Origin of the sequence: Anaerorhabdus furcosa (assembly GCF_900167375.1) — a bacterium.
Classification (GTDB): Bacteria; Bacillota_I; Bacilli_A; order Erysipelotrichales; family Erysipelotrichaceae; genus Anaerorhabdus; species Anaerorhabdus furcosa.
In genome coordinates this window covers 403,698-461,368 of record NZ_FUWY01000001.1, presented here as the reverse complement: position 1 = coordinate 461,368, position 57,671 = coordinate 403,698, and the positions used below count along the sequence as shown (strand labels likewise).

General features: G+C 32.9%; 54 protein-coding genes, 2 riboswitches and 2 other annotated features (2 of these 58 cut by a window edge). Of the genes, 38 read left to right on the top strand and 16 right to left on the bottom strand.

All coding sequences use genetic code 11. The features are described from left to right. Together B5D14_RS02270 and B5D14_RS02265 are read left to right on the top strand one after the other, a co-directional pair. Nucleotides 1-241 carry the 3' portion of a hypothetical protein gene (locus tag B5D14_RS02270; protein ID WP_159443693.1) on the top strand. The gene continues 143 nt to the left of window position 1, outside the view, so only the last 241 of its 384 coding nucleotides appear in the window; the start codon falls outside the window, past its left edge; the stop codon is at nt 239-241. Between the two features lie 57 nt (nt 242-298). Further along, nucleotides 299-1,297, top strand: coding sequence for a LacI family DNA-binding transcriptional regulator (locus tag B5D14_RS02265; protein WP_078710959.1), 999 nt, complete (start codon nt 299-301; stop codon nt 1,295-1,297). 10 nt (nt 1,298-1,307) lie between these two features. Here B5D14_RS02265 and B5D14_RS02260 read toward each other — a convergent pair whose 3' ends face one another. After that, a complete protein-coding gene (locus tag B5D14_RS02260) occupies nt 1,308-1,610 on the bottom strand; it encodes a Dabb family protein (protein ID WP_078710958.1) in 303 nt (100 codons plus the stop codon). A gap of 246 nt (nt 1,611-1,856) precedes the next feature. Between B5D14_RS02260 and B5D14_RS02255 the strand changes: the two genes are divergently transcribed. From B5D14_RS02255 to B5D14_RS02215, 9 genes are all read left to right on the top strand, one after another. After that, nucleotides 1,857-3,191: a cation:dicarboxylate symporter family transporter gene (locus B5D14_RS02255; protein ID WP_078710957.1), complete on the top strand. Its 1,335-nt coding sequence runs from the start codon at nt 1,857-1,859 to the stop codon at nt 3,189-3,191. A 29-nt stretch (nt 3,192-3,220) separates the two neighbouring features. Then, on the top strand, nt 3,221-3,757 hold the full coding sequence (locus B5D14_RS02250) for an NUDIX hydrolase (protein WP_078710956.1): 537 nt from the start codon (nt 3,221-3,223) through the stop codon (nt 3,755-3,757). Nucleotides 3,758-3,842: 85 nt separating this feature from the next. Further along, nucleotides 3,843-4,006: riboswitch (Lysine riboswitch) on the top strand. A 68-nt stretch (nt 4,007-4,074) separates the two neighbouring features. Further along, complete coding sequence (locus B5D14_RS02245) at nt 4,075-4,911, top strand: transporter substrate-binding domain-containing protein (RefSeq protein ID WP_078710955.1); 837 nt, start codon at nt 4,075-4,077, stop codon at nt 4,909-4,911. 2 nt (nt 4,912-4,913) lie between these two features. Continuing rightward, nucleotides 4,914-5,684 carry an amino acid ABC transporter permease gene (locus B5D14_RS02240; protein WP_078710954.1) on the top strand — a complete coding sequence of 257 codons (771 nt, stop codon included), beginning with the start codon at nt 4,914-4,916 and terminating at the stop codon, nt 5,682-5,684. Next, nucleotides 5,685-6,416 (top strand): amino acid ABC transporter ATP-binding protein, encoded by a 732-nt coding sequence (locus B5D14_RS02235; RefSeq protein ID WP_078710953.1) that lies wholly within the window; start codon nt 5,685-5,687, stop codon nt 6,414-6,416. 377 nt (nt 6,417-6,793) lie between these two features. Next, nucleotides 6,794-9,466 carry a calcium-translocating P-type ATPase, PMCA-type gene (locus B5D14_RS02230; RefSeq protein WP_143254369.1) on the top strand — a complete coding sequence of 891 codons (2,673 nt, stop codon included), beginning with the start codon at nt 6,794-6,796 and terminating at the stop codon, nt 9,464-9,466. Between the two features lie 86 nt (nt 9,467-9,552). Next, nucleotides 9,553-9,766 (top strand) — a binding site (T-box leader). 142 nt (nt 9,767-9,908) lie between these two features. After that, on the top strand, nt 9,909-10,718 hold the full coding sequence (locus B5D14_RS02225) for a transporter substrate-binding domain-containing protein (RefSeq protein WP_159443692.1): 810 nt from the start codon (nt 9,909-9,911) through the stop codon (nt 10,716-10,718). A 1-nt stretch (nt 10,719) separates the two neighbouring features. Beyond that, nucleotides 10,720-11,397: an amino acid ABC transporter permease gene (locus tag B5D14_RS02220; protein WP_078710951.1), complete on the top strand. Its 678-nt coding sequence runs from the start codon at nt 10,720-10,722 to the stop codon at nt 11,395-11,397. After that, on the top strand, nt 11,390-12,112 hold the full coding sequence (locus tag B5D14_RS02215) for an amino acid ABC transporter ATP-binding protein (RefSeq protein WP_078710950.1): 723 nt from the start codon (nt 11,390-11,392) through the stop codon (nt 12,110-12,112). The genes B5D14_RS02220 and B5D14_RS02215 overlap by 8 nt, the downstream gene beginning before the upstream one ends. 167 nt (nt 12,113-12,279) lie before the next feature. On the opposite strand, the gene B5D14_RS02210 is transcribed toward B5D14_RS02215, so the two are convergent. The 3 genes from B5D14_RS02210 to B5D14_RS02200 form a co-directional block, all read right to left on the bottom strand. Beyond that, entirely contained in the window at nt 12,280-12,621 is a 342-nt protein-coding gene (locus B5D14_RS02210; RefSeq protein WP_078710949.1) for a hypothetical protein, read from the bottom strand. 298 nt (nt 12,622-12,919) lie between these two features. Next, entirely contained in the window at nt 12,920-13,282 is a 363-nt protein-coding gene (locus B5D14_RS02205; protein WP_078710948.1) for a PepSY domain-containing protein, read from the bottom strand. 99 nt (nt 13,283-13,381) lie between these two features. Beyond that, nucleotides 13,382-13,732, bottom strand: coding sequence for a PepSY domain-containing protein (locus B5D14_RS02200; RefSeq protein ID WP_078710947.1), 351 nt, complete (start codon nt 13,730-13,732; stop codon nt 13,382-13,384). A 109-nt stretch (nt 13,733-13,841) separates the two neighbouring features. On the opposite strand from B5D14_RS02200, the gene B5D14_RS02195 reads away from it, so the two are divergent. The 6 genes from B5D14_RS02195 (at nt 13,842) to rpoC (ending at nt 24,401) form a co-directional block, all read left to right on the top strand. Next, the gene (locus tag B5D14_RS02195; protein WP_078710946.1) at nt 13,842-14,426 is read left to right on the top strand and encodes a DUF3221 domain-containing protein; all 585 of its coding nucleotides are present in this window, start codon (nt 13,842-13,844) and stop codon (nt 14,424-14,426) included. Between the two features lie 43 nt (nt 14,427-14,469). Beyond that, nucleotides 14,470-14,597 (top strand) — a sequence feature (ribosomal protein L10 leader region). Between the two features lie 37 nt (nt 14,598-14,634). Further along, nucleotides 14,635-15,249: a 50S ribosomal protein L10 gene (gene rplJ / locus B5D14_RS02190; protein ID WP_078710945.1), complete on the top strand. Its 615-nt coding sequence runs from the start codon at nt 14,635-14,637 to the stop codon at nt 15,247-15,249. Nucleotides 15,250-15,272: 23 nt separating this feature from the next. Continuing rightward, nucleotides 15,273-15,641, top strand: coding sequence for a 50S ribosomal protein L7/L12 (gene rplL / locus B5D14_RS02185; RefSeq protein WP_078710944.1), 369 nt, complete (start codon nt 15,273-15,275; stop codon nt 15,639-15,641). A 60-nt stretch (nt 15,642-15,701) separates the two neighbouring features. Continuing rightward, complete coding sequence (locus B5D14_RS02180) at nt 15,702-16,298, top strand: class I SAM-dependent methyltransferase (RefSeq protein ID WP_078710943.1); 597 nt, start codon at nt 15,702-15,704, stop codon at nt 16,296-16,298. A 110-nt stretch (nt 16,299-16,408) separates the two neighbouring features. Continuing rightward, entirely contained in the window at nt 16,409-20,533 is a 4,125-nt protein-coding gene (gene rpoB / locus B5D14_RS02175) for a DNA-directed RNA polymerase subunit beta (protein WP_078710942.1), read from the top strand. A gap of 13 nt (nt 20,534-20,546) precedes the next feature. Then, a complete protein-coding gene (rpoC, locus tag B5D14_RS02170; protein WP_078710941.1) occupies nt 20,547-24,401 on the top strand; it encodes a DNA-directed RNA polymerase subunit beta' in 3,855 nt (1,284 codons plus the stop codon). Between the two features lie 180 nt (nt 24,402-24,581). Here rpoC and B5D14_RS02165 read toward each other — a convergent pair whose 3' ends face one another. Further along, a complete protein-coding gene (locus B5D14_RS02165) occupies nt 24,582-24,836 on the bottom strand; it encodes a zinc ribbon domain-containing protein (RefSeq protein WP_078710940.1) in 255 nt (84 codons plus the stop codon). Nucleotides 24,837-24,946: 110 nt separating this feature from the next. Then, nucleotides 24,947-25,019, top strand: a riboswitch (Fluoride riboswitch). A gap of 42 nt (nt 25,020-25,061) precedes the next feature. On the opposite strand from B5D14_RS02165, the gene B5D14_RS02160 reads away from it, so the two are divergent. The 4 genes from B5D14_RS02160 (at nt 25,062) to B5D14_RS02145 (ending at nt 28,629) form a co-directional block, all read left to right on the top strand. After that, complete coding sequence (locus B5D14_RS02160) at nt 25,062-26,234, top strand: cation:proton antiporter (RefSeq protein WP_078710939.1); 1,173 nt, start codon at nt 25,062-25,064, stop codon at nt 26,232-26,234. Between the two features lie 66 nt (nt 26,235-26,300). Further along, on the top strand, nt 26,301-27,638 hold the full coding sequence (gene gdhA, locus B5D14_RS02155) for an NADP-specific glutamate dehydrogenase (protein WP_078710938.1): 1,338 nt from the start codon (nt 26,301-26,303) through the stop codon (nt 27,636-27,638). A gap of 96 nt (nt 27,639-27,734) precedes the next feature. Then, on the top strand, nt 27,735-28,178 hold the full coding sequence (locus tag B5D14_RS02150; RefSeq protein ID WP_078710937.1) for a LytTR family DNA-binding domain-containing protein: 444 nt from the start codon (nt 27,735-27,737) through the stop codon (nt 28,176-28,178). A gap of 1 nt (nt 28,179) precedes the next feature. Then, the gene (locus tag B5D14_RS02145) at nt 28,180-28,629 is read left to right on the top strand and encodes a hypothetical protein (protein ID WP_078710936.1); all 450 of its coding nucleotides are present in this window, start codon (nt 28,180-28,182) and stop codon (nt 28,627-28,629) included. A gap of 10 nt (nt 28,630-28,639) precedes the next feature. Here B5D14_RS02145 and B5D14_RS02140 read toward each other — a convergent pair whose 3' ends face one another. From B5D14_RS02140 to B5D14_RS02125, 4 genes are all read right to left on the bottom strand, one after another. After that, complete coding sequence (locus tag B5D14_RS02140) at nt 28,640-30,091, bottom strand: hypothetical protein (protein WP_078710935.1); 1,452 nt, start codon at nt 30,089-30,091, stop codon at nt 28,640-28,642. A gap of 15 nt (nt 30,092-30,106) precedes the next feature. Next, nucleotides 30,107-31,540, bottom strand: coding sequence for a hypothetical protein (locus B5D14_RS02135; protein ID WP_078710934.1), 1,434 nt, complete (start codon nt 31,538-31,540; stop codon nt 30,107-30,109). A gap of 28 nt (nt 31,541-31,568) precedes the next feature. Then, nucleotides 31,569-32,858 carry a hypothetical protein gene (locus tag B5D14_RS02130; protein WP_143254368.1) on the bottom strand — a complete coding sequence of 430 codons (1,290 nt, stop codon included), beginning with the start codon at nt 32,856-32,858 and terminating at the stop codon, nt 31,569-31,571. 174 nt (nt 32,859-33,032) lie between these two features. Further along, a complete protein-coding gene (locus B5D14_RS02125; RefSeq protein ID WP_078710932.1) occupies nt 33,033-34,235 on the bottom strand; it encodes a CCA tRNA nucleotidyltransferase in 1,203 nt (400 codons plus the stop codon). Between the two features lie 98 nt (nt 34,236-34,333). On the opposite strand from B5D14_RS02125, the gene B5D14_RS02120 reads away from it, so the two are divergent. From B5D14_RS02120 to B5D14_RS12190, 3 genes are read left to right on the top strand one after another with little or no spacing between them, the layout of a single operon-like run. Continuing rightward, nucleotides 34,334-35,683, top strand: a complete 1,350-nt coding sequence (locus B5D14_RS02120; protein WP_078710931.1) for an MATE family efflux transporter — start codon at nt 34,334-34,336, stop codon at nt 35,681-35,683. 14 nt (nt 35,684-35,697) lie between these two features. Then, entirely contained in the window at nt 35,698-37,416 is a 1,719-nt protein-coding gene (locus tag B5D14_RS12195) for an ABC transporter ATP-binding protein (protein ID WP_200804733.1), read from the top strand. Further along, nucleotides 37,409-39,148, top strand: a complete 1,740-nt coding sequence (locus tag B5D14_RS12190; protein WP_200804732.1) for an ABC transporter ATP-binding protein — start codon at nt 37,409-37,411, stop codon at nt 39,146-39,148. Before B5D14_RS12195 ends, B5D14_RS12190 begins: the two co-directional genes overlap by 8 nt. On the opposite strand, the gene B5D14_RS02110 is transcribed toward B5D14_RS12190, so the two are convergent. The 7 genes from B5D14_RS02110 to B5D14_RS02080 all read right to left on the bottom strand — a co-directional run bounded on the left by B5D14_RS02110 (nt 39,145) and on the right by B5D14_RS02080 (nt 44,291). Further along, nucleotides 39,145-39,795: a hypothetical protein gene (locus tag B5D14_RS02110; RefSeq protein WP_078710930.1), complete on the bottom strand. Its 651-nt coding sequence runs from the start codon at nt 39,793-39,795 to the stop codon at nt 39,145-39,147. The two genes, B5D14_RS12190 and B5D14_RS02110, sit on opposite strands and share 4 nt — an antisense overlap. Nucleotides 39,796-39,973: 178 nt before the next feature. Beyond that, entirely contained in the window at nt 39,974-40,792 is an 819-nt protein-coding gene (locus B5D14_RS02105) for a signal peptidase I (RefSeq protein WP_078710929.1), read from the bottom strand. Between the two features lie 38 nt (nt 40,793-40,830). Beyond that, nucleotides 40,831-41,307: a hypothetical protein gene (locus tag B5D14_RS02100; protein ID WP_078710928.1), complete on the bottom strand. Its 477-nt coding sequence runs from the start codon at nt 41,305-41,307 to the stop codon at nt 40,831-40,833. A 93-nt stretch (nt 41,308-41,400) separates the two neighbouring features. Next, nucleotides 41,401-42,318: a LysR family transcriptional regulator gene (locus B5D14_RS02095; protein ID WP_078710927.1), complete on the bottom strand. Its 918-nt coding sequence runs from the start codon at nt 42,316-42,318 to the stop codon at nt 41,401-41,403. 94 nt (nt 42,319-42,412) lie between these two features. After that, nucleotides 42,413-42,748 (bottom strand): branched-chain amino acid transporter permease, encoded by a 336-nt coding sequence (locus B5D14_RS02090; protein WP_078710926.1) that lies wholly within the window; start codon nt 42,746-42,748, stop codon nt 42,413-42,415. Next, nucleotides 42,739-43,431 carry an AzlC family ABC transporter permease gene (locus B5D14_RS02085; RefSeq protein WP_078710925.1) on the bottom strand — a complete coding sequence of 231 codons (693 nt, stop codon included), beginning with the start codon at nt 43,429-43,431 and terminating at the stop codon, nt 42,739-42,741. Before B5D14_RS02085 ends, B5D14_RS02090 begins: the two co-directional genes overlap by 10 nt. A gap of 44 nt (nt 43,432-43,475) precedes the next feature. Then, entirely contained in the window at nt 43,476-44,291 is an 816-nt protein-coding gene (locus B5D14_RS02080; RefSeq protein WP_078710924.1) for a carbohydrate kinase family protein, read from the bottom strand. Between the two features lie 65 nt (nt 44,292-44,356). Between B5D14_RS02080 and ispF the strand changes: the two genes are divergently transcribed. The 14 genes from ispF to rpoE form a co-directional block, all read left to right on the top strand. Continuing rightward, nucleotides 44,357-44,830, top strand: coding sequence for a 2-C-methyl-D-erythritol 2,4-cyclodiphosphate synthase (ispF, locus tag B5D14_RS02075; protein WP_078710923.1), 474 nt, complete (start codon nt 44,357-44,359; stop codon nt 44,828-44,830). Nucleotides 44,831-44,848: 18 nt separating this feature from the next. Beyond that, nucleotides 44,849-45,523 (top strand): response regulator transcription factor, encoded by a 675-nt coding sequence (locus B5D14_RS02070; RefSeq protein ID WP_078710922.1) that lies wholly within the window; start codon nt 44,849-44,851, stop codon nt 45,521-45,523. Nucleotide 45,524: 1 nt separating this feature from the next. Beyond that, nucleotides 45,525-46,505: a sensor histidine kinase gene (locus tag B5D14_RS02065; RefSeq protein WP_143254367.1), complete on the top strand. Its 981-nt coding sequence runs from the start codon at nt 45,525-45,527 to the stop codon at nt 46,503-46,505. An 83-nt stretch (nt 46,506-46,588) separates the two neighbouring features. Further along, the gene (locus B5D14_RS02060) at nt 46,589-47,356 is read left to right on the top strand and encodes an ABC transporter ATP-binding protein (RefSeq protein ID WP_078710920.1); all 768 of its coding nucleotides are present in this window, start codon (nt 46,589-46,591) and stop codon (nt 47,354-47,356) included. Next, nucleotides 47,349-49,307, top strand: coding sequence for an ABC transporter permease (locus B5D14_RS02055; protein ID WP_078710919.1), 1,959 nt, complete (start codon nt 47,349-47,351; stop codon nt 49,305-49,307). Before B5D14_RS02060 ends, B5D14_RS02055 begins: the two co-directional genes overlap by 8 nt. 128 nt (nt 49,308-49,435) lie before the next feature. Beyond that, nucleotides 49,436-50,152 (top strand): ABC transporter ATP-binding protein, encoded by a 717-nt coding sequence (locus B5D14_RS02050; protein WP_078710918.1) that lies wholly within the window; start codon nt 49,436-49,438, stop codon nt 50,150-50,152. Beyond that, complete coding sequence (locus B5D14_RS02045; protein WP_078710917.1) at nt 50,149-50,886, top strand: ABC transporter permease; 738 nt, start codon at nt 50,149-50,151, stop codon at nt 50,884-50,886. Before B5D14_RS02050 ends, B5D14_RS02045 begins: the two co-directional genes overlap by 4 nt. Nucleotides 50,887-50,893: 7 nt before the next feature. After that, a complete protein-coding gene (locus B5D14_RS02040; RefSeq protein WP_078710916.1) occupies nt 50,894-51,694 on the top strand; it encodes a MerR family transcriptional regulator in 801 nt (266 codons plus the stop codon). 72 nt (nt 51,695-51,766) lie between these two features. Beyond that, on the top strand, nt 51,767-52,978 hold the full coding sequence (locus B5D14_RS02035; RefSeq protein ID WP_078710915.1) for an HD domain-containing protein: 1,212 nt from the start codon (nt 51,767-51,769) through the stop codon (nt 52,976-52,978). A 94-nt stretch (nt 52,979-53,072) separates the two neighbouring features. After that, nucleotides 53,073-54,359, top strand: a complete 1,287-nt coding sequence (locus tag B5D14_RS02030; RefSeq protein WP_078710914.1) for a sensor histidine kinase — start codon at nt 53,073-53,075, stop codon at nt 54,357-54,359. A gap of 1 nt (nt 54,360) precedes the next feature. Continuing rightward, nucleotides 54,361-55,167, top strand: a complete 807-nt coding sequence (locus B5D14_RS02025) for a response regulator (protein ID WP_078710913.1) — start codon at nt 54,361-54,363, stop codon at nt 55,165-55,167. 35 nt (nt 55,168-55,202) lie between these two features. Further along, nucleotides 55,203-56,504: a sensor histidine kinase gene (locus tag B5D14_RS02020; protein WP_078710912.1), complete on the top strand. Its 1,302-nt coding sequence runs from the start codon at nt 55,203-55,205 to the stop codon at nt 56,502-56,504. 537 nt (nt 56,505-57,041) lie between these two features. Further along, complete coding sequence (locus tag B5D14_RS02015) at nt 57,042-57,419, top strand: DUF1934 family protein (protein ID WP_159443691.1); 378 nt, start codon at nt 57,042-57,044, stop codon at nt 57,417-57,419. 105 nt (nt 57,420-57,524) lie between these two features. Next, nucleotides 57,525-57,671, top strand: partial view of a DNA-directed RNA polymerase subunit delta gene (gene rpoE / locus B5D14_RS02010; RefSeq protein ID WP_200804731.1) — the start only. Its footprint extends 189 nt past the window's final position; only the first 147 of its 336 coding nucleotides appear in the window; it begins with the start codon at nt 57,525-57,527; the stop codon falls past the right edge of the window.

Below are 57,671 nucleotides of genomic sequence, written 5' to 3'. Positions count from 1 at the left end.
TGGAATTAAGATGGAAGATGTCGAAATAAAGCAAGGAGATAATCTTTGTACTGATTCCTCGCTTTTCTATGCAAAGAAATTCATAGTTAATGAAAAAGAAAGTTATGTTGTGATTATCTTTCATCAAGAAGTATTTAAGGGATCGAAAATATTCAGTTATGAAGATTGTAGCTTTCATGCAAAGAGTTTAGTAATTGAAATTAAAGATGGAATCAATCGACCGCATGTATTAAAATATTAGTAAAATATATGGTATACTACATAGTATCAAAAGAGTACAAGGGAAAGGGATATATGAATGAGTGATAAGTTAACAATTAAAGATATCGCTAAATTATCAGGAACATCAAAAACAACAGTTTCATTCTACTTAAATGGGAAAACAGAAAAGATGTCTTTAAGTACGCAAGAAAGAATTCGTGAAGTTATTGAGAAAACAAATTATGAACCGAATGTTATTGCTCGTTCATTGAATGCCAAAAGTATTCAATTAATTGGTGTTATCATAGGTGATATTACAAACTCTTTCGCCAATCAAATTGTTAAAGGTATTGATAATGTAGCAAAAGAAAAAAATTACCAATTGATTATTGGTAATAGTAATTATGATTTTCAAATGGAAAGAAAATACATTGAAAGAATGATGGCTATGGGTGTGGATGGATTTATAGTACAACCCACAATTCAATTTGAATTAGTTGAAAAAGAGTTATTGAATCGTAATAAACCAATTGTTTATATTGATTCGCAATCTAGAAATTCGAAAGGATTATGGGTTAAGACAAATAATTATGAAGCTGTTTTAGAAGCAACTGAATCCATTATTCAAAAAGGATATGAAAATTTTATTATGATTACTGCAGATCCATCAGTTTTGACAACTAGAATGGAAAGAGCACGTGGTTATGAAGATGCGTTAAAGATAAAGAATCATCAAGTGAAAACAATGATAGTCAATTCAGATACAACAAGTGATGAAATTAAATCGTTTGTACATAACAGTCTTACTGATAAAAAGACATGTATTTTTGTGCCAAATTGTTGGGTACTTCCAAAGGTATTTGTAGCAATCAAAGATTATCGTGACTTAATGCCAGATAAACTTGGTCTTATGGGTTTTGATAATTTGGAATGGACAGAATTTTCTTATCCTACTATTTCAACTATCGTACAACCTGCCTATGATGAGGGTAAAACTGCTGCACGAATCTTGATAGATCGAATCGAGGGTATCAATGAAGAAGCACCAAATCAAATCTTAAAATGCAAAACAAATTTCTGTGAATCAATAAAATAGACCCTAGGGTCTATTTTTTGTAGTCAATGCATGTTCGAGTTTCAACAAAGGGAGTAATGTAAGTGCTAGCTACTTCTTTGTGTAGTGGATGATTTGCGTAAGTGTTTAATTGTTCGATGGTTTCAAACTCGCTATCCAAACAAAGATCAACATTAGAAGAATCTAAGGGATTGATAATTAATTCGAGTTTAGAAATATTTGGTATCTTATCAATTAATTGTTCTAAATTTTTCTTTGCATTTTGTTTGACTTCTTCTTTTTCTTCTATTGAATAAGTTTCTGAAAGTTTCCATAATACTAAATGTTTAATCATAAATATCCTCCTATACTTATTATACTCAAGTGCATATGTTTTGACAGTTCAATGTTGAGGTTTTATACTTTGACTATATTAGGAGAAATGAGTATGAGAAAACAACACTTTGTACAAGTTAGTTGCTGTTGCTCTTGTTATAGAATATAGACAAGAGTATTTTCGTACTGTTTTTATTAATACATAAAATAGTGGGTGCTCTTGCGGAATAAATGCAAGGGCACTTTTTAATTTGGAGGATAAATTATGTTAGAGACATTTTTAAATGGGTATTTACAAATAAGTAATTGGACAACTGTATTTTTTATACTTTTCTTTGTTATTGCAGTTGTACTAATTCGAAAACTAGATAAGTTGGAGTACAACTATACGAAGATTCTAGTTTTAGCTATGTTGATTGGAGTAATTTTAGGGTTGGTTGGCAATTGGCTTGCCAATGAATTTCCAACTATAAAAACAGAGGTATCAAGTTGGTATGGTTTAGTGGGATATGGATTCATGGATTTGTTGAAGATGGTAGCAATACCGCTAGTGTTCATCTCAATGATTCGCGTCATCATCACAACCAAACAAAACTTTAAAAAACTAGCGATTCGAACTGTTGTGGTTTTGGCGACAACAACGGTAATTGCTTCATTGGTGGGGATTGTGTTATCGGGATTACTACCACTTACTCAAAGTTTAACAACAGCAGGTGATACACAAAGTACAATCCGAGAAGTAAGTACATTTGTTGCTACATTACGTGGTATGGTACCAAACAATGCAGTTGATATTTTTGCAAAAGGGAATATCTTAGCAGTAATTGTTCTGGCGTTTCTTCTAGGAATATCATTGAAAGCATTGGAAACAAAAGATGAAGTTCAACCGTTGATTAAACTTGTAGAAGCTAGTTATCAATTGGTTAGAAGACTTGCGGTATTTATTATGGATTTAATGCCTTATGCAATTATTCCGCTTTTAGCAAATGTAGTCATTACGCAAGGTAATTCAACAATATTAGGAGCAATTAATTTTGTAATTGTTTTATATGCAGCAATCTTAGTTATGTTTATTATTCACCTGATTCTAGTGAAACTATTTAAGCAACCTGTGGGGGAATATTTAAAGGCAGTAAAGAAACCGCTTCTCTTAGCATTTACATCAAGATCAAGTTTAGGGACACTTCCGGTAACCATTGATGCAATGACGACAAAGTTACACATTCCTTCAGGAATAGCTGATATTGTAGGTAGCTTTGGTGCGAATATGGGGATGAATGGTTGTGCTGGAATTTATCCAACTCTAGTAGTTATTGCTCTTGCAACAATGCTTCAAATTCCAATGGATATCTCTTTCTACATTATGTTAGTCTTTGTGGTTGTGCTTGGATCATTTGGAATTGCAGGAATACCGGGTGCTGCTACAATGTCAGTTGCAATTGTATTAACAGGTATGGGACTTGTGGAATACTATCCACTCCTAGGTGTTATTTTGGCTATTGACCCAATTTTAGATATGGGAAGAACGATGTTAAATGTTAATGGAACACTTGTAACAGGAGTTATTGTTAATAAATTAGAAAAAAACAAAGAAGAATAGGCTATAATTTATCTAGGTAGGTAGTGTCTATGGATAATAAGTATGTGAAGATACATGGAACAAAAACAATATATGAAAGTAATTTTATCAAATTAAATTTAGTGGATTTAGATTATTATGGGCATCATATCGAAGATTACAACGTTGTGGAGTTTAAAGGTATTTCTGTTGTCGTGATTGTTGAAAAGGGTGATTCTATTCTATTGACTGAAAATTATCGCTTTGTTGTGGATAAGTTTTCTACAGAGTTAATTTGTGGTGGTGTTGAAGAAGGTGAAGATATTCTGGATGCAGCACGAAGAGAAGTCTTTGAAGAAACTGGAATAAAAATAAAAAACGAAAAGATAATCACTGAATTCTATCCCTGTAATGGACTTACAACGCAAAGGGTCGTGGTTGTTTATGCGCAATTTTGTGAAGGAGAACTCAAGGTCCAAAAGGAAGAATTAATTAATGCTTATTTTGAAGAGCGAAGCAAAGTCAAAGAAAAGTTGAGAAACAATGGTTTTCATGACGGTGAAACAGCGTTAGCATTGTATAAATATTTTGAGATAATAGGAGATTAATTATTGATAGGTGGATAAAGGAGTCCGAAAGTTTAAATTAAAAAATTTGACAAACAAGAAATATGTTGTATTATAAAGACACAACAAAACGTATAGAGGTAGCGATGCAAATGAGTAACTAGAGGAGTCGGCAGACAAAGAATCTAGTGAAAGGTAATCATCGCCGAATAGGTTTTCTGGCAAGAAAATACTATGGGGTTATTGGGAAGACTGATAACACTCCTTCAATCGAAGGGCGCTATTACACAATTTACCTTTTAAAGTAAATCGTATGTGATAGAGCATGCGATTTTTGTTTACTTTAGGAGGAAAAGGAAATGAAAAAAGTATTAGTGTTATTAACAGCGGGATTATTGCTTGTAGGATGTTCAAGTGCACCAGCTACACCAAATTCTACAGGGCAACCAACAGAGGGAACAAAGGAAAAATTTACAGTAGCTATGGAATGTAATTATGCACCATTTAACTGGACACAAACTACTGCAAATGATACTGCAGTTCAAATTTCAGCTACAGATTATTGTGATGGATATGATGTTGCGATAGCTCGTAAAATTGCAGATTCATTAGGACAAGAATTAGAAATTAAGTCAATTGCTTGGGAAGGTTTGATTACGGGATTAAACAATGATGAAGTAGATGCAATTATTGCAGGTATGACAGCAACTCCTGAACGTGCAGAAGCAATAGATTTCACAAAGCCATATTATGAATCACAAATGGTTATGATTGTACGTGGAGATGATGAATTAGCGAATGCGACTTCAATTCAAGATTTCACAGGTAAAAAAGTATTGGGTCAAATCAATACGTTATATGATGATGTAATTGATCAAATCGAAGGTGTTAATCACATGACACCACAAGCAACATACCCTCGTATGGTATTATCACTTCAACAAGGTGAAGTAGATGGACTAACAGCTGAATTACCAGTTGCACAAGGTGTTGTTGCAGCTAATCCTGATTTAAAGATAGTTACATTTGAAGAGGGTAAGGGATTTGATGCAGACACAACAGTATCGATCGCTATCAAAAAAGGAAATACAGAATTACTAAATAAAGTCCAAGCTGCCTTAGATTCAATTACTGAAGAAGAAAGAGTTGAGATCATGAAAGCTGCTACAGATCGTCAACCAGCAACGGCAGAATAATAATGGATTTCAGTTTTGAAATCGTTTGGAAGATACTTCAATCTTCTTGGCCATCTTTGTTACTAGGTGTACAAAATACATTACTGGTAGCACTAAGTGGTACAATCATAGGGCTTGTAATTGGATTAGTTGTAGGCGGTTTAAAAGCAATCAAAGTAGATGAAAGTTCTTCTGCTTTAGTTAAAACAATAAAAAAGATTTACGATGTTATTTCAACGGTATATATTGAAGTATTCCGTGGAACACCAATGATGGTACAAGCAGTGTTTATTTATTATTCATTGTTAAAGGTAATTAAGTGGTCACCACTTGTTGCAGGTATCTTTGTTATATCAATTAATACAGGTGCGTATATGTCTGAAATTATTCGTTCAGGTATTCAATCTGTTGATAAAGGACAAACGGAAGCTGCTCGTTCTTTAGGTATGTCAAATATCCAAACGATGATGATGGTTGTGATTCCACAAGCCATTAAAAATGCATTTCCAGCAATTGGGAATGAATTTATTGTAAACATCAAAGACAGTTCGGTTTTATCGGTTATAGCGATTACTGAATTGATGTATCAAGGGAATAAAATAGCGGGTAGTGTATTTAGATTTCCAGAAACATTCTTCATTATTGCGTGTATCTATTTGGTATTAACAACAATCACATCATTTATTCTTCATCTAATTGAAGAAAAGATGAATCATACTCGTACAAGTTTTCCACACTCTGATAGTACGTCTTCTAGTATAAGTTTACCTCGTAATGGAAAGAGGGTGAAATAAATGTCGTTAATAGAAATTAAAAATATACACAAAAGCTTCGGGAATTTAGAAGTATTAAAGGGCATTGATTTCACCGTAGAGAAAAATACAGTAGTTTGTTTAATTGGAGCTTCAGGTAGTGGGAAATCAACTTTACTTCGTTGTATCAACATGCTTGAAACAGCTGATGAGGGTGAAATTATTGTAAATGGTGAAAATGTATTAAATACAAAAGATGTAAATAAATATCGTAGTCACTTGGGAATGGTTTTCCAACAGTTTAATCTTTTTAATAACATGACTGTTTTGAAGAATTGTACAATTGCTCAAATGAAAGTATTGGGTAGATCAAAAGAAGAGGCAGAAGAGAAAGCGATGATTTATCTACGTAAAGTAGGTATGGAAAGCTTTGCGAATGCTTCTAGTACAACATTATCAGGTGGACAAAAACAACGTGTAGCGATTGCTAGAGCGTTGTGTATGGATCCTGAGGTTCTATTGTTTGATGAGCCTACTTCAGCACTAGATCCTGAAATGGTTGGTGAGGTTTTATCTGTAATGAAAGATTTGGCTCGTGAAGGGTTAACGATGATTGTGGTAACACATGAAATGGAATTTGCAAGAGATGTTGCAAATCATGTCGTTTTCATGGATCAAGGTATTATTGCAGAAGAAGGTACACCAGAAGATATCTTTACTAATCCAAAAGAAGAAAGAACAAAAGTATTCTTAAATCGTATTTTAAAGAAATAAAATAGTTAAAGAGCTCGAAAGAGCTTTTTTAATTGCTTGAAGTTCACCTCATGCACGAATTATAGTCGTGTATGAGGTGAAGATATGATAAAAACTAATAAAATGCTCGTGCTTCATTTAAGAAAACAAGCAAAGAGAATTAAAAGCGAAGCAAGTTAGTGTTGACTAACTTTTGTGATAAGTGATATCATGTGAAAACAACTTAATAAACCCAACTGGGGGAGTAGTTTGCGCAATAAAGTGTGGCAAGTCAACAAACTGACCAAATGGTCTGGCTTGTCTTAATTAACGAGACTCATGTAGGGTGAAATACAAATATTTTTGTATTTCACTACTATGTGGGTCTTTTATGTTGATTGAGAAATGAGGTAAATTTTGTGAAAGATTACATGGAAACAAAGATTGATTTAATTAACCAATTAAGTTCAAATGCAACAGAGGGTCTAAGTGATGATCAAGTACAAAAGAGTTTAGCATTGCATGGTCCAAATACCTTAACGAAACAAAAATCAGAATCGTTGTGGAAAAGATTATGGGATGCTGCAACAGAACCAATGATCATCATGTTGATTGCGGCTGGGTTGATTGCACTTGGTGTCAACATTTTCAGAAGTTTATCAGGAGGAGAAGCTGATTTTCTTGAGTGTGTAGGTATTTTTATTGCGATATCCTTGTCCGTTGTCATTAGTGTTGTTATGGAGGGTAAGAGTGCAAAAGCATTTGAAGCTCTTTCTAGAATTAGTGACAACACAGTAATTAAAGCGATCCGTAATAACTCAACTGTCTTGTTGAATCAAGCTGAACTTGTTGTAGGTGATATCTTATTACTAAGTACTGGGGATAAGATTCCTGCGGATGGAAGATTACTGGAAAGTGTTGGATTAGCATCTGATGAATCAGCACTAACGGGTGAAAGTTTACCCGCAAAGAAAGATGCGAATTTTGAAATAAGTGATCCTAAACTTCCGTTAGCTGATCGTGCCAATATGTTATACAGTGGTACTTACATCACAAGTGGACATTGCAAGTTAATTGTTACTGCAGTAGGTGATGAAACAGAATTTGGTAAGATTGCAAGTGAACTTGGAGGAGAGGGAAAAACTAGTACACCGCTTCAAGAGAAACTCGCACGTCTTGGAAAAACAATTACAATCCTTGGGGTGATTGCTGCTTCGATTGTATTCATATCGCAAGTTGTTTCATTTGCGATGCATGGTGGGTTAAATATTGAAGAAGTAATGGAAGCATTTGTAACCAGTATTGTTCTTATTGTGGCAGCAGTACCAGAAGGGTTGCCTACAATTGTTGCGGTATCATTATCAATTAATATTATCAAGTTATCTAAACAAAATGCTTTAGTGAAGAAGATGATTGCATCTGAAACCATTGGATGTATCAATGTAATTTGTTCGGATAAAACAGGGACATTAACAGAAAATAAAATGACAGTTCGTGCATTTTATGATCATGCATGGCATACAGATCCAACTGAACTTACAAGTAAGTACTTTGCACACAATGTTTGTTTGAATACAACAGCAGATATTGGTGAAAACGGAGTATTTATTGGAAATCCAACTGAGTGTGCACTACTTCAATTTTATGAGAACTCAAAAGAAAGAATAGAATCGGGAATGAATTATAAAGAAGAAAGAATTGATCATGAAATTCTTCATTCATTTCCATTCTCTTCAGAATTAAAGCATATGACAACAATCTCAAAGGTTCATGGTGAAATCGTTACCTATGTTAAAGGTAGTCCTGAATGTGTCATGAAGATGTGTAGTTTAGATGAGATAAAGAAAAAAGAAATTGAGCAATATATTGAAAAAGCACAAGAGCAAGCCATGCGTATTATTGCATTTGCTCATAAATCGATTTCATCAATGAGAGATTTCGAAGATGAAGCATCTCATTTAGAATTAGAAAGTAACATGGTATTTGATGGTTTTGTGGCGATTGCAGATCCATTAAGAAAAGAAGTATTTGAAGCGGTCGACTCATGCCGAAAAGCGGGTATTGATTTAAAAATCTTGACGGGAGATAACATTGTAACAGCGACAGCGATTGCTAATGAATTGCATATTTTAAATGATGAGTCAATTGCGATAGAAGCGAGTCAAGTGATTGAAATGAGTGATGAAGAATTACTTGAAAAACTTCCTCAAATTGCGGTTATTGCACGTAGTACACCAACGGTAAAAATGAGAATTGTTAAGTTATTAAAAGGGTCTGGTAATGTTGTTGCGGTTACTGGAGATGGAATTAACGATGCCCCTGCGTTAAAGAATGCAGATGTGGGCGTGGCAATGGGAATATCAGGTACTGAAGTTTCTAAAGAAGCAAGTGATATTGTTTTACTTGATGATTCCTTTGCGACGATTGTAAAAGCGGTTGAGTGGGGACGCAATATTTATGAGAACTTTAAACGTTTTATTAGTTTCCAATTAACAGTGAATCTTGCCTCTGTAATCGTTGTGTTTACTTCGATTTTATTAGGTCTTCCAGCTCCATTTACGGCACTAGAACTGTTGTGGATTAACATTATCATGGATGGTCCACCAGCGCTTACCTTAGGGTTGGAGCCAAACTACGAAGACTTAATGAGTCGTAAGCCAACAAAAAGAGATGAAAGTATTATCTCTAAAAATATGTTAGTAAGAATTGTGATAACTGGGGTATACATGTCAATTGTGTTCTTAAGTCAATATGTGTTTAATTTCTTAAATGTATCGCAAGAAAAGATGCCAACCGTATTGTTTACCATGTTTGTTTTATTCCAATTGTTCAATGCGTTTAATTGCAGAGAGTTACATGATGGAAGTATATTTAAAAACTTGTTTAAGAATAAAATTATGTTGATTACAGTAGGGTGTACATTCTTATTGCAAATCTTGATTATTCAATATGCAGGGGCTTTCTTTAGTACAGTTCCATTGGAATTATCAATGTGGATCAAGTTAATTGGTATAGGTTCTACTGTCGTTATTCTTTCGGAAATTATTAAACTTATTTATCGAATTGTAGCAAAGAGAAAAGAAGTACAATAGGAAGTGATGTGAATGTAAATCTTTACATTAATTTGTAAAATTTTACATTTTAGTATTGACATTCGAATTAAATGTAGGTAAACTTAAACACATCGAAGAGAAAGAGTAGTACTTTACTGGAAACTTTATTAGAGAGCCCTGGATAGGTGAAAGAGGGAATGAGGAAGGTAGACGAAACGAGCTTTTGAGATTCATCGTATGTTAGTAAGATGGATGTGAGCCTGCATTAAAGGAAAGTGATTTAGTTTTTAAGTGAAACTAAATAAGCAGAGTGGTACCGCGGAATTTTTCGTCTCTATTAGAAATAATAGAGGCGTTTTTTATTGATTAAGCAATGGGGAAAAGGAAATGGATAAGAAAATGATGGGGTGGGTAAAGCGACGACGATGTGGCTTACCTACAAAATAAATTTAAAATAACAAAGAAAATGAGGAGAAAGAAAATGAAAAAATTAGGACTTATGTTACTAGCAATGCTAGTTCTAGCTGGATGTGCAAGTAAACCGGCACAAACAACACCAACGACAACACCGACTGAAACACCTGCTGAAACAGAAACTGCTGCTTGGAGTGATACACTAGTACAGGATGGTATTATCTCAATCGGCGTATCACCAGATTATCCACCATATGAGGCGTTAGATACATCAAATCAAATGGTAGGATTCGATATTGATTTCATGAACTTATTGCTTCAATATATTAACGAAGATGGATCAGATTATAAGATTGAGTGGGTACAAATGGATTTTTCTACAATCATCTCTGCAATCCAAATGGAACAAGTTGATTTAGGGGTATCAGGATTTACATATGACAAAGATCGTGATGTATTATTCTCTACACCATATACTGAAAGTGCAGCTGTTGTCGTAGTTAATCCAGATAGCGATATCAAAACACTTGATGATTTAAAAGGGAAAGTACTTGCAGCTCAACTAGGTTCAACAGGAGAAGTTGCGGCTAAAAATGTTGAAAATGCAGAAGTAAATAGTATCAACAATGTAAATATCATGATGGAATCATTAAAAAACAATGCTTATGATGCGGTGATTATTGATAAACCGGTTGCAGAAAACTTTGTGAAAAATGCTGGATTTGTTATGTTAGAAGAACCAATTCAAGATGATGATACTTACATTATCGCAAAAACAGGGAACACAGCTTTAATGGATAAAATCAACAGTGTAATTGAAGAAGTTAAACAAACAAATGCATACAAAGAATTATTAACAAAGTGGGAATTAGATTAAAATGACTTTAAGTGACATGCTAACTGTAGAGAATCTAACTTACTTGTTGAATGGTGCCATGATGTCCTTGTTTATCGCAATATGTACATTTACATTTGGTACGATACTTGGTGTAATTGGTGCTGCAATGAAAATATCAAAGAGTAAGTTACTTCAATGGATTGCGAAAATCTATGTTGATTTCATTCGTGGAACACCGATGCTTCTTCAAATCTTATTCTTATATTTGGGATTTCCTTTGATTTACAAAATGGTTACTGGAAGTTTTATCCGGGTAAATCCATATGTAATCGGGATTATCGCAATTAGTATTAATAGTGGAGCTTACGTAACAGAACTTATTCGTGGAGGAATACAATCTATTGATAAAGGGCAATGGGAAGCGTGTCAAACATTGGGATTACCTTATGGTTTGACCATGCGAAAGATAATCCTTCCACAAGCGTTTAAAAATGTATTACCACCACTTGTTTCAGAATTTATTATGTTGATTAAAGACTCATGTTTAATCTCTTGTATTGGTGCGGTAGAGCTATTACAAGGAGCTCAAATTCTAGGTGCACGTTATTATAATTATGTTGTGTTTCTAGTAGCGGCTTCAATCATCTACCTTATTATGACAAGTGTTGTATCATTCTTTGCGAATAAATTAGAAAAGAGGTTGGCAGCAAATGATTAAAGCAACTAATTTGGTAAAAACCTTTGGGAAAGTTAAAGCTTTGGATGATGTATCCGTTGAGATTAAAAAAGGTGAAATTGTTTGCCTTATTGGTCCAAGTGGTAGTGGTAAAAGTACATTACTTCGTGCAATTAAAGGTCTTGAAGAGGTGGAACAAGGTGAAATCTATATTGATGGAGAAAAGTTTGATAAAAAGAATATAAAACAACAAAATAAAATGGGATTTGTATTTCAACATTTTAATTTATTCCCACATCTTACAGTTCTTGAGAACTTAACTTTATCACCAATTGAGGTATTGAAAATGAGTAAAGCAGATGCCGAGGTATTGGCGAAAGATTTACTTATAAAAGTGGGTTTAGAGGATAAGATTCAAGCGTATCCAAATCAATTGTCAGGAGGGCAAAAACAACGTGTTGCGATTGCGAGGTCACTTGCGATGAATCCAGAATTCATGTTGTTTGATGAACCGACATCAGCACTAGATCCTGAAATGGTTTGTGAAGTATTAAAAGTTATGCAAGATTTAGCGGAGCAAGGAATGAGTATGATTGTTGTTACTCATGAAATGGGTTTTGCTAAGAAACTTTCATCAAGAATTTTATTTTTGGAAGAAGGTAAAATTGTAGAGGAAAGTAGCCCAACTACATTCTTTGAAAATCCTAAAACTGATCGTGCAAAAGAATTCTTAGAAAAAATTACATACTTACAATAAAATAATTACTTGTATCTTGAATACTATCTATCATTTTAAGAAAATTAAAATGAACTCAAGCGATTATTATGATAAGTAATTTAGTTGCTGTTCGCAATAAAAAGCTAAACCAAAATAGGTCTAGCTTTTTTCTTTTACCTTATAAAATTTAAAGTGCTTTGAGCAAATTAGAGGTATTCATAAAATTCTTCATATTTATCAATAACATCAATAATATCTTGATTTATCAATAATGATAAAATTAATAGATAAATCAGCAAGATACTAATAACGATAACTATAAACTCCAAAAATAGATTATTGAAAGACAAGATGCCATTATTTAGTAATATGATTTGTAAAGCGTAACTACTAATGATTATGGCCAAAATAACGGGATAGTGAATTTTTAGAATAAATCTAAGCTTTTTAACTTTATTTTTATCATCAAATGAGCTAAGGCTTCTTTCAAAATTGTTAAGTTGAACATTATTGAATGTAAGAATCTTGATTAAATATTTAAACTTCATATTAGCTCTCCTCTATTATTTAGTTAATATGGGTATGAACTTGTTAAAATTCAACATAAAAATGGTTGAGTATAGTCGTTAGGAATTTCCTTCCGTGAATGTTTAGACTGTGATAGATTCTAGATTAGGATAAATTTTGCTTCTATGTATAACTAAATTATATCACTTTTCTTTACACTAACAAAGGAGTTCTCAACCAACTCTATTAATTATGCAATCGATTTTTAATAAAGCGAAAAATCCTGTTCAAACAAAAAATGTACATCTAAAACTGAGTTTTATGCACATTTTTTCTTAGTTAATCATCGTAATGCCATTTGATAATTTCGCCTGTATTTGCGTCTATTTTTATATCATATTCACGTTTTTCAAGTGTAGCATCAATATCATAAACCATACGACCATGGTCATCATCAAGTTCAATCTTCGTAATGCTTGCGTTTGGCTCTTTATCCATCACGATTTTCTTAGCATCATCAACACCTAATTCAACATCACCGAACTTTTTGTCTTCTGTTGTATAAGTTGGACTTGTAGTTGCGTCCACTTTTGGTGTTGCAGTAGGTGCGCTTGTTGCACTTGCGGTTGGGGTAGGTGCGGGTGTACTTTGCATACAACCTGCTAATAATACTGATGATAAAATGAGTAGAATCTTCTTCATTTATGTCACCGCCTTCCTAATTAAATTATAGGTTGATGAAGATTGTGTTACAAGGAATGTACACTTTACAAAGAGAAAAGGTAGACGCTTCTACCTTTATCAGTTACTTATTTTCCATTCCACAATTTCCCCTGTATTTGCGTCTAATTTGACATCATAAGCAGAATTATTTGAAATAATGTCTAGGTCATAAATGATGTAGCCATTATCTTCGTCGATATTAATTGATGTTACAATAGCGTTTGGATCTGTACCCTGGACTTTTTGAATTGCTTCTTCGCTCGTTAATTCAACATTATAGTTGTATTCTTCTTGTATAGCGGTTCTTGAAGATTTGGTGGATGATGTTACTGAATCAATACCACCTGATGCCTGATTTTCTTCTAATGAAGCAATTGAACATGAAGCTAATAGGAGTATAACTGGGAACAGAAAGAGTTTTTTAATCATAAAAACACCTCTTTCGTTATGCTTATATTTTAATAGAGATAAGTTGTATACTCAAGAAATGTGATTAAAAGTAAAAAGTTCATGCTAAAATGAAAAAGAGGTGATTTTCATGAAAAAGAAGTGGTTAATCATAAGTGTAGTCTTGGTTTTGTTGGTGGGGGTAGTAGTTGTTATGTACTTAAATCGTCCCATGACAATGAATGATTTGAAAGACAAACCTAATATTACGGGTACAGTCATGGAAGTGAGTGATGGAGCGATTCTTGTGATGACTTATGAGAATGAGATGAACACCTTGTACTCAGTTTCTTTGGATACAGAGTTAAAAGATAGTATGAATGACTTTGATGTGAATCAACAAGTAAAAGTATATTATGATGGAACAGTGTTGGAAAGCTACCCTATGCTAATACAACATCCATATGCTATTTTATTGGTTGATACTACTGAAATAGATTTAGCTCCCATGGTGATGATTAAAGGGAAGATTTATTATGATACCAACAAACTAAGCGATATCATGTCACGTTGTGGGGTAATGGATGGCGAAATTAGAACAGAGGTTAAGCCTTCGATGATACCAACTGAAGATGATCAATCTAATTTTGGTACAGGCTATTCATATCAATTTGTTGATGAAAACAACGTAGACATATTAATTAATGAAAAATTCTATCGATTTACTGTAAAGTAAGAATGAAATTATAGTTGACTAAGAGACTGCTATACTATATAATAACAACGTTATCAATATACCATAGACAGCAACGGCCTAGTGCTTAATCAGGTTGCCGAGGTAGAAAATTCTATTAATATGAACTTTCAAACCCATGCTGTCTTTACGCGTGGGTTTTAATTTATGTTATGCGTATATTGAAACGTTGATAGAAAGAGGTGTCGCAATGAGACAAACGGTATTAGATGCTAAGCAAGCAGTTGTAGCTGAAATTCAAGACAAGTTTACAAAATCTGCTTCTTCAGTTGTAGTTGAGTATCGTGGGTTAAGCGTTGCTGAGGTCACTGAACTAAGACGTGAATTACGTAAAGAGAATGTAGAATTCAAAATTTACAAAAACACAATGTCTGCTCGTGCTGCGGAAGCTGCAGGGTTCAATGATTTAGGACAATACTTAACTGGGCCAAATGCCATCGCGTTCAGTGATGATGCAGTTGCGCCAAGCCGTATTTTAGCAAAATTTGCTAAAAAACATGAAGCATTAGTTCTTAAGAGTGGAATCGTTGAAGGTAAAGTAGTAGACGTGAACACAATTAAAGAATTATCAAGCCTACCTAACAGAGAAGGAATGCTTTCTATGTTACTAGGATGCTTACAATCACCTGTTCGTTCATTTGCTTGCGTTGTTAAAGCGGTTGCAGATGCAAAAGAAGAAAACGGTGGTGCAGCTCCAGTTATTGAAGCTGTAAAAGAAGAAGCAGTAGAAGTTAGCGCTCCTGCTGTTGAAGCAACTGAAACACCAGTTGCAGAAGAAGCTGCTCCTGAAGCAGCTGCAGAATAATTACCATATAGGAGGAAATTAAAATGGCAAAATTATCACATGAAGATATCTTAGCTTTCTTAGAAGAAGCTACAATTCTTGAACTTAATGATTTAGTAAAAGCAATCGAAGAAAAATTCGGCGTTACTGCTGCTGCTCCTGTAGCTGTTGCTGCAGTTGCTGAAGTTGCTGACGCAGCTCCAACATCTGTAACAGTTATGTTGGAAAGTGCTGGAGATAGCAAAGTTGGAGTTATTAAAGTTGTTCGTGAAATCACAGGTTTAGGCCTTGTTGATGCTAAGAAATTAGTTGACGGAGCTCCAAGCGCAATCAAAGAAAACATTTCTGCTGATGAAGCTGAAGAAATCAAAAAGAAACTTATGGAAGCTGGAGCTGCAGTAGCAATTAAATAGTTCTCATTCTTTAAGTTTAAATAGTTATTAATAACTGCCCAAATAGAAAGGATGCGAACTATGAGTCATTACTTTACTGATAATCGCAATCTAGAAGTAAACCGGAAAGAAATTCCTTTCCGGTTTTTGGGCGTTTATTACACCTTCATTACTGACAATGGTGTATTCAGTAAATCCGAAGTGGACTTTGGTACTTGGGTTTTACTGAAAACGATTTGTAAGGAGAATCTTGGTACAAGAATGCTGGATCTTGGATGTGGCTATGGTGTAGTAGGGGTTGTTTGTAAAAAGGTATTTGATCATCTTAGTGTACTTAGTGTAGATGTGAATCCTCGAGCAACAGAACTTGCAATGCTCAATGCAGAAAAGAACCAAGTAGATATTGAAGTGAAGGTATCCAACTGTTATGAGACAGTGGAAGGCAAATTCACAAGTATTGTTACAAATCCGCCAATTAGAGCTGGAAAAACCGTAATCTATGAAATGTTTGAAAAAGCAAAAGAATTTCTAGAGGATAAAGGTTGTTTGTGGGTTGTTATTCGTAAACAACAAGGAGCTCCAAGCGCTAAGAAGAAGATTGAAGAAATCTTTGGGAATTGTGAAATTGTAGAAAAAGAAAAAGGATATTATATTCTCAAAGCGGTCAAAAAAGATTGACATATTGACAAAACTTTGGTAATATAATAAATTGCATAAAAGTCTAAATTAAGAATAGGGTTAATGCGCCCTTTTAGACGTTATTAACAGCAAGTGAAAGGATGGCGTACATGGAAAAAAAGCAAACTTACCGTATTTTAGAACTAGGTAAAAAAGCAAAGCGTCGTGATTATTCTAAGGTTAGTGGAGAGTTAGCACTACCAGACTTAGTAGAAATTCAAACAGCTTCTTTTGAATGGTTCAAACGAGAAGGAATAAAGGAAGTATTTGACGATATTTATCCTATTTCAAACTATGGAGGAAATATTCAACTTCGCTTCACAGGATATGAATTTGGAGAACCAAAATATACAATTGGTGAATGCAAATATCGTGAAACAAATTACGCAGCTCCTTTAAAGGGGAAAATGGAATTAGAAATGATTGACCCTGAAACTGGAGAAGTTCTAACAAAAAATGAAGAAGTATTCTTAGGTGAATTCCCTTTAATGACAGATACAGGGACATACATTATTAATGGTGCAGAACGTGTTATCGTATCACAAATCGTTCGTTCTCCAGGAGCATATTTTGATATCGTTTCTGAAGATAAAACAGGTCGCGATACATTTCAATGTGAATTGATACCAAGTCGTGGTACATGGTTAGAATTTATGTCTGATAGCAAGAAAGTTGCGTTGGGTAGAATTATGAACATGTCAGTTGACCGTAAACGTAAAATTCTGTCTACCATCCTATTTAAAGCAATTGGATTATCATTAGATATCCAAAGCGGTGAAGATGCTTTTGATACAACTGAGATTAAAAAATTCTTGAAGTCACTTGGGCTTGAAGTTTTTGATGATTGTGTTGTTGATGGTGAACCAAGAGAATTCTTAAATCTTTATATGTTACTTTATACTTCAATTTTTGGTAACTATGAAGAAATCAAAAATACTCTTGCAGCAGATAAAGTAAAAACGACTCATGAATCTTTAATTAGTATTTATGAAAATCAACGTTCTGATGAAGTTCCAACTTTAGATGGATCTATTACATTAATGAACGCGAAGTTCTTTGATCACCGTCGTTACGATTTAACCAAAGCAGGTCGTTATAAATTAAATAAAAAATTAAACGTACTTGATCGTATGGAAGGTGCAATCTTAAAACAAGATATCGTAAGTGCTGAAGGTAAAGTTCTTTATAAAAAGGGAACATTAATTACTAAACTTGAAAGAAATGCATTAAAAGAAGAAATTGTAAAAGGTATTCATATGAGTGCAATGCCTTTCAATCATAAATTTTCACATCCAGATACAGTGTTGGTACCATCAAACTGGACTAACTCATTAATTGGACGTGTACTTGCAACAGATGTAGAAGGTAAAAAAGTTAACCTTGAAAAGGGAACAATTTTAACTGAAGCAGATGCAAAAGAAATCGCTAAAGAATTTAGTGATGTTACTGTATATTCTGGAATTATTGCACAACCAGTTAAACTTACAAAAGATAACATCAACAGTGTATTGAATTATGGACAACGTTTCTATGTATTAGGACGTTTAACTGAAAACGATGCAGATGTTCAAGATGATATGGGATTAATGGTTGAACGTTATATTGCAGATGAAGATGTACTTCCTCTTACTACAGAAAATAGTGAAGCTGTAAGTGCGCTAGTTCGTGATAAACATGAAATTACTGCTTGGTTAGTTGGTGCTGCAGTACAAACAATCCAAGTTGCTAATGTAACTAGTCCTGATTTTGCAGTTAAGGTTATTGGTAATGATCCATTAAACCAAAAGAAAACAATTACAATTGCGGATATGATTGCCTTCTATAGCTATGAATTAAATATGCTTGATGGAATTGGATCAGTAGATGATATTGACCAATTAGGTAATCGTCGTATCCGTACAGTTGGTGAATTAATTCAAAACCAATTCCGTATTGGATTATCTCGTATGGAAAGAGTTGTTAAGGAAAGAATGTCTATTGCAGAAATTTCTGGATTAACACCTAAACAACTTACAAATATTCGTCCATTAACTGCGGCTATTAAAGAGTTCTTCTCTAGTTCTCAATTGTCTCAATTCATGGATCAACAAAATCCTCTTGCTGAACTTACAAACAAACGTCGTATTTCGGCTCTAGGTCCAGGTGGATTAACTCGTGAGCGTGCTGGATTTGAAGTGCGTGACGTTCATAACTCTCACTATGGTCGTATTTGTCCAATTGAAACACCAGAAGGACCAAACATTGGACTTATTTCAAACTTAACTACATATGCTCGTATTAATGAATACGGATTTATACAAACACCTTATCGTATTGTTAAAAAAGGTGGAATTGTTACAGATGAAGTAGTCTATTTATCAGCAGATGAAGAAAATGATTATATCATTGCACAAGCAAACGAAGTTGTTGATGGTACATTACATGGCGATCAAATCGTTGCTCGTAAAGCTGGAGAAACTGTAATGGTTGATATCGAAGATATTGAATTAGCCGACGTTTCACCAAAACAAATAGTTTCTGTTGCTACAGCTTGTATTCCTTTCTTAGAAAACGATGATGCTTCTCGTGCGCTAATGGGTGCAAACATGCAACGTCAAGCAGTACCTTTATTAAATCCTCATTCACCATATGTTGGTACGGGTATTGAACACCGTATCGCTGCTGACTCAGGTTCAGCTTGTGTTGCCACTGGTGATGGGTTAGTTACATATTGTGATGCACAAAAAGTAGTAGTTAAAGAAAAAGATGGTGAGAAAGTTTACGAACTTCAAAAATTCCGTCGTTCTAATGCTGGTACTTGTATCAATCAAAAACCAATCGTTAGAACTGGTGAAAAAGTTGAACGTGGTGATATCTTGGCTGATGGTCCTTCGATGCAAGATGGAGAATTAGCATTAGGTCAAAACGTTACAATCGCATTCATGACATGGCATGGCTATAACTATGAAGATGCAATCATTATGTCTGAAAGAATGGTTAAAGATGATGTGTATACATCAATCCATATTGAAGAATATGACATTGAATGTCGTGAAACAAAACTTGGACCTGAAGAAATCACTCGTGATATTCCAAACGTGTCTGAGAATGCTTGTCGTCACTTAAATGAACGCGGAATTGTAATGATTGGTGCGGAAGTTAAAGAAGGCGATATCCTTGTAGGTAAAGTTACACCTAAAGGGCAAAGTGAAGTTTCACCAGAAGAAAAATTATTATTAGCGATCTTTGGAGAAAAATCTCGTGAAGTTCGTGATAACTCATTAAAAGTACCTCATGGTGGTGCAGGTATTGTACATTCAGTACGTGTATTCAAACGTAGTGAAGGACATGAACTACCTCCAGGAGTAAATGAAGTAGTAAAAGTATATATCGTTCAAAAACGTAAGATCTCTGAAGGAGATAAGATGGCTGGACGTCATGGTAACAAAGGGGTAATCTCAAAAATTCTTCCTCAAGAAGATATGCCATATATGGCAGATGGTACTCCTGTTGATATTATGTTGAACCCATTCGGAGTTCCTTCACGTATGAATATTGGGCAAGTACTTGAAATTCACTTAGGATTTGCAGCTAAGAAATTAGGTGTTAAATTCGCAACACCAGTATTTGATGGAATCAGCAATGATGAATTAAAATCAATCATGGAAGAAGCTGAATGTACACCAGATGGTAAACAAGTTCTATACGATGGAAGAACAGGTGAATCTTATGATGAACGTATCTCAGTTGGTGTAATGTACATGATTAAACTTGCACACATGGTAGATGATAAGTTACATGCTCGTGCTACGGGTCCATATAGTTTAGTTACTCAACAACCTTTAGGTGGTAAAGCACAAAACGGTGGACAAAGATTTGGAGAAATGGAAGTTTGGGCATTAGAAGCTTATGGTGCTGCACATACACTTCAAGAAATCTTAACTGTTAAATCAGATGATATTAATGGTCGTACAAAAACATATGAAGCAATTATTAATGGTAAAGAAGTTCCAGAACCTGGAATGCCTGAATCATTTAGAGTATTAAAACATGAGTTCCAAGCTCTTGCGATTGACGTGAAGATGTTAGACGAAGATGGTAAAGAAGTTGACATGAAAAAAGTGGAACAAGAAGAAATCAATGAAGTCGTTGGATTTGAAAATATTGTAACTGATACAGAAGGATTGACTATTCAAACTGAAGATGAAATCCCTGAAGCTGCAGAAGTAGGATTCGACATGGACGACATGGATTAAGGAGGGTGCGAAAATGACAGGAATAAACAAATTTTCAGCTATTCAAGTTGGATTGGCATCACCTGAGAGAATCTTAGAATGGTCTTATGGAGAAGTTAAAAAACCAGAGACAATTAACTATCGTTCTCAAAAACCAGAACGTGATGGCTTATTTTGCGAAAAGATTTTTGGACCTTCTAAGGACTGGGAATGTTATTGTGGTAAATACAAAAAAGTAAGATATAAAGGTGTTGTCTGCGACCGTTGTGGCGTAGAAATTACAAAAGCTTCTGTGCGTCGTGAAAGAATGGGTCACATTCAATTAGCGGCTCCAGTTGCACATATTTGGTATCTACGTGGAATTCCTTCACGTATGAGCTTACTTTTAAATATCACACCAAAACAATTAGAAGAAGTAGTATATTTCGTATCTTGGGTAGTAACTGATCCAGGTGATACAAAACTTGATTACAAACAAGTTATTTCAGAACGTGAATATCGTGAAAGCACTGCAGTATATGGTCCTGGATCATTTAAAGCTCAAACAGGTGCTGAAGCAATTCAAACATTACTTGAACAAGTTAATCTTGATGCTGAACATAAAATAGTAATTGCAGAACTTGAGGGTGCTACTGGGGATAAACGTAAGAAACTAATCAAACGTTTAGAAACAATTAATGCATTCTTACATTCTGATAATCAACCTGAGTGGATGATACTTTCTATATTACCGGTAATTCCACCAGATTTACGTCCAATGTTACAACTTGATGGTGGACGTTTCGCAACATCAGATTTAAATGATTTATATCGTCGTGTTATTACTCGTAATAACCGTTTAAAGAAACTATTAGAACTTGGTACACCAGCGATTATCGTACAAAACGAAAAACGTATGTTACAAGAAGCAGTTGATGCCCTAATTGATAATGGTCGTCGTAGTAAACCAATCACTGGAGCTGGAGGACGTGCATTAAAGTCTCTATCTCATAGTTTGAAGGGTAAACAAGGACGTTTCCGTCAAAACTTATTAGGTAAACGTGTTGACTATTCTGGACGTTCAGTTATCGCAGTAGGACCAGATTTAAAAATGTATCAATGTGGTATTCCACGTGAAATGGCAATTCAATTGTTTAAACCATTCGTTATCAACGAAATTGTTAATCAAGGAATCGCAGGAACTCGTAAGACTGCAGAGAAATTAATTGATCGTCAAGATGCACGTGCATGGGATGTTGTGGAAGAAGTAATTACAAATCACCCAGTATTCCTTAACCGTGCACCGACTCTTCACCGTTTAGGTATTCAAGCGTTTATGCCTAAGTTAGTAGAAGGACGTGCAATTCGTCTTCACCCTCTAGTTTGTACAGCGTTTAACGCTGACTTCGATGGTGACCAAATGGCTGTCCATTTACCATTAAGTGAAGAAGCTCGTGCTGAAGCAGAAATCTTGATGTTAGGTTCAAACAACATCCTAGGTCCAAAAGATGGTAAACCAATCGTTACACCATCTCAAGATATGGTGCTGGGTAACTTCTATTTGAATATGGAAGAAACTTCTGAAGAATTCTACGCTAAAGCTGATTTAATTGAAGCATTAGGTGATGGTGAAACGGCTCAAATTTGGAGAAGATTTGGGGACAATGAAGGTCACGTATTTAAAGATATTAATGAAGTATTAATGGCATATGATAATAAAGTGGTTCACTTACATACTCGTATCGCAATTCCAGGGAAAGCATTAGATAGAGATTGTTTTACTGAAGAGCAAAAGAAATCTTATTTAGTGACAACCGTTGGTAAAATTATCTTCAATGATATTTTCCCAAGTGATTTCCCTTATGTAAATAAAGTAACAAAGGCTACATTACAAGCAACTCCTGATTCTGATTTCTTACCAATGGGATCTAACATTAAAGAAGAAATTAAGGCAAGAGCATTAAGTCCAGAATTTAAGAAAAAAGACTTAAGTAATGTAATCGCAGAAGTGTTCAATCGTTATCGTACAGAAGGTTCAAGTGATATTCTAGATAAGATTAAGGACATGGGATTTAAATATTCTACTGTTGCAGGTATGACGGTATCTCTTGCAGATATTAACGTTGCACCAGATAAACAAAAATTCGTTGAAGAAGGTAAACGTCAATCAGCAGTTTTACAAGCATTATTAAAACGTGGACGTTTAACTCCAGCAGAATGGGAAAGACACTTCTCTAAACTTTGGGATGATATCAAGAGTGAAATCGGACGTAAAGTTATGGAAAGTCTTCCTCGTATGAATCCAATCAACATGATGGCTGTATCAGGTGCCCGTGGTAATGCGTCTCACTTTACTCAGCTAGCAGGTATGCGTGGATTAATGGCTCGTCCTACACAATCAAAATCTAAGAAAGAATATCAACCATCAATTATTGAGGTTCCTATCTATTCTTGTTTCCGTGAAGGATTAAATGTATCAGAATTCTTTATTTCTACCCATGGGGTGCGTAAAGGATTAACAGATACAGCGCTTAAGACTGCAGAATCTGGATACTTAACTCGTCGTCTAGTTGACGTTGCACAAGATGTAATCGTTAATGAAGAAGATTGTGGAACAGATAGAGGATATTTAGTAGAAACAATTGTCGATCGTAAGAATAATTCAGTGATTGAAGGATTATATGATCGTTTAGTTGGACGTTATGCAAAAGATGAAATAGTTGATCCTAAGACAAAGGAAGTAATTGTTGAAGCTGAACAATTCATTGATGAAGCATTAGCACAAAAAGTAGTAGATGCTGGTGTTGAAAGAGCATATATCCGTAATACATTCACATGTTTAAGTACAACAGGTGTTTGTCGTAAGTGTTATGGCCGTAATATGGCTACTGGTAAACTTGTAGAAAATGGAGAAGCTATTGGTATTATGGCTGCTCAATCTATCGGGGAACCAGGTACCCAATTAACAATGCGTACTTTCCATACTGGAGGGGTTGCATCAGGTAATGATGGGGATATCACTCAAGGGTTACCACGTGTTGAAGAACTATTTGAAGCACGTTGTCCAAAACACGTTGCAGTTCTTGCTAAGATTGATGGAGAAATCACAGAAATCGCAGAACTTGAAGGTGGAACAGGAACTCATATTATTGTTACAAATGAAAAAGAAAGTATTGAACACAAATGTGACTTGACTCAAAACATCCGTTCATGGATGAAAGTTGGTACTCAAGTTAAAGCTGGAGATAAACTAACTGAAGGACAAGTAAATCCAAAAGAATTACTTGAAGTTGCAGGTGTACAAGAAGTTCAAAAATATATCTTAAAAGAAGTTAAGAAAGTTTATGCTTCTCAAGGTATCGATATTTCAGATAAGCACATTGAAGTTATGATTCGCCAAATGTTAAAGAAAGTTATCATCATCGATGGTGGAGATACTGGATTAACAACTGGTCAAACATTAAGTACTCAACGTATTACTGATATCAATACAGGAGTATTATTAAGTGGAAAACGCCCAGCTAAGTTTGGACCTACTCTACTTGGTATCTCTAAAGCATCAGTTGAAACTGACTCATTCTTATCAGCTGCATCCTTCCAAGAAACTACAAAGGTTCTTACAGAAGCAGCAATTAAAGGTAAGATTGATGGACTACATGGATTAAAAGAAAATGTTATCATTGGTAAACTAATTCCAGCTGGAACAGGATCTGACTTTGAAAGAGAAAGTACAACTCGTATCAAAGAAAGAGCTGAAGAATTGCGTCTAGAACGTGAACTTGCGAACGCTGAAATGGATGAAGAAGATGCACTTCCAAAAGAAGTAACTTCTGTTCAAGAAGATGTTGAAGTTGAGGATGAAGAATTAATCGAAGTAGAAGATATCGCAGAAGAAACAACTGAAGAATAAGAAAATGCAGATCACTTTATGTGGTCTGTTTTTTTGTTGTAGTTCTTTTGAAATTATATGTTGTCTATGCAGTTATTCTATAATGATGTTGATTAAAAGAAATATATCATTTAAAAAAGTGGAAGGCTAATCAATGATTATAAAAAAGGACAGCACTCACCATGAGGTCTGTCCTTTCTATTATTTTGCCCAACGTTTTAATGTAGGTAATGTTTCATTCATGTATTCTCTTGATTCAGCTTCATCCATTCCCTCTTTTACCATCATAGGTACACAGAAATCAATCATATCTTGCATTGAACAATCACAAGTAAATTTTCCATTTTCATAACAATATTTACAATAATCTTTGTTAATTGATCCATCAGCATTTGTACTAAACAAATCACTTCCTTCTTGCATTGGCATTGCACAACATTGACAAATATACTCCATCTTAAGTTCCTCTTTTTCTAACAGATACTTTCTGTACCTATACTCTAACAAAATGAACATGACATCCTTTGTCAGCTAAAAAATATTGTAAAACAGATTGTATATGATAAAATATGAATGGGAATGATGATCTCCCATGCGTAATGCAAAACCGCTTATGAAGCTGATGACGTCTAGTTCTTTTTTGAACTTGGATCATCGGCTTTTATTTTGGAGGATAGAACTATGTTGGTAAGTATTGGTTTGATATGTATTGTAGGTTTATTATGTGCTGGTATCTTTAATAAGTTAAAACTACCAGGATTAATTGGAATGATTCTAGCAGGTATTATCTTAGGGAACAGTGGTCTTCATTTATTGGATAATAAACTCATGGATATTTCGAGTGAAATTAGACAAATTGCTCTAATTATTATTTTGACTAGAGCAGGTTTAACACTAAAATTAGATGATTTCAAGAAGATAGGAAGACCGGCAGTATTTATGAGTTTTGTTCCTGCATTATTTGAAATTACTGCGTGTACAATCATAGCGCCAATCTTTTTACCACTAACCACGCTAGAGGCAATGTTACTTGGGTGTGTATTGGCAGCAGTTTCACCAGCTGTTATTGTACCAAGCATGATTAAACTAATTCAAAGTGGAAAAGGTGAAGATAAAAAGATTCCTCAACTTATTTTAACAGGGGCATCATTTGATGATGTGGTAGTCATTTCTTTGTTTACAGTAGTATCAACTTTTCTATTATCAGGTGTCGTTAACTTTACAAGTGTGTTGCAAGTCCCAGTATCAATAATCCTAGGTATTTTAGTAGGACTATCATGGGGATATGTATTGCAGATTTATTTTAAAAAATTTCATATGAGAGACTCTGTGAAGATGATTCTCATTCTTTCTTTCTCTTTTATGTTTGTTGGATTTGAGAAGAATATAAACACAATCATTCCTTTCTCAAGTTTAATTTGTGTGATGACCATGGCGATATCAATGAATATTTTTTATCCAACCCTCGCAAATCGTTTATCAAGTAAATACAATAAGCTATGGGTAGCAGGAGAAATATTTTTATTTGTGCTTGTGGGAGCAAGTGTTAATCTTAGCCTTGCATTTAAGGGTGGAATAAGTTTAGTCATCGTTATTCTATTGTGCTTAGTGGTTAGATCAGTCGGTGTTTTTGTAAGTTTAATTAAGACCGAATTAAATAGTAAAGAAAAAATATTTTGTGCAATTGCCTATATTCCAAAAGCAACAGTGCAAGCTGCTATCGGAGGATTACCACTTGCGATGGGATTGGCAAGTGGTGATATCATATTAACAGGTGCAGTTGTGGCAATTCTTGTAAGTGCACCACTTGGTGCGATACTGATTGAAAAGAGCGCAAATAAATTACTAAACTAGAGATGAAAAATCTTGTCAACTGAAAAACATAAGTCTAAAATAAGAACATAGGTTGGAGGACACAGTATGAAATATATTGATCGCGTATTAGAAGAGATGAAAACAAAGGATGCAAATCAACCAGAGTTTATTCAAGCACTTGAAGAAGTATTGCATTCTACAGAAGTCATTTTTAAGAAACATCCTGAATATGAAAAAATGGCTGTACTTGAACGTTTAGTAGAACCAGAAAGAATTATTCAATTCAAAGTATCTTGGATGGATGATAAAGGAAATACCCATGTGAATCGTGGCTACAGAGTACAATATAACAGTGCTTTAGGTCCTTATAAAGGTGGATTAAGATTTCACCCAACAGTTAATTTATCAGTACTAAAATTCTTAGGATTTGAACAAGTATTCAAAAACTCTCTTACTACATTACCAATTGGTGGTGGTAAAGGAGGAAGTGACTTTAATCCTAAAGGAAAAAGTGATGCAGAAATCATGAGATTTTGTCAAAGTTTTATGACTGAACTTTATCGTCATATTGGACCAGATGTGGATGTACCTGCAGGTGATATGGGTGTTGGTGGTAGAGAAATCGGCTACATGTATGGACAATATCGTCGTATTCGTGGAAAAAGTGAAAGAGGTGTACTAACGGGTAAAGGATTAGGCTATGGTGGATCTCTTGCACGCAAAGAAGCTACAGGGTATGGATTAGTATATTTTTTACTAGAAATGTTGAAGGAAAATAACATTGATCCAATTGGTTGCAAAGCAATCGTATCGGGTAGTGGTAATGTTGCGATTTACGCAGCAGAAAAAGCAATGCAACATGGTATTCAAGTCATTGCAATGAGTGATTCGCATGGCTACATTGTTGATGAAAAAATTGATTTAAAAGTTATTAAGAAGATTAAAGAAGAATTAAGAGGATCATTAAAAGATTATCCTAAGATGGCAAAACATGGACAATACTTTGAAGGTTCAGTTTATGATGCAAAATTAAAAGCAGAGATTGTTCTTCCATGTGCTACACAAAATGAAATTGATTTAAAACGTGCAAAAGCAATTGTTTCAAACGGTTGTATTGCTGTAGCTGAAGGTGCTAATATGCCAGATAATAATGATGCAATTAGCTATTATTTAGAAAAAGAAATTCTTTTCGCGCCAGGTAAGGCAGCCAATGCTGGAGGTGTTGCAACATCAGCGTTGGAAATGAGTCAAAATAGCATGCGTTATTCTTGGACATTTGAAGAAGTTGATGAAAAACTACAAGGAATAATGAAAGCAATTCACCAACAATGTATAGATGCAATGAAACAATATCGCTTAGGTAAAAAGAATTATGTTGCAGGTGCAAATATTGCTGGAGTGCAAAAAGTAATCGATGCAATGATTGCTCAAGGAGATTATTAAATCGCAACTTAACCATAACATTTGACAACTCACTTCATCGTGGGTTGTTTTCTTTTGATATTCCATGTATTCTAGTTTTTAGAAGAGGGTAGCGAGATGAAAGTAAAAGTAGTAATTGATATTGAAAAAGAAGAAGAAATAACAATTCAATGTAGACAAGTTACCCCTGATCTAAAGAAGTTAATTGAATTTCTTGAAAACAAGAATCAAAAACTAGAAGCAGTGAGTAACCAAAATCAAAAAGTATATGTTCACCCTATGGATGTACTTTACATTGAAAGTGTGGATGGAATTACTTATATTTACACAACAGATAACGTATTCAAGTTAAAGATGACTCTACAAGAGTTAGAGGATACATACCAAGGCACGGATTACTTTAGAGGAGCTAAGAACCTCATCATAAACATTCAACATGTAGAGAGCCTAAAAAGTCAGTTGAATGGAAGAATCATTGTAACAATGGATAATGAAGAATTATTAGTTGTATCACGGCATTATGCACGACTATTGAAAGAAAAATTAAAAGGAGAGAAATAAAATGAAAAAATTTAGAGATATATTTTTATGGTCAATGAATATGAAGTTATATATGGGTATTTATTTTTCTGCAGTCATATTTTTGGCAGGATTCATGTATTTTGTACAAGGTGTTTATGAGATGACATTTTTGACCATCTTTACAGGCATTATGGCAAGTATGATAGTTGCCTTACTGCAAGTAACAATGCTGGATGCAAGATGTGATTATAGTAAAGGAATATTCTTTTCCAAATCATTGGTATGGCTATTTATCTGCACAATTATATTTAGTGCAACTGCCATAGCATTTGAATGGTTTAAGGGATTACCTAATATAAATTATTGGATATTTACGATTACCATGTTGATTGGATTAATCATGATGTTATGGGGAGAAAAGTTAGAGCAAGAAGCGAATACAGATAAACTAAATGAATCACTTCGCAGTTATAAAAAAAATAATTCCTAAAATCTAGGAGTTATTTTAATTTATAAGATAACACTTGATAAAAATCAGGATTACTTCCAGGAGTCAATGCTATTTCCCAAGTTAAGAAACTTTCTTTATTATTTTCTACAAATTGATAAACATTATTCTCTTTGATACCACTTCCAATTTTATCGTGAGCGGTTGTATAGATGTCATAAACGATTCCTTCACCATCAGTTTGTGATGCATAATAAGGAGTTAATGTTACATAATCAATTCCATCTTCTTTGTAATGGCTATAAATCGATCCATAGTATGAAATGTATCCATCACCTGCGTAAGCTTCTCCAACAAATGTTTTCTCTTCTTTACCTTGAACAATGCCACTTGGTAGTTTCTTTGTTTCATCAATTGAATAAGTATCCCTTCCAAAAACATCTTGTATACACTTATTGAAGTAATCTAAGGTAAGAACAGTATAATATCCTTCACCTTCTGTACCCTGACTTATCGTGAGTTCTGAGTTATTACTTCTATTATTACAAGTTTTACCCATACAATTGTATTCACTTAATACTGTGATAAAGGCAGTAGCTAATTCATCAATCGTGAAATCCGTTGATGATGTAAGAAATGAGAATAAGAAGAGGGTTCGATGATACGGTGTTGCTGTTTTAATTGACATTCTTTCATCTGAATTGAATTCATAATAATAGAATCTAGACATGAAGGAAGTACGGGTTGGAGTTTCAGTAAATTCTTGTTTATTAGTTTTTTGTTTTTTCTCATTTTGCCAGGAATACATTTTTCGATTATCAACAATCAACGTTTCTTTGTTTCTAAAAGTGTAAGATTCATTGTTATTGAAAATATCTGAAATATGCTTGTTTAATGTTTGCATATAAGAATCAAATAGCATGATTTCATTCCAAGAGTTTTCATAGTACTCATACATTTGTGTACTTAATGAATCAACGAATGACATAGTACCGGGGTTTAAATCAGGTGTACCATTATTCTCCAAAGTATGTCGTTCCTGATTAAAAACAATTTTGTATTCTTGATTATCAGAAGTTATAAGTGTTGTTCGTATTCTTGTATTATCCAAATTAATTGCGCGAGTATATTTTGATGAGAGTGTAGCAGATTTATCTTGTTTGTTTTTTGTGTAAGTAAATTTAGTATCTTTCAATGGATAGGTATAAGTTGCATAAGCATCTACTGTAAATTTAATATCCATTTTTGTTTCACCTGAGAGGGTAACAAGAAGTGTATCATTATCTACAACATAAGTGATTTCATCAGTAGAATGAATAATATCATCAAAAAATCCACCAGAATAGATTACCATATTCAATTGCTCAATTTGTTTCTCATCCAAAATATATTCTTTCTTCTCAGGTAGGGGTGATGAAGTAGAATTACCAATTAATTTAACTGGTTCAACTTGATTACAACCTACTAGTAAAATGGATAATAGAATGATGATAATCTTTCTCATAAAACTCCCCCGTATTTATTTTTGTTCATAAGATAGAACTTGGTAGAAATCAGGATTATTGCCTGGAGCCAGTGTAATATCCCAAGTAAAGAATTTTGATTTGTTATTGACTACATAATCGTTTACTTTAGATTCTGGAATACTGCCTTTAACAAAATTAGCTTCTGTTGTATACAGGTCATATGTACATTCTTGCCCACTTCGACAATCGCCATATTGAGCGATATAAGGAGTGAAGGTAACATAATCGATACCTGATTCATTATAATGATCAACACTCGCTCCATGATAGTGTATATCCCAAGGACCTGATATCATATCAGACATCAATGTTTGTTCAGATTGACTTACATAAACACCACTGTCTAAATATTTATATTTATCAAGCGATGTATAGGGATTTAATCCAAAGACATCATTGATGCATTGATTAAAATAATCAAGTGTCATTAATGAAAATTCATGCTCTCTAAATTTACCTTGATTAACTTCATCTTTATTTGTTGAGCAGAATCCATTGTAACAATAATATTGACTATCAACTGTTAAGAATGCACTTGAAAGTTCATCAATAGAAAAACTATCTCTAGAGTTTAAAAAGAAGAATAAGAATAATGTACGCTCATATGCAGAAGCTTCAGGGAATGTCTTTTTAGGCTCACCATTGAATGTATACCAATAAAGGTAATTATGATTATTTGCTGAATAAGGGAAATCAGTAAATTCGTATGTTGTTGCAGGGGCGTTAATTTCAGTTCGAGCAACTTCTTGATTGTTATTAACTAAGGTCAATGAATCTCGATTTCGATATGAATATGAATCAAAGTTCATAACAAGATCATTAATTTGTTTGTTTAATGGTTGCATGAATGAATCAAATGCCATTAGTGTATTCCATTGATTCGTATAGATATCGAATAACTTGTTATTTAATGAATCTGGAAGAGATAAATTTTCTGATGATTTAGTAGCGTTATTATTTTCTATCTTGTAGTTTGCTTGATTAAAACAAATATCATAAGACACATCATCATTTGTAACTAAGGAAGAAGTTATCTTGGAGTTAGCATAATCCTCAGTTCTAATAAAAACTGAATTAAGCTGAGCAGTTTTATTTGTACCTTCTTCATTATAATCTAATTTAATAGGATTAAAGGTATATGAATAGGAAGCAATACCATCTAGGTTAAAATCAATCTCTATTTTAGTTAGACCACTGAGTTGAACATGAATAGCATTCTTTCCAACAGAGTAGAAAATCTCGTCTTGAGATTCAACAACATCATCAAAATAACCACCTGTATAGATTAGTTTATCTAACTGCTCAGTTTGCTCATCACTTAAGATAAGTGCATCTTCAGGATTTGGATCATCAATTAATTCAATTGGTTCAACTTTATTACAACCAACAAGTGATAAAGCTAAAATAAGTAATAATATTTTTTTCATAGAGTATCTCCTTATAAGTGAATCTCATCTAATCAGCAATTAATTCTGCAGAAAGAAGTTTAGGTTGTTTTTCATTATCTATTTCAATGTACCAATGAGGAAGTGTTTCTATATTATTTTCTAAATAAGTAACAATATCTTCTTCGGTTGATTTTTCATTTCTAAATTCAATATTATTGATTGTAACTTTACTTTTACCTAAAGCATCAATGGTCACTTGATAAGGAATAATAGTATAAGCCGTTCCTGCTTCAGTGGGTTTTTCTTCTTTCATAATCAATCCACTATAGTCACTTGTTACGCCATGCATAATTGACGCATGATAAGTTTGAGATTTATCATCTTGGGTAATACCATTTTTAAGAATTAAATCATAGTCAATTGTAGCTGGGGATAAATTAAAGGAATGACTGAGTATTTTATTAAAATCTTCAAGTGTGATTTCATTTTCAAAGTTTGAATTATTAAATAGCCACCCTAATATTTGATCGTAACTTGGGTTATCATAATCAATACTCTCATCAATATAGAAGAATACCGTGGCAAGAGATTCAAGAGGAGATAAAGAAGAACTATTTTTTATTTCATCATTATTGATTTTGATGAGTTCTATTATTGGAATATTGGCCATAGGCTCATAAATACCTGTTTCACCATTTAAGTTGTCTTCCCACTCACCAACAAAACCTTGGACCGGTAAGTTACTTTTAGTGAATAGGGTGTCTTCAGTATTAGCGATGTGAGTAATGTACATATTGAATTCTTCACATAGAACTCTAAACTCCATCATTTGATTCCATTGTTCCTTTAATAATTCAATAATAAAGGATTGTATAGTATCATCAATTGTTACTACTTCTTTTGTTGTATAATCAACTAGTTCTACGCGATTTTGATCAAATTCATAGTAGTTTGAATTATCATCAATTGTAATGTAGGCAAGTAAATGAGAATCATAATAGTCTGGAACATAACTATAGGATGTTAAAAGTGTTGCGACAAGTTTTCCATTAAGCTTGATTTCATTTGGTTGAAAACTAAAATTATAGTTAAAAGAACCATCTACATTGAAAAGTGCATCAAATTTAGCATTATTATAGAAGTTTACAGAAATACCATTCGTCTTAAACTTTGTATAAATGTACTTTTGTTGAAGTAGAAATGGGAAAAAATAGTTTTCATCATAGATTAGTTTTTTAATAGCTTCTTCATCAGCTTGATCGAAACCAATAGTCGTGGTTGTGAATTCCTCTTGTTTAACAGGCACACAACCAACTAAACTTAGGCACATGAGAAACAGTATTATTTTTTTTATCATAAAGCCTCCAAAGTATACACAGTAATATGACAAGGATGTAACTAGGTATAACAATCTAACAATAAATAGATGTGAGTCTACTAGGTAGTTAGTCTAGATATGAGGAAATGATGAATAGAGTACTCACTTAATGAAATTCTAACATAAAAAAAAGAAAAGGTCTATTGGTGTAGATTACATTTTTATGTATTTTAAGATCTCTTCTTTGTTATTGTTTAATTTGTCTTTTATAACTTCGTTTAAAATATCATTAAGAATCAAAGATATATTTTTATCTTTGTATCCAAGATTTTTTAAATCTTGCCCAGTGATTGCGAGTTGTTTCAATGTATAACATTCTTGGTTATCAATAATTTCATAATAAAGTTGTTGAATAGTATCAATATTAAATGAGGAATCTATACATTGTTTAAAATCACATACATGCATGAAATCGATTTTGCAATTTTGTAAAAACTGTTTAATTGCTATTTTCGAATCGAAGTTTGTTCTAATTGAAGACAATAAAGTATTTACTTGTAGTTTAAGTGTTCTAGAAAACTTAAGTCGATTCATAATTTGTTGAGCATTGCAGGATAAATCTGGTTCATTGCATTGGTGTATTAAAATCGCAAAGCGGATAGGCAATGATGGATGCGATTTAGTTAATGCATCATAAACATGATTCTTTTTTTGTGGGTAAAAGTTTATTTCCTTAAGTTCAGGTATAAAAACTTCAAAGATATCTTGATACTCAAAGCATTGGTTAGCACATGAAGGTGATAAAAAAATCTTGGTTAATTCATCCATAATTCTCTCAGATGAAATGGATTTTAAATAATCCATACATGTAAACAAAGCATTGCTTGTATTGGGTTCGATTACAAATCCAAGTTGCGTACTAAAACGAATCGCACGCAAAATACGCAATGCATCTTCGTCAAAGCGATCAATAGGATTACCAATAGCTTTGATGATTTTATTTTTAATATCAAACTCACCACCAAAAAAATCTATAAAACCTTCTTTAGGGTGGTAACATATAGCGTTAATCGTGAAATCTCTTCGAAGACAGTCTTCTTGAAGACTTCTTGTAAATGATACTTCTTTAGGATGACGATGGTTGATGTATTCTTTTTCGGTGCGGAATGTTGTAATTTCAATTTGTTCATGGTCAATAAGAACAGCAACTGTTCCATGTTGAATACCAATATCGATTGTTTTGTAATTCTTAAAACATTCCTTGATATTAATAGGGAGTGCATCTGTCGTAATGTCATAATCCTGAACAGGTTTTCCAAGTAAATAATTTCTTATTGCACCACCAACAAGATAGGCTTTGTAGCCATGATGATTCAAAATTTCAATAGATTGTAGGCAACCTTTAGATAATTCCATGACTTCACCTTCTTTTGTCTATTTTATCATTTCTTTGATAAGCATAAAAGTTAAAGTGGTGGTATAATAAAATACATTAATAAAAGGGGGGATATTTCATGACAATGGTTGAGGCAAAAATGACAACAGGGTCAATATGGAAAAGAATCCTCTTTTTTGCAATTCCATTATTACTTGGGAACTTATTTCAACTTTTGTACAATACAGTTGACTCGATTGTGGTTGGACAATATGTTGGTAAAACAGCATTGGCTGCAGTAGGTGCAAGTACACCATTAATTAACTTGATTATTGGTTTCTTTATGGGAGTTGCAGTAGGGGCAGGCGTAATTGTAGCAAGGCATTTTGGGGCAAATCGTAAAGAAGAATTAAGTGTAACGGTTCATACATTTGTTACCTTCTCAATTATCTTTGGTATTGTGTTAATGATTATAGGTTATTTTATGTCACCATTATTCTTGGAGTGGATGAAAACACCAAGTGATGTTTTACCTCAAGCAGTAGAGTATTTACAAATTTATTTCTTGGGTGTAATCTTTGTGACATTATATAATGCAGGAACAGGAATTCTACAAGCTATAGGTGATTCTAAAAGACCATTATATTTTTTAGGTGTTGCGAGTGTTATCAATATTATCTTAGACTTGTATTTTGTAACGCAATTAAATATGGGAGTTGCAGGTGTTGCATGGGCAACATTGATTGCTCAAGCAGTATCGGCAGTTCTTGTTATCATAGTTTTATTATTGTCGAAAGAGAGTTATCATTTAAGACTCAATAAATTAAGAATTGATATGAAGACATTAATTCAAATTATTAAAATTGGTATACCATCAGGACTTCAAAATATGATAGTTTCTTTTTCAAATGTTATTGTTCAGTCGTATGTTAATAATTTTGGAGCTGCAGCAATTGCAGGTTTTAGTAGTGCAAATAAATTTGATAATTTTATTGCCTTGCCTGTAAACAGTTTCGCATTAGCAATTACTACATTCTCTGCACAAAATATGGGTGCATTAAAAATAGATAGAGTTAAAAAAGGTGTCAACACGACAATTTTAATGGGAATTATCTCAGTAATTTTATTGGGAATACCGTTGTGGTTGTTTGCGGATGTTGCGATTGAAATCTTCTCTAGAGATTCAGATGTTATAGCAGCAGGTGCATCAATGATTCGTGTTATGATTCCATTCTATACTGCACTTACATTCCACCAAGTATATTCAGGAGCATTAAGAGCTGGGGGATACACTGTAATACCAATGATAACTTCAATAATAAGTTTTGTCTTCTTAAGACAAATTTATTTATCAATTGCAATGCCAATTTTTAATCACATTGATATTGTTGCATGGGGCTATAGTTTAACGTGGAGTTGTGCGGCTATCTTTACAGCTCTCTATTACCATTTCTCACACTGGCTTACAAAAAATAAATTAGGTAGTTAGTGAGGTATTAAGTTATGGAAATGTTGAAGAAATATGCGAAACCATTTTTCTTATCCATGTTCATTGGCCTACTGATTAAAGCAGTAGGCTCTTTAGTTGAACTTTTCTTACCCTTTATTTTATCTATGATCATTGATGAACTTGTGCCAAAGAATGATATTAATCAAGTACTGGTATGGGGTGGTGTAATGGTTTTATGCTCCTTAGCAGCATGGGGATTAAATGTCTATGCAAATCGCAAAGCAAGTAAGGTAGCACGCGATATTACGGAAAATATTCGACATGATTTATTTAGCAAAACAATGTATCTAAGTTGTACTAAAACAGATGAAGTGACTATTCCATCATTAGAATCTAGACTTACCTCTGATACATACAACGTCCATCGTATGTTAGGGATGATTCAAAGAATGGGTGTTAGAGCACCAATATTAACCTTTGGTGGTATATTCATGACATTTATACTAGAACCTACATTAGCATTAGTCTTCCTAGCTATTCTTCCCATTATTACCTGGGTCATCTATGAAAAATCAACTCGTGGGGTACCCTTATTTAATATGGTTCAAAAAGCGAATGATCGAATGGTACAAGTAGTACGTGAAAATATACAAGGAATTCGTGTAATTAAGGCATTAAGTAAAGAGAAAACAGAAAAGAATCGCTACTTTGATAGTAATGATAAATTAAGAAACCAAGAAAAACATGCGAATATCAAAATGGCTATGATTAATCCAAGTATGACATTGTTATTAAATGTCGGGTTAACGCTTGTTATCTTGGTAGGAGCATATCGTGTTAATCAAGGATTATCGGAAACAGGAAAAATTATTGCGTTCATGTCTTATTTTACAATTATATCCAATGCCTTAATTGCGATTAGTAATATTTTTGTTATGACATCAAAAGGTTTGGCAAGCTCAAATCGTATTCAAGAAGTCTTGGGTATTGATGAAAAATCAAGTAAAGATATTCAATATCCAGAAGGTAATCCAGAATATGATTTGGAATTTAGAAATGTTTCGTTTTCTTATTTAAAAGTAAAGGACAATATTAAAAATATAAGTTTTAAGTTAAGAAAAGGAGAAACGTTAGGCATCCTTGGTGCAACAGGATCTGGGAAAACAACGATTATGCAATTGCTTTTACGATTCTACGAAATTGATGAGGGTGCTATTTATATTAAAGGTAAAGATATTCGGAATATTCCTAAACATGAATTAAGAAGTATGTTTGGAATTGTGATGCAAAATGATTTTTTATTTAGCGATACAATTAAAGAAAATATTACTTTTGGTCGTGACATTGAAGATGATGATTTAGGTGCTGCAGTAGTTGATGCACAAGCGTCAGAATTTATTTATGGATTAGAAGAGAAATTGGATCATCATCTTACTAGCAAAGGGACCAATGTATCTGGTGGACAAAGACAACGTATTTTATTATCAAGAGCTTTTGCAAGTCATCCAGAATTTATGTTACTTGATGATTCAAGTAGTGCTCTTGATTATGGAACAGATGCAAAACTTAGAAAAGCGATACAAGATAAATATCAAGACACAACAATGGTTATTATTGCACAACGAATATCTAGTATTAAAAGCGCAGATCAAATAATCGTCCTTGATCAAGGTGAGATTAGTGCAATGGGTACTCATGAAGAGTTGGTTAGTACAAGTGATATTTATGCTTCCATAAGCGATTCACAGATGGGAGGTGCTCTAGTTGACTAAGAAGAAAACAGTTTTACGGATAGGTAAATACTTACTGGCACATAAACTACCTGTAGCTATTGCATTAGTACTAACACTGTTTAGTAATTATTTTGCTTTAGTAGGACCACAATTATCAGGTCTAGCAATTGATGCGATAGGGACTAATGTTGGGCATGTAAATTTCAATATTGTTATTAAATATTGTATTTGGATGTTATGTGTTTATGTTGCAAGTGCAATTCTTGCCTATATCGTACAAAGAATATTAATTAATGTATCAAGTGGTATTACATTCAAAATGAGAGAAGAAGTATTCAATCATTTATTATCCTTACCAATATCATATTTCGATAGAAATCAAGTTGGAGACATCATATCTCGTATTTCCTATGATATTGATACAATTAACTCTTCGTTATCAAGCGATATTATTACTGTATTTACTGGTATTATTACAGTTGTTGGTTCGGCAATCATGATGATCGCAATTTCACCAACATTGTGTCTTATTTTCGTAGTCACTGTCCCACTAATTATTATCTTTACAAGATATAGAACTAAAAAAGTAAAACCTTTATTCTCGAAGCGTTCTAGGAAGCTAGGAGAATTGAATGGATTTGTAGAAGAAATGTTATCGGGATACAAAACAATAAAAGCATATGGTCAAGAAGAAACCATTGTCTCAAAATTTGATACAGAAAATCTTGAAGCAGTAGATGCTTACTATGAGGCAGATTATCAAGGAAGTGTCGTAGGACCATCTGTTACCTTTATTAATAACTTATCACTTTCATTTGTAAGTATGTTTGGGGCTTTGCTTTATTTATTTGGTTCAATGACAATTGGGAATATTTCATCCTTCGTTTTATATTCAAGAAAATTTTCAGGTCCAATAAGTGAAACAGCAAATATATTATCTGATTTGCAGTCAGCAATTTCTGCAGCAGAGCGTGTATTTAGATTGCTGGATGAACCAAGTGAATTAAGTGATATCATCAATGCCCATGAATTAGTCAATGTAAAAGGGGAAGTTGAATGCAAACATGTTAGTTTTGGATATGTAGAAGGCAAAGAAATTTTACACGATCTAAATTTCTATACTGAAGAGGGGAAAATGATTGCGATTGTTGGCCCAACAGGTGCAGGAAAAACTACGATAATTAACTTATTAATGAGATTTTATGATATCAATGCTGGTGAGATTAAAGTAGATGGATATAGAAGTGTTGATTGTACTCGTGAATCATTGCGTAAACAATATGCAATGGTACTTCAGGATACGTGGCTATTTAGTGGAACTATCTTTGAAAATGTAGCATATGCAAAAGAAAATGCAACACGAGAAGAAGTCATAGAGGTATGCAAAGCTGCCCATGTGCATGATTTTATAGAAACACTAAAAGATGGATATGATACGGTTTTAACAGATGATGGGGTTAATATTTCAAAAGGACAAAAACAGCTTTTAACAATTGCAAGAGCGATGTTATCGGAAAGCAAAATGTTAATTCTTGATGAAGCGACAAGCAATGTTGACTCTAGAACAGAAATGCAAATACAAGAAGCAATGCTAAAACTATGTAAGGGAAAAACATCTTTTGTTATTGCTCATCGTTTATCCACAATAAAAAATGCTGATATTATTCTTGTTCTAAAACAAGGAAATATCATTGAGTCAGGTAACCATGATGAACTCATGATGCAACATGGTTTCTATGCAAAATTATTTAATGCTCAGTTTGAAAGCTAAGCGATTGTTTGTGCTTCGTTATTTAGCTTTTTATGTTTCTTCTTAGAAGAAAGGTGTTTTGTGTAAAATTGAACACTTACTCCAAGGACAATCATAACAATAATTAAAAGAGTTTTTGAGGATGCAGGTATTTGTGTAATTAAAGACAGAATGATGGGTGCAGAAGAGGTTGCACCTGCATAGGCAGTAGTTATAATTGTTACAATATATTTGTATTTCACGGCGATTAATCCAACAAGAATAGATAGAATTAACCCAACAAGCAAGGAATAATTCGCAGGAATAATTTTAGATAGTAAATCAGGTGAAACAGAATAAACTAGTAAAAAGTTAATCAAGAATATTTGTATTTTGATTAGTTTATGAGTTAATAAGATTCCTAGAAAACCAAGTCCTAAAGAAATTGCTAAAATAATTCGTATATCTATATTTGGTAAGAGAGTTCCAAGTACAGCACCTAACAAAAAACCAATAAGGAAAAATACAAATCCAGACCAAATGTGATGAATCTTATAGCCAAACAAACAAACTAATAGCGAAATCGTCAAAACAATCCAAGGGAAAATCCCGTTAATCATATTTACAAATGAAGCACTTTCAGGGGGTAAGTAAGATAATATTTCCCGCATTAAATCAATAAATTCCATTATTCTCTCCCGTTAATATTTTAAATAATTTTATCACATAAAGTAGGAATAGAATTAATAATTTAAAAACCTACAAATTATTCTATAATCTAGCAGTGGTTTAATTCATAGGAAAGACACTTTGTTAATGGACATATATCTGTTAAAATAACAAAAATAAAGACGATTAAGTATTCACTTAGGAGTCTTTATTTTGTTTTGTAGTAATCTTTACCTTAACACTATCAAAATCAATTGTATCAAACCAAAGAGTCCAATTAACTTCTTCGTGAGGATTCATTTGACTAATGAAGTATTCTTTTATTGTTACAATTTGTTTCTTATTTACTAGTGCAAGTTGAATCTTAATATAATCAAAATGATAATCTGTGATATTAACGAGTGTACCTGATACAATTGTGATATTTTCGTATTCTTTTCGATCAAGGTTCTTGGTTTCAAAACTTTGATTGCTAATCTCAAATTTTAAAATTGCTTCTCGGTCTGCTTTTTTCATTAGATAATTATAAATTTGATAAATGATAAAAATGATAAACATCATCACTAGGGCAAAGAAACTTTGTAGAAACAATCCTATTTTTCCTAAATAAGGTATATGAAGTACGTACTGTCCTATTAAATCATCAGCATAAGTTTCATAAGAATCTAGTCCGTAATAACCATCTGCTTGCGTATAGTATCGTATTTTCCCATCTTCTTCAGTTTCTATCTTAGCAAGTCGATGAGTTAACACGATTTTCTCACCAAGTCGATCTGCATTAAAGGTAATGATTGTATTAATTGGAAGGCGACTAGGATCATCTATCTTTTTTATTAATACCATTGATCCAGGAGGAATAGTGGGATCCATACTATCTGTTAATATAGAAAATATTTTAAACCCAATTATTTTATATGTTTGTTCTGGATAAAGAAATGAGAAAAAGCTGTACATGAAGAGTACAGCTAATAGTATATTAAATAGAATGTGAGAAATTCTTTTAATTGACTTACTCATTGACTTTCCTTAACTTAAAAGTTAATCCTTAATTCTTATTATTTTCCAAGTGTTGCAGTTATTTTTAGATCTATAGTTTTACCTTGGAATGCAGTAGTTGCAGCAGAGTTGTCTTTAGGAGTTACTTTAACTGTATAGTTGTTTGCATTAGTTACTTCTAAGTCTCCGCTAGTAACTACACTATTAGAATCATTGTCATCCGTAATTACAAGGTCATATAGACTTGGGTCAATTGTTGTTGAACCATCCTTTAGTTCAGTAACAAAAGTAATTTTACTTCCAGATGGTACTGTACCTGTGGTGTTGATGTCTAAATCAGCAGATGCAACAGGTAGAGCTCCAGGAGCCGTCTGTGCAGCTTGTCCCCCAGCTAGAGTTGGTGAAATAACGATTGGTGTTCCAAATGTAATATTTGCAGAGGTTGAATCTGATAAAGTATCCCAAGCAGCAAATGATCCTGCTGCAGTAGCTACTACAGCTCCAGTAGCTAGTAAAGAAATTATTTTTTTATTCATATTATATTCTCCCTTTTGTTTATATCTTTATTTTAAGACTAAAACAAAAAGTGTGTTTATATATATTTATTATAACTAGGCTATAACTGAAAGTTATAGTTCGGCATATACTTCTTTAAATAAATGAATAAAACTTTTAGCTTGTTCAGATAAAATTTCTTTCTTTCTAGAAAGTATCAATAAATGCATTTTTATTTTTTTGTCCTCAACTGGAATTGATGCAATAGAACCTTTTGATAATTCTTGCATATTCCACTTGTGCCCCCAAATAAATGTATCTTTGTGTTTTAGTAAGTTAATAAATGTATGGTAGTTATCAACTGAAATAGTTTTATTGAATTCATGTGCTGAAACACCACCAAAAAGTTGTATTGTATTAATGTGATCAAAATAACTTGTAGGTAGTTGAAGTTTTGTAAGTGAAAGTAAATCTTTACCAGTGACTTTCTTTCTTTTTGAAAGAGCATTTTTATCGCTTACATGAATCATTAAAGGGGAACATCCTATTTCGTCAATTGTTAGAAAACTGAAATCTACCATTCGCTTGATTAATTCGTATTGGTTTGTATTAGCGACAATAATCGCAATCTCAGATTCGAGGTTTCCTACTGCTTTAATTGCAAGTTCAATGGATGTTTCGTTAAGATTAACGATGCAATGATTGTTTATTTGTGAATCATAGTATTTTAGAATGAGATCATCTCTTAAAAACAAATAAGCAATTGACACAGATAGTTTACTTACTAATTCATGTGGACGATATTTAGCAATGGCTTCAATTGTTGTCATTTGATTAACAATATCTTTCGCATAGAAAAAAAGACTTTCGCCATACTCTGTCAACTTAACCCCATGGTTATCTCGAACAAAAATAGGAACTCCTAATTCATCTTCCAAGTTTCTCATTATTTTGCTCAAATTAGGTTGACTAACATATAGAACTTCAGCAGCTTTGTTTATACTTTTTTGATTAGCAACTTCAATAAAATATTTTAATGCTTTCAAGTCCATGAAATACACCTCTTATTTATTTTATCATTTGCTAATCTTGATTTATCTTTAAAAAAAGTCATTTCTTATACGTTTGGTTACAAGAGATGACTATTTATAGGAAAACAACCTGAATAAGAAACATATAAACCAGTGTTCCAACACCAATGCTCAATAATACATTTCGTTTCCACAAATGCAATATCGTGATAATAACAAGTGAAATTGCTTCGGGTATTCCATAAGGTGAAACTAGAACTGAGACATTTTTTAAACTATAAACAACAAGCAATCCCATCATTGCAGGTGGTAATGTTTTCCCAAGAAATGTGATGATAGGAGGTAACTCTTTTGATTCGGGAAATAGAATAAATGGTGTGAAACGAGTGATGATTGTTCCTAGCGCTACGGCCAAGATGATAAGAAGTGTTTCAATTGATGTTAATTGCATACCCATTTCCTCCAAACTAACAAGACAATAAGAACTGAAATCATCGTTGGGATAACCATGTTACTAGCCCCAAATAGAATTAGCGATAAAATACCTAATGCGATGCCCAAAAATCCATAAACTCTATTTTGTTTGATGCGAATTTGTTCAATAAATAAAACAACAAACAATGCTGTTAATACAAAATCAAGACCTGTTGTATTGAATGTAATAAATGATCCTAATACACCACCTAAGAATGTACCAATTATCCAATAAGAATAATCCAAAAATGAAATGGCAAAATAGAAGTATTTCTTTTCAACATTTTCTGGAGGGGTAACACTGGAAACAAGGGAGAAGGTTTCGTCACATAGAGTATAGATAAGGAAATTCTTTATCTTTCCAAAACCTTTGTATTTTTCTAACATGGATATACCATAAAATAAGTGTCTAGCATTTACCATTAAACTAAGAAGAAATGCTTCTAGTGGATTAAATAGAGTGGTTAATAATGTGATAGCAACAAATTGCATGCTACCACAAAATGCAATAGCACTCATTAAGACAGAATAAATCACAGGATATCCTTTGGATGACATCAACACACCATAAGCAATACCCAATATCAAAAATCCTGTAAGGACAGGTATTGTATGGGGGAAAGCTAATTTAAAGGCATGTTTAAGTTCATTTCTCTTCATAATAAATCCTCTATATAAATCAAAGACATTCATTTGAATGTCTATTAGATAAGATGGGTTAGATTTTGCAGATCGGGATTCGTGGCACTTGGGGATTGTAGAATGATTTTACTTGCTCTATGTCCAATATTGACGCAGTCAACAAGTGTAAGATTTCTTAATAGTCCATAAAGTAATCCAGATAAGAAAGCATCTCCAGCGCCTAATGTGTTGAGTGTATCAACAACGGGACATGGAATAAATACTTTGCCAGTAGATGTTAATAAGGTAGCCCCATCATGACGAGTAATAAGTACCCATTTTAATCCTGTAGAGAAATCAATTGCATCCATCTCTAGTTCATCTTCGTTGAGTACAATTCCAGTTGTATATGATAATAACTCTTTTGATGGAATAAATCCACTTAAAATCCACTCTGATGAAGAAGAATTTATCATAAGTTTAAAAAGAAACTTTTCATCTCTTTGATCTGTAACAACATAAGAATCTTTAAATAGACTGAAATCAACTTCATCCTCCTCGTGGAATAAGAAGTCAGGCGTGATTGTGGATAAAAAGAATTGTGTATTGGAAGCTTGTATACTTTGGAAAATAGGAGTTACCTTATTTAAAATAATAGGGTGTACTTCAACTCCTTGCAAAGATAAACTATCTTGAATCTCTTGAGCTAATGCATCGTTACCAAGTTTGGTGATGAAGATTGGGTTTAAATCTAGGCATCCTAAGTTATAGGAAACATTATGAATTGAACCGCCATGTCCAATTGAAATTACACCCTTGTTGCATTGATTAGGAAAGACTTCTTTTAATGAAAAGACTTGATCTATCATTGATGTACCAATTAATAAAATATTCTTCATAATTTTTACCTCGTTTAAAATATGATAACATAACCGTGCTATAATAAAAATACGAGGTGATATAAATGGTAAGAATTGGTCAATCAAGTGATATTCATCAATTGGTAGAGGGAAGAGACCTCATCCTAGGTGGAGTTAAAATAGAACATACAAAAGGATTACTAGGACATAGTGATGCCGATGCATTGTTGCATGCGATATCAGAAGCAATTCTAGGTGCACTTGCTTTAGGTGATTTGGGGAAACATTTCCCAGATACAGATCCAAAGTATAAAGGTGCAAATTCGCTTACAATTCTTAGTGAAGTTTATGAAATAATGCAATCAAAAGGATATAAAATAGGAAATGTTGATTCATTAATTATGATAGAAAAACCTAAAATGGCACCCCATATTGATCAAATGAGAAATAATATTGCGAAGGCATTACATTGTGAAGAAGATCAAATTAGTGTTAAAGCAACACGTGGGGAAAAATTAGGATTTGTTGGAAGAGAAGAAGGTGTCTTGGCACAAGCAATAGTTCTACTAGAAAAATAGAAGACAGGGGAGAGAGAAATGTTTCGGATATTAATTGTAGAAGATGATGAAGTTATTACAAAAGCTTTATGCAAACAAATAGAGACATGGGGATATATTGGTAAAGGTATTCATGATTTTAATCATGTGTTGGATGAATTTAATGAATTTGATCCACATCTTGTATTAATGGATATCACGCTACCTTTTTATAATGGATACTATTGGTGTACAGAAATTAGAAAAACATCTAAAGTACCTCTAATCTTTATTTCAAGTGCATCAGATAATATGAATATCATCATGGCAATGAATATGGGTGGTGATGATTTTGTAGCAAAACCATTTGATCTAAATGTACTTATTGCCAAAGTTCAAGCATTGCTTCGACGTACTTATGATTTCTCTACAGTTCAAAATAATTTAGAAGTTCATGGTGCTGTATTAAATCTTAATGACACAACATTGAATTATGAAAATCAAAAGATTGATTTAACAAAGAATGAAGTACGTATTTTATCCACATTAATGGAGAATAGTAACCGATTTGTGTCAAGAGATGAAATGATGCAAGCACTTTGGGAAACAGATGAATTTATTGATGATAATACATTAACGGTAAATGTAGCTCGACTAAGAAAAAAATTAGAAGAGGCAGGATTAGAAAATTTTATAATTACAAAGAAGGGAATCGGTTATCGGATTGCAGAATAATATGTTTGTAAGATATTTACGTCAAAAATTGAAAACGATTCTATTAATTATAGGCTGCTTAATTATACAAGGAATTGTGCTTTTTCTATATCGATTAGATATAGCGGCGATTTCGTATGGGTTATTATTATGTAGTGTATTTGTTGGTCTTTTTATTGCAGTTGATTTTGCCTATTTTAGAAATAAAAGTTTAAATCTAGTTGATTGTATAGGTAATCCAAATCTATCGATGCAAAATTTGCCAAAAGCTGTTGAGTTTTATGAAGATGAATATCAAAAAATTATTCAGTCACTAATTGAAAGTAAGAATGATTTGGAGTTTGCACTAAATAATACAATTACAGATAACACGGAGTATTTTACAATGTGGGTGCATCAAATCAAGACACCCATTGCGGCAATGAGATTAGTTCTACAAACAAGTCAGTATGAAGATAAAGGTGAAATAGAAGAACAGTTATTTAAAATTGAACAATATGTTGATATGGTACTTCAATATTTAAGGATGAATGAACCTAATCGAGATTTTTTATTTAGAAGATTTGATAGTGATGAAATCATTAAGCAAGCTGTGCGTAAGTTTTCAAAATCTTTCATACGTAAAAAAATTAGTTTGAATTATGAACCAGTTCATATTACCTGTGTAAGTGATGAAAAGTGGCTAAGTTTTGTAATTGAACAAATTCTTTCAAATGCAATTAAATATACACCAGAGCATGGGATAATTTCTATAACAAAAGAGTTTAATACATTGGTTATTCGCGATAGTGGTATTGGTATAAGTAGAGAAGATTTACCACGTATTTTTGAAAAAGGATATACAGGGTATAATGGACGAAATAATAAGAAATCAACGGGTATCGGTTTATATTTATGTAAGACGATATGTGATAAGTTAGGGCACACACTTGTAATTGATTCAACTGTAAATGAAGGTACAGTAGTTAAAATTGGGTTGGATACTATCCTTACAAAAGCGTAAGAATAAATGAGGTTTTGTAAGCCAAAGTTAAGGTAAGCAAGCCTCATTTTTCTTATGATGATAGTGTCAAAGGAGGAACAATTATGAAATTGTTAGAAGTGAATAACGTAAAAAAAATATACTCAACAAGATTTGGAGGTAATAGTGTTCAAGCATTAAGCAATGTTTCGTTTGTAGTCGAAGAAGGTGAGTATGTTGCGATTATGGGTGAATCGGGATCTGGTAAAACTACTTTGCTTAATATCCTGGCTTCATTAGATAAACCAACATCGGGTGAAGTATTACTTGCGGGTCAAAATATGGCGCGAATTAAAGAAAAAGAAATGTCAGCTTTTCGTCGAAATAATTTAGGATTTGTATTCCAAGATTTTAATTTGTTGGATACATTTTCTAACAAAGATAATATTTTCTTACCAATGGTATTATCGGGTAAAAAATATGATGAAATGTTAAATGCATTAAAACCAATCGCAAAACAATTGGGAATTAATGATATCTTAAATAAATTTCCTTATGAAATATCTGGTGGTCAAAAACAACGTATTGCAGTAGCACGTGCATTGATTACAAGTCCAAAAATTATCTTGGCAGATGAACCAACAGGAGCACTTGACTCTAGGGCTACTGATCATCTCTTACAAGCGTTTAATGATATTAATGCGCATGGTCAAACAATTTTGATGGTTACTCATAGCATTAAGGCAGCATCTCATGCATCTCGTGTTTTATTTATCAAGGATGGTGAAGTATTCCATCAAATTTATAAAGGTAATATGAACAATGATCAAATGTATCAAAAGATAACGGATGCACTAACTGTAATCACTACAGGTGGTGAGAGAAATGCGTAAGTCTTTATTTGTTAGCCTAGCTATACAAAATATAAAGAAGAATTATCGAACTGTTATCCCGTATATCTTTACATGTGTTGTGACAATCATGATGTATTCCATTCTAATGTCACTTACATTTTCACCATTCATATTAGAAGGATTTGGTGGAGCAACAGTAGCGACATTTCTTTCGCTAGGATTAGGTGTAGTTGTTGTATTCTCTTTTATCTTTATTTTCTATACAAGTGGTTTTCTTCTTAAAAAGAGATTAAAGGAATTTGGAATATATAATGTACTCGGTTTAGAGAAGAAACACATATCCATGATTGTGGGTATTGAAACGATTATTACGAGTGTTATTTCACTAGTTTTAGGATTGTTATTTGGTGTTTTATTTTCTAAATTAGCTCAACTATTTTTATTTCAATTGATTCAAATAGATCCAACAAGAGAATTCACAATTTCATTAACAGCAATTGTAACAACGATAGGCTTATATTCGTGTGTGTTCTTAGCAGTATTATTGAATACGATTTGGATTGTTATGCGTTCAAAACCGATTGAATTAATACGTCAAGAATCAGCAGGTGAAAAAGAACCAAAAGCAAATTGGTTAGTTGCACTTATGGGTTTTATCACACTAGGTGCAGCATATTATATATCGCAAACAATTACCGATCCAGTTGCAGCGATTATGTATTTCTTTATTGCAGTTATTTTGGTAATCATTGGGACGTTCTGTTTGTTTACATCAGGTAGTGTTGTTATATTAAAGGCATTGAGAAAAAATAAAAATTTCTATTACAAAACAAAAAACTTTACCTCAATTTCAGGTATGATTTATCGAATGAAAAGAAATGCAGCAGGACTTGCGAACATTTGTTTGTTAAGTACTTGTGTATTGGTTATGCTTTCAACAACAGTATCACTTTATTTCTCTATGGATGATTTATTAAGTGCTAGATTTAAACGAAATGTAATTGTAACTGGAATAGGAACAGATGAAGCAACGGTTATTGAAGCAGATCGTATCGTAAATGATGTGATGAATGAATACAAAGTGGCTCCATTAAATTCAGTTCAATATCGAAATACTTTTGCAGCATTCTTAATTAATGGAAATTCATTTGATTTGATTAAAGATAATCCTAGTGGATATCTCAACATAATCCCAGTAAGTGATTTTAATCGATTCGCTGGCTCTAACTACACATTGAATGATGATGAAGTTATTGTAATTTATGGCAAGAATAATTATGAATATGATGAGATAAATATTTTAGGTGAAAAATATAGTATAAAAGAACAAGTTAAAAATAATGATAGTATTGAAGATTATTCTTATTACACCTATACGGTTGTTACAGTTCTTGTGAATGATTATTATCACCTAAATAATTTAGTAAGAGATAGCGGTTATGTGAATGAGCGATATACTTACATGTTTGATTTGGATGCACCAGCGGAAACTCAAATCAATGTAATTGATAGTATCTATCAAGACATTAAGGCAAGTGAAATCATGAGCGGTATGGCAGAGGGTCAAGAAACAAGTAGAGGAAACTTTATGCAACTCTATGGTTCATTTTTATTCATAGGAATCTTCTTGGGAGCACTCTTCTTAATGGCGACAGTACTTATCATTTATTACAAGCAATTATCTGAAGGTTATGAAGATGCAAAAAGATTTGATATCATGAAAAAAGTTGGAATGAGTCAAAAAGAAGTTAGTTCATCAATTCGAAGACAAGTGCTCATGGTATTCTTTATACCGATTATCATGGCAGTAATACACATAGGGTTTGCGTTCAATATGATTAAAAGAGTGTTGTTTGTGCTCAACATGCACAATGATCAATTGTTTGTTATTTGTACAATTGGTACCATTGTTATCTTTACACTAGTATATGGAATTGTGTATGCATTAACATCGAGGACATATAATAAAATTGTAAATTCAAAATATTAAAGAATTACAAAGATTGATAGAAGGCAGATAGACGAGGATATAGAGTCTATCTGTTTTTTTACTCAAGTACCTCTTGACTCTACCATTACTGGATACTTTATGATGAAGTGCACAAGGGGGATATGAGGATGAAGGTAGTAGAAGTAAATCATGTATCAAAGAGTTATGGTACTAGAAAAGTAGTGGATGATATCACATTTAGTGTAAAAGAGGGGGAGTGCTTAGGGATATTAGGCCACAATGGTGCAGGCAAATCAACTCTTGTTGAATCAATACTAGGCCTTAAGAAGTTTGAAGGAAATATTACATTAAAAGGCTTCGATATGAGTGTTCACAAGCCACAATTATTTCAAAATGTAGGAGCACAACTGCAACAGTCTGCCTTTCAAGACAAAATTAAAGTCATCGAGGCCTGTAAAGAAAGAGCTGTTTTGTATGATAAGGAAATAAACATTATAGAAAAACTAAGGGAATTTAATTTGGAGTCATTTCAAAATAAAGAAGTGGAATCTTTGTCTGGTGGAGAGAAGCAACGATTATCAATTATGCTTGCGTCTCTTCATGATCCAGACATTCTCTTTCTTGATGAGCTTACAACAGGACTTGATGCAGTGGCACGACGCGAGGTATGGAAGTACCTTAGTAATCTAAAGAAAAAAGGTAAGAGTATTATTCTAACATCTCATTTTATGGATGAAGTTGAGGCGTTGTGTGATCGCATACTCATTTTAGAACAAGGAAAACAATTGATACAAGACACCGTAGAACAAGTGATTCAAACATCACCTTACAAAACAATGGAACAAGCTTATTTATGGTATATGGGGGAAGAAGAGTTAATATGAAGAAATGGATGACTTATTTTAAAATACAATTTGTATTATCAATTAGAAGTGTTGATGGGGTGTTTTTTGGGATATTGATGCCACTTGGTATTGTGGGTTTAATTGGGTTAACCTCAGGGAATGAATTAACAAGTGGTGGCTACTCTTTGATACAAGGTTCATTTGGTGCGTTAATCACAGTAGGGGTATGTGCGACAGCGTTCATGGGATTACCATTAACTATAGCGGATTATCGTGAAAAGAAAATACTAAAACAATTCTTTATCACACCAGCTAAGCCAAGTTTACTGTTGTGGGTTAATGTTATTATTTGTGCATTAATTTCTACGATTTCAGCAATTTGTGTTTACTTGTTTCTACATTTTGGTTGGGGATTTACTATTCAAGGTAATGTCTACTTGGTCATCTTTTCTTATCTTCTAACAATGACAGCGATGTATGGTTTAGGTATGTTCATGGCAAGTTTGTGTAAGACCACAAAAGTTGCGAATTTGGTTTGTACATTAGTTTACTTCCCAATGCTACTATTATCAGGAGCATCAATTCCTTTTGAAATCTTCCCTACCTGGATTCAAACGGGTGCTAAGATTTTGCCACTTACAATCGGAATTGATTTATTGAAAACAACATCTATGAATTTAGATGCAACTAATGTTACAATGCAAGTGATTTATTTAGCGATTATTGCGATTATAAGTATCGTAGGTTCAATGAAATTATTTAGATGGGAGTAAGGTAGTTATGTATCGAATTGGTGAATTTTCTAAAATGGGACAAGTTTCAATCAAAACTTTAAGGTATTATGATGAAGTTAATATCTTGAAACCAGAGGAAATTGATATTGTATCAGGCTATCGTTATTACACAACAAGACAATTAGTAATTTTGCATGAAATACAATTTTATCGCCAAATTGGATGTTCACTTCAAGAGATAAAACAAATACTGAAAGACAGTGAAACAATGGATATATTAATAAACAGACAAAAAGAAATTGAGGAAAGGTTGAAAGAATTGAGTCAACAACATAAACAGATTGACTTAATTTTAAATAAAGAAAAAATGAATTCAAAATACAAAGCAATTTTAAAGGAAATACCACGACAAATTATATATGCCAAAAAATTAGTAGTTTCAAGTTATGATGAATATCTAGATAAGATTCCACAAATTGGGGAAAAGTTAGCTGAATTAAATCCTACATTGAAATGTGCAACCCCTGAATATTGTTATATCTCTTATTTAGGTGATATTGAACAGGGTAAAAAATGGGAAGTAGAATATTGTGAAGCGGTAGATAGAATGGGTATTGGATGTGAAGAAATTGAATTTCGTGAAAGTGAGCCTATACAGGTTGTTTCAGTGATGCACAAAGGAAGTTATAACACTCTTCGTTTAGCATTTGCTTATGCAATTGATTGGGTAGAGAAAAATGGTTATTTAATGAATGGTTATCCTCGAGAAAGTTACATTGATGGCATATGGAATAAAGAGGATGAAAATGAATGGCTAACAGAGGTACAAATACCAATTAGTAAATAGAAAGGGGTTCGCTCCTTTCTTTTGTATATTTCGATGTAAATAGTGTAAAATACTAATAGTGGAGGATTTCTCATGTTTAAAAGAATAGATGAAATCAAAGTATTAAGAGATCCGATTCATGGCTATATCCATGTTGAATATGATGTAATTTGGAAGTGTATCAATAGTCGCGAGTTTCAACGATTACGTCGTATCAAACAATTAGGTGCATCGTATATGGTTTATCATACTGCGGAGCATTCTCGTTTTGCGCACTCTTTAGGTGTGTATGAAATTGTGCGTAGAATGATTGCGGAGAATGAAGATATTAAAATAGCGATATCACAACGAGATTCAGTGGCTGTCTTATTGGCAGGATTACTTCACGATATTGGGCATGGTCCATTTAGTCATGCTTTTGAATCAGTGTGTCAAACCAATCATGAAGAGTTTACTGAGAAAATCTTATTAGAAGATAGTGAAGTACATCGAATCATAGAAAAAACACAACCAGGATTATCAAAGATTGTTGCCAGTATCATTAACCATACGCATCCCAATGGATTACTAACACAAATGATTAGTGGGCAATTGGATGCTGATCGTATGGATTATTTGTTAAGAGATGCTTATTTTACAGGAACAAAATATGGAGAATTTGACCTTGAGAGAGTATTAAGAACACTACGTGTTAAAGATAATAAAATTGTAGTCAAAGAAACTGGAATTCATACTGTAGAAGATTACATCATGGCAAGATATCATATGTATTGGCAAGTTTACTTTCATCCAACAGCTAGAAGTTATGAAATTATCTTAACAAAATTATTTGAAAGACTAAGGGATTGTAAGAAAGAGAATCCTGCAGTACTTAAATGTGTTCCTATGTTTGGATCGTTTATTCGAAATAAGAATATTTCCATTAAAGATCATTTCTTAATGGATGAGAATACTTGTTTTTATGGGTTTACCTGTTTATCAAATTGTGAGGATGAGATACTAAGGGATTTATCGCGTAGATTATTGAATCGTGATTTATTTAAATATGAGGATATTATAAATTCTAAAATGATTGAAAAGAAGAAAGTAAAAGTTAGTAAGAAATATGATATACGGTACTACTTTCAAACGGATGAGGTAATTCAAAGACCATATCAACCTTATCGTGAAGATGAATATTCAGCTATATGGATTGCGATGAATGATGGAACGACAAAAGAATTGTCAGAAGCAAGCAATATAGTGCATTCACTTGTCCATGGTGAAAATAAAAATGAAGAGAAAATGTTTTATCCTATGGGATAGAGCATTTTTTTATTTCTATTTCAATGAGAATGAAATACAATAAACTTATAAGAAATGGTAAACTATTGTTGATTCATGAAAGTAGGAAAAGTCAATGAGCACTGAGGCATATATAAGCATATCACTCCAAGTTTTTGGTATTCTCGTTTCAATCATCATCATTCTTTTTCTTCGAATTTTTAAGATTCGTAAAAGTTATTTAGACTTTTTGTATACTCAGTTTGTAATGTGCAATGTGTTACTTCAAACATGCAATGTTTTGTCTTGGTTATTTGATCGAAAAGATGACTTTGCTTCAATGCTGATTGCACACATATCAACATTTTTAATGTATGCCTTATCTTATTTATTGATTGGAACATTTTGTAGATATTTCTTTACGTTCTTAAAAGAGAAAAATGGTGTTTTTGGAAAAGAAATAATTTTTGCAAGAGTTACTCTAATTGTATCCGAAGTCTTGGTTGTCTTATCACTATTTACTGGAATATACTATCGTATTGATGCATACAATATTTACTCTCGGGGCAACTTCTATTGGCTCTCTGGACTAATGGGTATTTTGTTAGTGTTGGCACCTACCAGTGCTTTATTTAAAAACTGGAAGAGATTTAGTGGTAATGAGAGATTTTCTTTCTTGTTATATATTTCCGCACCATTCATCGCTTTAATCTATACAGTAGTGACAGGGAAAGCATTCCCATTACATATTGTAACTACGGTTGTAGTTATTGGGATTTATGTCTTTATACAGTCTGAGCAAACTCAGTTATATTTCGAGAAAGAGTTAGAACTTGAAAAAACTAGATCTGCAATGATCATAGCTCAAATTCAGCCTCATTTTTTGTACAATAGTTTGCTCAGCATAAAACAACTATGTGATACAGAACCTAAAAAAGCAGCAGTTGCACTAGAACATTTTTCTTATTATTTAAGAGGGAATTTAGATTCATTATCAAATACAAGTCTTATTGAATTCGAAAAGGAATTTGAATATGTGGAAGATTACTTATTTCTTGAAAAGATGAGGTTTGAAGATAGATTGCAAATTGAATATAATATTCAATATGAAGATTTTCTAATACCAACATTGACGTTGCAAACTATCGTAGAAAATGCAGTTCGTCATGGTGTTATGAAAAAGAAAGAGGGAGGAACAATAAGAATCTCCGTTGAAAAAATAAAAAATCAAGTTTGTGTCAGTGTAGAAGATACAGGAGTAGGCTATGATGTGAATCAAAGTTTGGATGATGGACAAACACACATAGGTATTAGAAATGTAAAGCAACGCATACTTGCTGAGTGTAATGGAAATGTAATAATAGAGAGTAAAAAAGGAGAGGGAACTAAAGTAAAGCTATATATTCCCTTAAAAGGTAATTAGAATGAAATTCATTGTTGTTGATGATGAAAGACTTGCTGTTGAAAATCTTATTGGTACACTACTGAAAACAGATCCTAACTACAAAGGTGTAGGGTTCTTTGATGTAGAAAGTGCACTTGAATATATTGAAGCAAATCATGTTGATATTGCGTTTCTTGATATAGAAATGAGTGAAATGGATGGATTAGCATTGGCTAGAAAATTTACAGAGGTTTGTCCACAAATCAATATTATATTCGTGACAGGACATTCTCAATATTCACTGGATGCATTTAAATTGCATGCAAGTGGCTATTTGTTGAAACCAGTTCGTGAACAAGATTTAAGAAGAGAATTAGCAAATCTAAGATATCCGATAAAGACAGATCAGTCACGGGTAAGAATTCAAACGTTTGGTAATTTCGAAGTATTTGTGGATGGCAAACCGTTGGAATTTCCTAGAAGTAGATGCAAGGAGTGTTTAGCTTATCTAGTTGACAGAAAAGGTGCGATGGTGGCTTTGCGAGAGTTAGCTGCAATTTTGTGGGAAGATAAACTTTATGATCGAACGACACAAAATAATATTCATCAGATTATATTCTCTATAATGCAAACACTTAAGGAAGAAGGTATCCAAGATATCATAATCAAACACCATAAAGAAATTGGAATAAATGTGAGTATGGTTGATTGTGATTATTATCGTTTCCTTAATAAAGATTCACAAATAATTAATACATTTACTGGAGAGTACATGAGCAATTATAGTTGGTCAGAGTTTACAGTAGGAGAATTAATTCGTCAACAAGAAGTTTATCAAAAAATGTAAAAAATAAGTATATCTTTGGGAGAGGAGAATACTTCATGAATTTTTTTAGTATTGGTTCTTATCTAAGTGTAGATACATATTTGAGTGTATGTTTGTTATCTTATAGTATTGCATTGTCATTGATGCTAATTTTATTTTTGAACATATTTAAGAAAAACAAAAATCAGTTGGATATGTTTTATTCAAAATTCATTACTATATGTATTTTTTTTAATGTCTCAAATATGATAGCTTGTTTGGTAGATGGGAATCAAAGTGAAATTTCTTATTATATTGTTTACGCATCAAACTTCATGGTTTTTATTTTTGCATATATTGCGATGTTGCCTTTTTCTAAATTTTATATTAGTTATCTAAAACAAAAAGAAATACTTGTAGATAATTTACAAAAGGTAATTGAAGTATTAGTCATCGTTTCAATTCTTATGACATTCTTGTTTACAATGACCAAGAGTTATTATTGGGTAAATGTAAATAATCTATATGTGGAAGGAGAATGGTTTTGGGTAAGTAATGTTATGGGGGTAATTTGTTTAGTTCCTCTGTTTGTTGTACAGTTAAAAAACTTAGATAAATTTACTAAACGAGAAAAACTTTCATTTCTTATTCTAATTGGTCTTCCTCTTATCGCACTTGTCTATCAATTGATTACAACAGAAAATTGGTATTTATTCCCAGTTGCTACAATAGTAATCATTGGGATTTATATTTTCATATTACTTAATCAGTCACATATGTATTATGCAAATAAAATGGAATTAGAAAAAAATAAAAATGCTATGATGATGTCACGAATACAACCAGTATTCTTGCAAGAAAGTTTAACGAATATTAAAAACTTGTGTTCATCTAATTCAAAAGTAGCATCAGAAGCACTGGAACATTTCTCTTATTACTTAAGAGGAAATTTAAATGCATTAACAAATTCTGATTTAACTTCATTTAACAAAGAGGTAGAGTATGTAAAGGATTATTTATTTTTGGAACAAATACAACATGCAAATCACTTTAGTGTTGAATGGAATCTTGAAGTAGATAATTTTCTGTTGCCTTCACTCTCTTTGTATATTCCTGTTCACAATGCAATCCAATTTGGTATTGCAAAAAAAGTAGAGAAAGGGAAAATAATCATTTCCACAATCCGTAAGAATAATGAAATTATTATAAGTGTAAAGGATGATGGTGTTGGGTTTGATTTGGCTAGAAAATCTGCAATAGATTTTCATCATATAGGACTTAGAACAGTTAAGAAAATGATTGAAGAGAATTGTCAGGGTAGAGTTGAAGTGTTTAGCGAAATAGGTAATGGAACCGAGGTTAAAATTTTAATTCCATAAATGAATAATTGATATACTTCATGGCAAATAAGTATAGTATAAATTCTTTTAATAACAAACAAATTTGTAAGCATGGAGTAAGCAGGAAGCGTTAATCTAATGATGGACATCATTGTCCAAAGAATTTAGGGAGAGAGCAAATAATGTTCGAAGAAGTGAGTGAGAAATAAATCTTGCTCATTTTTTTATTGTTTACAATTTAACTCATGTTGAAATATGATTTATCGCAAAAAGATTAATGCAAAATTTTAATTATTGGATTCTTTGTAAGCGTTGTGTAAGCATTGAGTCCTATAATAATTATATAATTTAGCTGGTAGTGCAGGGAGATGCACGCAAGAGAGATTAGAATTCAGAGCATTGGGAATAAAGTCATGGGAGATGGCTTTTTTTCTTTATTTGGTCAATTAATTATTATGGTTTAAAAGTGGCTTATATTGGATGTATGAGTTGATTAGAATCAAGTGGTTAGAAGGAATGAAATTATTCTGCTTGACTCTTGTAGAAGGTTAAGTATAATCTATGAAGGTGAGAAAAATGGAACACACAAAAGTAAGTTGTAGATTTTTGCAAACAGACTGCATTGATAACACACAAACCGTACTTTATGAAGGAGAAGTGTTTAGTAAACTTGGGTATTTGACGTACACAAATGAGTTAGGTAAACAAGAATTCTTTTTTGATGAGAATTCAATGATTATTCTTAGAGATGGTGAAGTTAAAACAGAAGTAAATCTTTATAAGGAAAAACAAGGAAACGCACGTGTAATCAGTGAATATGGTGAGTTGCATTTCACTACAAAAATTGAAGAATACGATTTAAAATCAGATTCATGGTGCATAGAATATAAGATTTTTTCCGAGGATGCAATCACGATTCACACTCGTATAGAATATTGTATATTCAAAAACTAATGAATGATGAGTAAAAGTAGTTGACATATGTTGGAAATGTGTTTTAATAACACATGAAAACAAAGATTTTATCTATTTAATTGATATAGTATAGGAGGAATACACTTGACTTACCAATCAATGACCGACGTAGCACATAATGTTTTAACAAAGAAGAAAAAAGGACTTGAATTTAATAAACTTTGGTCTGAAGTGTCAGACACATTAGGATTTGATACAACAGTTCAACAAAGAAAAATTGCACAGTTTTAC

Excerpts from the sequence above, each read along its gene's own strand:
- B5D14_RS02085 (WP_078710925.1), bottom strand. The coding sequence starts at position 43,431 with ATGAAGAGAAATGAACTTAAACATGCCTTTAAATTAGCTTTCCCCCAT.
- B5D14_RS02200 (WP_078710947.1), bottom strand. The coding sequence starts at position 13,732 with ATGATTAAAAAACTCTTTCTGTTCCCAGTTATACTCCTATTAGCTTCA.
- B5D14_RS02080 (WP_078710924.1), bottom strand. The coding sequence starts at position 44,291 with ATGAAGAATATTTTATTAATTGGTACATCAATGATAGATCAAGTCTTT.
- B5D14_RS02225 (WP_159443692.1), top strand. The coding sequence starts at position 9,909 with ATGAAAAAATTAGGACTTATGTTACTAGCAATGCTAGTTCTAGCTGGA.
- B5D14_RS02035 (WP_078710915.1), top strand. The coding sequence starts at position 51,767 with ATGTTTAAAAGAATAGATGAAATCAAAGTATTAAGAGATCCGATTCAT.
- B5D14_RS02195 (WP_078710946.1), top strand. The coding sequence starts at position 13,842 with ATGAAAAAGAAGTGGTTAATCATAAGTGTAGTCTTGGTTTTGTTGGTG.
- B5D14_RS02040 (WP_078710916.1), top strand. The coding sequence starts at position 50,894 with ATGTATCGAATTGGTGAATTTTCTAAAATGGGACAAGTTTCAATCAAA.
- B5D14_RS02140 (WP_078710935.1), bottom strand. The coding sequence starts at position 30,091 with ATGAGAAAGATTATCATCATTCTATTATCCATTTTACTAGTAGGTTGT.
- gdhA (WP_078710938.1), top strand. The coding sequence starts at position 26,301 with ATGAAATATATTGATCGCGTATTAGAAGAGATGAAAACAAAGGATGCA.
- B5D14_RS02260 (WP_078710958.1), bottom strand. The coding sequence starts at position 1,610 with ATGATTAAACATTTAGTATTATGGAAACTTTCAGAAACTTATTCAATA.
- B5D14_RS02025 (WP_078710913.1), top strand. The coding sequence starts at position 54,361 with ATGAAATTCATTGTTGTTGATGATGAAAGACTTGCTGTTGAAAATCTT.
- rplL (WP_078710944.1), top strand. The coding sequence starts at position 15,273 with ATGGCAAAATTATCACATGAAGATATCTTAGCTTTCTTAGAAGAAGCT.
- B5D14_RS02065 (WP_143254367.1), top strand. The coding sequence starts at position 45,525 with ATGTTTGTAAGATATTTACGTCAAAAATTGAAAACGATTCTATTAATT.
- B5D14_RS02210 (WP_078710949.1), bottom strand. The coding sequence starts at position 12,621 with ATGAAGTTTAAATATTTAATCAAGATTCTTACATTCAATAATGTTCAA.
- B5D14_RS02120 (WP_078710931.1), top strand. The coding sequence starts at position 34,334 with ATGACAATGGTTGAGGCAAAAATGACAACAGGGTCAATATGGAAAAGA.
- B5D14_RS02265 (WP_078710959.1), top strand. The coding sequence starts at position 299 with ATGAGTGATAAGTTAACAATTAAAGATATCGCTAAATTATCAGGAACA.
- B5D14_RS02205 (WP_078710948.1), bottom strand. The coding sequence starts at position 13,282 with ATGAAGAAGATTCTACTCATTTTATCATCAGTATTATTAGCAGGTTGT.
- B5D14_RS02095 (WP_078710927.1), bottom strand. The coding sequence starts at position 42,318 with ATGGACTTGAAAGCATTAAAATATTTTATTGAAGTTGCTAATCAAAAA.
- B5D14_RS02055 (WP_078710919.1), top strand. The coding sequence starts at position 47,349 with ATGCGTAAGTCTTTATTTGTTAGCCTAGCTATACAAAATATAAAGAAG.
- B5D14_RS02045 (WP_078710917.1), top strand. The coding sequence starts at position 50,149 with ATGAAGAAATGGATGACTTATTTTAAAATACAATTTGTATTATCAATT.
- B5D14_RS02145 (WP_078710936.1), top strand. The coding sequence starts at position 28,180 with ATGAAAAAATTTAGAGATATATTTTTATGGTCAATGAATATGAAGTTA.
- B5D14_RS02100 (WP_078710928.1), bottom strand. The coding sequence starts at position 41,307 with ATGAATAAAAAAATAATTTCTTTACTAGCTACTGGAGCTGTAGTAGCT.
- B5D14_RS02060 (WP_078710920.1), top strand. The coding sequence starts at position 46,589 with ATGAAATTGTTAGAAGTGAATAACGTAAAAAAAATATACTCAACAAGA.
- B5D14_RS02050 (WP_078710918.1), top strand. The coding sequence starts at position 49,436 with ATGAAGGTAGTAGAAGTAAATCATGTATCAAAGAGTTATGGTACTAGA.
- B5D14_RS02150 (WP_078710937.1), top strand. The coding sequence starts at position 27,735 with ATGAAAGTAAAAGTAGTAATTGATATTGAAAAAGAAGAAGAAATAACA.
- B5D14_RS02015 (WP_159443691.1), top strand. The coding sequence starts at position 57,042 with ATGGAACACACAAAAGTAAGTTGTAGATTTTTGCAAACAGACTGCATT.
- rplJ (WP_078710945.1), top strand. The coding sequence starts at position 14,635 with ATGAGACAAACGGTATTAGATGCTAAGCAAGCAGTTGTAGCTGAAATT.
- B5D14_RS02235 (WP_078710953.1), top strand. The coding sequence starts at position 5,685 with ATGTCGTTAATAGAAATTAAAAATATACACAAAAGCTTCGGGAATTTA.
- B5D14_RS02240 (WP_078710954.1), top strand. The coding sequence starts at position 4,914 with ATGGATTTCAGTTTTGAAATCGTTTGGAAGATACTTCAATCTTCTTGG.
- B5D14_RS02245 (WP_078710955.1), top strand. The coding sequence starts at position 4,075 with ATGAAAAAAGTATTAGTGTTATTAACAGCGGGATTATTGCTTGTAGGA.
- B5D14_RS02220 (WP_078710951.1), top strand. The coding sequence starts at position 10,720 with ATGACTTTAAGTGACATGCTAACTGTAGAGAATCTAACTTACTTGTTG.
- ispF (WP_078710923.1), top strand. The coding sequence starts at position 44,357 with ATGGTAAGAATTGGTCAATCAAGTGATATTCATCAATTGGTAGAGGGA.
- B5D14_RS02125 (WP_078710932.1), bottom strand. The coding sequence starts at position 34,235 with ATGGAATTATCTAAAGGTTGCCTACAATCTATTGAAATTTTGAATCAT.
- B5D14_RS02255 (WP_078710957.1), top strand. The coding sequence starts at position 1,857 with ATGTTAGAGACATTTTTAAATGGGTATTTACAAATAAGTAATTGGACA.
- B5D14_RS02250 (WP_078710956.1), top strand. The coding sequence starts at position 3,221 with ATGGATAATAAGTATGTGAAGATACATGGAACAAAAACAATATATGAA.
- B5D14_RS12195 (WP_200804733.1), top strand. The coding sequence starts at position 35,698 with ATGGAAATGTTGAAGAAATATGCGAAACCATTTTTCTTATCCATGTTC.
- B5D14_RS02070 (WP_078710922.1), top strand. The coding sequence starts at position 44,849 with ATGTTTCGGATATTAATTGTAGAAGATGATGAAGTTATTACAAAAGCT.
- B5D14_RS02020 (WP_078710912.1), top strand. The coding sequence starts at position 55,203 with ATGAATTTTTTTAGTATTGGTTCTTATCTAAGTGTAGATACATATTTG.
- B5D14_RS02110 (WP_078710930.1), bottom strand. The coding sequence starts at position 39,795 with ATGGAATTTATTGATTTAATGCGGGAAATATTATCTTACTTACCCCCT.
- B5D14_RS02165 (WP_078710940.1), bottom strand. The coding sequence starts at position 24,836 with ATGGAGTATATTTGTCAATGTTGTGCAATGCCAATGCAAGAAGGAAGT.
- B5D14_RS02215 (WP_078710950.1), top strand. The coding sequence starts at position 11,390 with ATGATTAAAGCAACTAATTTGGTAAAAACCTTTGGGAAAGTTAAAGCT.
- rpoC (WP_078710941.1), top strand. The coding sequence starts at position 20,547 with ATGACAGGAATAAACAAATTTTCAGCTATTCAAGTTGGATTGGCATCA.
- B5D14_RS02180 (WP_078710943.1), top strand. The coding sequence starts at position 15,702 with ATGAGTCATTACTTTACTGATAATCGCAATCTAGAAGTAAACCGGAAA.
- B5D14_RS02030 (WP_078710914.1), top strand. The coding sequence starts at position 53,073 with ATGAGCACTGAGGCATATATAAGCATATCACTCCAAGTTTTTGGTATT.
- B5D14_RS02160 (WP_078710939.1), top strand. The coding sequence starts at position 25,062 with ATGTTGGTAAGTATTGGTTTGATATGTATTGTAGGTTTATTATGTGCT.
- B5D14_RS02090 (WP_078710926.1), bottom strand. The coding sequence starts at position 42,748 with ATGCAATTAACATCAATTGAAACACTTCTTATCATCTTGGCCGTAGCG.
- B5D14_RS02130 (WP_143254368.1), bottom strand. The coding sequence starts at position 32,858 with ATGATAAAAAAAATAATACTGTTTCTCATGTGCCTAAGTTTAGTTGGT.
- rpoB (WP_078710942.1), top strand. The coding sequence starts at position 16,409 with ATGGAAAAAAAGCAAACTTACCGTATTTTAGAACTAGGTAAAAAAGCA.
- B5D14_RS02105 (WP_078710929.1), bottom strand. The coding sequence starts at position 40,792 with ATGAGTAAGTCAATTAAAAGAATTTCTCACATTCTATTTAATATACTA.
- B5D14_RS02135 (WP_078710934.1), bottom strand. The coding sequence starts at position 31,540 with ATGAAAAAAATATTATTACTTATTTTAGCTTTATCACTTGTTGGTTGT.